Consider the following 49,908-nt stretch of genomic DNA (forward strand, 5'->3'; position numbering starts at 1 on the left):
ATTCCATGAAAGCAATTCATCGAGCCTGTTGATCTTGTGATCGTGGATGCGGTCGAGCACGTCCGCCAGATAGGCCTGCGGGTCGAGTCCGTTCATCTTGGCGGTTCAGAACTACGTTTCGACTAAGCGCCAGAACCCGTATTTTCGCCCGTGGTCTTGCTTGAGCCCCTCGAGGAACTGCGCGTGGGTTGGGTGGTCGCCATACTCCTCGATGGCGGCGTCGGTGGATCGGCATTCGGCCAGGTGGCGCGCCGCGTGGCGGTAGCGCTTGGACTTTCCTCCGGTCAATGTATCCAGAACCATGGCCCTGCGCATCAGCGTGGCGGCGAGCGGATGCTCGGCCTCGAGCGCGCCTGCCGCGCTCGTGAGGGTGTGATAGGAATCCCCGTTCAGCTCATCGGCCCGGCCCACCACCACCCGCGCCGCGCGGTCGTGAGATGGCCAGTTCACCAGGAAACTGATCGCCGCCCCCAAGTGCGGATAGGCCTCCGCAAAGCCCAAGGCGGCCTCTTCCGCCTCGATGTCGTCGAAATCGGGATGCAGTTTCAGGTACTTTCGAAGGCAGGGCGCGCTGAGGGTCTGCTCGAAGGTGCTCCGCAGATGCGCCATCAACTCCTCCGTCTTACCCTGTTTTTCGAGGCATTCCTCATAAACTGCGTCGAGGTCATAGCGGAACATCCGGATCGACTTACCGTCCTCGGCGGCGCGGGCTCGGGTGACGATGTCGAACGCCTCGTCAACGCGCCCTGCATCCAGCAACCTGCGCGCGACATCGGGAGCGATGGTGCCATAGGTCAGCTGTTCCTCGGAATAGCGGGCCATGTAGGCATCGACATCCCCCTGGGCGTCCGCCACATCCGCAAGGATGATCGACCGTGTTACCTGCTTGTTGCGCCGCACGATGTCCTCGGGAGAAGTCTTGAGGCCGTAGCCCCGGTATTGCGCGAGGTCGTGCTCGGTCGGCGGGGCCTCCGCCCAAGCTTCCGTGATCTGCTTGAGATGCTCCAGCCCCTCTTGCCCCAGCGCCTCGGCCGTCGCGGGGATGATCCCGTCGAACTCGCCGTAGCCGGCATCTGCGACAGCGTCGAGAACCCGTTCCGCCAGCGCGGTGCGGTCCAGGGAAACGGTGGGCGATAGTTCCGCGATCAACTCCACCGCGTCGCTCATGACACCACCGACCGCGCCGTTGCTGTCATCCGTGCGTTCGTGGATCGAGGGGGCCAGTTGCAGGAACGCCCAGAGCAGTTCGCAGGCCTCATCCGCGTCATGGGGGGCGATGGAGTTTTCGATCATCGCCAGGAGCCCCTCGAGATCCTTGACCAGCGCCTTTTGCTTGCGCCAGTCAACGAAGCTGGTCGCGCGGCGTAGCGAGGCGAAGCGTTTGCGGAGATCGGCGGCCACTTCCTTGGGCCCCTGGGCGGCGCTGAGCTCCATCCTCGCGCGACGCTGAAGGGCCGCGCTCCCCTGGACCAGGTCCATCACCAGCGCGGCGAGCGTCTCCGCGCCAAGCTTTTCAAGGTTGGCCTGGTTCAGGGTTTTCTTGGACATGGTATGGCGCCGGGTTTCATTGCGGTGAGGTCCGCGGACAATGTCCCACGGGTCGTTCCGCGGCAAGCCCCGATGGCCCATTCCAGGGGTCTGCCCGAGAGGGCTGATCGGCCCACAACGGACCTTCGCCGCTTCATCAAATGCCGCGGCGCAGCTTCAGCGAACCGGCCATTCGTGACGTTCGCAGCATTTCAAACATGGTGAAAACCCGGCAACGGAGCTTCTTAGAGTTATCTCCGCCGTTAGGGCTACTCATTGGCAACGTCACAGGGTTGACCGTGGTGTGTTCTGGGTCTGAGTGATGTGGCGTTGGGCATCAGCACCGGATGAGTGCGCACCGCCACGAGATAAAATGACACGCATTTTGACTGATCATTTGAAAAAGTTGCATTCACGGGCGCTCCCGATTTCTAAAGGTGCCCGATCCTTTCAATCTGCAGGACTTGTGTCAGAATGCAGAAGATTAGTGCGAAACATGTTCCCAGGACCACGCGGCCAGCACAAGGAGAACGACATTTGAATACACGCTCAGACTTACCGGCCACGCCCTCCAATCCACAGTCAAGGGAAGGCGCGAGACGTGCGATTCTCAACCCGATTGGTGGTGCCCTGTTCTTGGCCGGCCTGCTCGCCGGAACGCTGCCCGCGACGGCAGGTACAGACGGCCTGCTGCCCGAACTTGCCGTGCCCGAGGCGATGACACCGCCGCCGATGGCCGTGCTCTTGCCCGTACCGGACGAGCGGATCATGGCGGCGGTCTCGACGTTGGACGATCTGGGACAGGATGTCCTGACGCGCACGGGCATCCCCGGGCTGGCCATTGCCGTGGTCCATGACGGACGCACAGTGTACGCGCGTGGATTTGGAAAACGCGCTGTTGACCATCCCGAGAGCATTGATGCCGACACCGTCTTCCTGCTGGCCTCGGTGTCAAAACCGGTGGGTGCCACCGTGGTCGCAACCCAAGTGGATGCCGGCCGGGTGAGTTGGGACAGCCCGGTACGGGAGTTCCTGCCCTCTTTCGATTTGGGCGATCTCTGGGTCAGCGATCACGTCACGATCGGGGACCTTTACGCGCATCGCTCCGGCCTGCCGGATCATGCTGGGGACGACCTGGAGGATATCGGATTTGACCGCAGCACAGTGCTGGAGCGGCTTGCGCTGCTGCCGAAAGGCACGTTCCGAGTGGACTATGCCTATACCAACTTCGGAATCACCGCTGCCGCCGAAGCAGTGGCGACAGCAGCTGGTATGGATTGGGCCAGCCTGTCGGAAACCGCGCTCTATGCGCCGCTTGGCATGAGGTCTACCAGCTCGAAACACGCCGACTACATGGCGCGTGACAATCGGGCCGCAAGCCATGTTGCCGCCGAAGACGGATACGCGGTCGCTGACCTGCGCCAGCCCGACGCCCAAAGCCCGGCGGGCGGTGTGAGTTCCAGCGCGAGGGATATGGCGCGTTGGATGGCGATGGTCCTTGGGCGCGGCATGGCAGAAGGGGAACGCGTGATCTCGGAGGACGCGCTTTTGCCTGCAATGTCCGCGCAGACGATCCGAGGGCCGCAGATGGATGTCTCTGCTCGACCGGGCGCCTACGGGTTCGGCTTTAATGTCGATACGCGGCTGTCGGGACGCGTCATGCTGAGCCACTCTGGTGCCTTCTCGCTTGGGGCATCGACCAGTGTTGCAATAATTCCCGACCTTGATCTTGGCATTGTCGTGTTGACCAATGCGCCCCCCACCGGTGCCGCGGAAGGCATTACCGCCAGTTTCCTTGATCGGGCGGAACTCGGGACGGACAGCCGCGACTGGCTGTCAGCCTACGCCCCGATCATGGCACCGCTTTCGGCGCCGGTCGGGCATCTGATGGGCATGGAGCCGCCGGCTGCCCCTGTCCCGGCGGGTCCGGTTGAAAACTATGTCGGCACCTATGGCAATGAGTATTTCGGTCCAGCGTCGATTGCTGCGATCAACGGTTCCCTGGTTTTGAGGCTGGGGCTTGAAAGCCAGGAGCTACCTATGCGGCATTGGAATGGCGATACATTCGTGGTCTATCCCGTGACCGAGAACCAGCCTGTCGGCTCGGTTTCGCTTGTCGAGTTTCTGGAAGTTTCGTCAAAACCAACAATGGCAGTTCGGATCGAACATCTGAACGACGAGAACCTTGGCGTATTTCGGCGTTTGGACTGACGCTTTCGGCCCTTTGCTGACTTTGCCAGTGCATTCACACGCTGCGGTGCGGCTTCACCAAACCGGCGGTTCGTCACGCAATTGATCGATCACGTTTCTTTGACAAACTTGCGCCATCGTGTAAGTCTAAGTCGACCGAATGTAGAGAGGTGCAGTTTGTCGACTTCAAATTATTCTCGCCTCACTCCCGCATGTGATCTCGGGAAAAAGCAGCCCAGAAAAAAGAAGGTCGAAAAATTGGTTGATACCTGCAGGCGATCAAATTTGCCTGTAAGAAAGAGAATGAACCCAGGTTTTGCAACGCAGTACTCTCCGGAATTCTTGGGTGCATTTAGGGAGATATGTGACATCTACGCCGAGTCCAACTTCCAATATCCCGCCAGACAGGTTCTGATACTGATGTTGGGCAATGGCGTCTATCCATGCAGGGCTGACATATCTTCAGAAGAAATAGTCAAGCGTTTATTCGGTAATACATTTTTTCATCGCTAACGGCCCGAAGCTTCAATTGATCGATCGTCGCGCCGATGCGCTGCATCGCATTCCAAAGCCGCCTTTGGACTGCAAGACAAACTTGGGACTCCCGACCGAAAATTTGTTTCAAAATCTCATTGCGGCGCAAGCTGATCAAGGCTTCGTATCTTCGTGCGTCGACACAAACTCATGGTAAAGTGCCCACGCCCCTTCATCCTTACCGAGTGCAACTTGGTTCAGCACTTGCAACAACATTAGTGAACCGGGAGTTACTCCATCCTCGTCGAATTCCTTTCCCGCCAGGTCCGGGTCGGTTGCGATCTCGATATTCACAATCCACCACCTGTCGATCTTGGCAACAAGTGAAACCAACTTCGTGAAAAGGCTTTCGAAATCATGCTTAAGTGTGCCGCCGAGCACGTTTCGGAGTTCATGGGCGAGACGATTCCGTTCTTCGGTCAATTCTCGGATCGTAGTCTCATCCTGCTCATCGATCGCCTCCATTTGTCGAAGCCATGCGATGCTCGCCCGGAACGGATCGTTCTTCCCTTTAGGATCCAGAGACAAGACCTTATCACGATATTCTGGGCCGGGCTTCCAGCCGTCAGCGGCGGTCCAAGTATCCGAGAAGAAGTCATGTGCTCGATCTTTTATGGAGCTCAACAGCATCTCATGAGCAACGAGGAACAACCCCGTCCGCACGAAGCGGGTTCGGACTACATCTGGATTAAGAAAATGTGCCCACTCACTCGTCATTTGGTAACGTTAGAAGAGCTCGGCCCGTCGGGCAATCTAAACCACGTCAACGTTGACATAATCGGCCCTCAAGAGACATTCACCACAAGGGCCGATGCTGCGCTGCAACTTCACCAATCCGGGCATTGGACTCTGGGCGAAAGTTCGCAGCTGAAGGTCAGCGCCCAGGGCCTCAAGATCTGCGCGGCCCGGTTGGTAATCCGGGGACCAGAAACCATCACTCAACCCAGTCGATTCCGTCAGGAGTGATGCGAGCGACGCGCCACCCATTTTCCCGCAGGAGGTCAATCTCGGCGTCGTCGAAGGCATCCGCCCGCATAGCAAGGCAAAGTAATCTGGCCGCTCTTGTCATTGCCACGTAGTGAAGCCTCAGACGTTGCTTTATTCGATCAGATTGATCGTTCCCACCTTGGGCTTGTCGTAACAGCCAGGGCTTTAACTCTTTCAAATGGTGTTTGTGGTAAAATGTTTCCAAGACCAATGTAGCGGTATGCGTCTCCCCCTTGACCGAGTGGATGGAGCCAATGCGCACTTTGATAGCTGGGTCTTGCTTCGCGTCCCTAAGGACGTTGTTCCGTTTGGCTTTCTCCGCATCACCATCGCTGATCTCTCGCCAGTCAAGGAATTCATTCGCAGCCGCAGGGATGGCATCTGCCGCGCTCAGCACACGGGCCACTGCCTCGAAACGCTGCCTGTAATCGGCTTCCCAGCTATCCCGTACTGGAAATAGTCGCGAGACCGCGATTGTTCGGACCAAATGAGAATATGTCTCCAGCGCGTCCGCGTTTCCCTCCAGAAGTTCCATGACGTAGCGGTGGTTTCGCTTTCTTGTGCTGATCGCGATCTCAGGCGACATTAGACGCGCGAGCCTAAGAACACCTTCAGCGAGCTTTTCAACAAGGTCGTTTGTTTCGCCAGACAACTCGGCAAGGCGGCGTCCTGCCGCCAAATACTGAAGCAGAGTGTTTGGTCTTGGCTCTGCGCCGGATATCTCTGGATCATACTCGGGCCAGTAGTGCCTTATCGAACGTGGTAGCTTGTCGTCCTTGTCGGCCCGGTGAACGGCTCCCACGGCGGTGAAGTCGCCACTACTTAGCTCAGCCGCTCCAAACTCCTGCCGGAGATAGGCGACATATTCATCTATGACGCGGCCGACGCTATCGTCATCGATCAGAAAGATCGCGTGACGGCCCACAAGTTCTGGTTCTCCGTCGCGTCCGACGCCTCCTTGGCCAACCAAACCATGAGGAGATACGCCGAGTGGATTGGCGAGAGCCGCGATGCTATTTCCGAACCGATAGCTATTCGGAATCGTCCGCTTGATACCCTCAGTGGGGAAGCTATCGGTCGCCGCTCCATTCTGGCCTTCATAGGCATAGATTGCCTGGTTCTGGTCACCAAATCTCTGGCGCGTTACGGTATGATCTCCCGCCATAAAGATGCGCTGGAGCAATCGGGATTGAGACTCGCTATTATCCTGCACTTCATCGATCAGAAGCAGCGGGAAACGCTGTCTCAGATGCCGCGTAACGTCGGGATTCCGGTCTAACAAATCGGAGGCCCAAACGAACATTTCGTCATGGCAGAACAGTCCAGCTTGATAAGAGTCCCGGCAGACTCTTTGCATGTTTTGATAGGTTGCGGACTCCCTGCCAAGCACTCCACCCTTTCCCCAAGGGATGTCGCCAAGATCGAATTCAGAGTTCTGGTAGCGCAGGCGACGAACACTCTCTCGTCTGTTTTCAAGCGCTCGCTTCGTCGCAAATGGAAGCTTTCTCCATCGCCAATTCAGGCAAATTTCGTCGTCTACAGCCTCAATCGTGATGGCTTTCGATCTCAGCCAAGGCAGGGCGAGGTATTCGTTCACGAAGCCATGGATCGTGCCCACATAGTGCGGGTAAGAAAGCAGCCGTTGTCCTTCGGAGGTTGCCCCAAGCTTCTTTTCAATCTCGCGCCGCGCGGCATTGGTGTGAGAAAGGACGCAGATGCCGCGCTCCGCTGTGTTCCAATGTCGGGCGAGAATTGCCAGCTTTGCGACGAGCAACGTGGTCTTTCCGCTTCCGGGGCACGCTTCTACATCCAGGGTCGCATTTGCTCGCAGCACGCCGAGGCGCGGGTCCGCTCCGTCCGGACCGGAAAACGCCGTTTCAGGCAGCCCGAGGACGTTGCAAGCCCACTGCACATCTTGGTCGCTAACTTCCGGTAGCTCGATCACGACGGGCCACCTGCAGCTTCTGCGTTGGGCGCGGCTTCTCCCTCACCGTTGCCATTTTCTGCTTCATCTCCGCCGTTCCCGGTGGCGTAGCGCACGGCCGCTGTGACGTAAGGCGGAAGAAGCCCCGCAAGGGTAGCGGAATCGTAGGTGCCCCTTGCAACCTTCCACTCCAAGATCTCCGAAAGGTACTGAGCAGCGATTGATTTTGATGCCTTCGGGGAGTTCGTAAACAGGGAATAGACGTGGGAGGCCAACTCTTCCGCGTTACCGCTCGCCTCCTGCATTTCCTTGAATCTTGCCTTGGCCGCGCGCGTCACACGAAAGATGTTCTGGGCTTTGTCAGGCTCGTTGATCTTTTCATCTTGCCGCGCAAGCATTCCGGCAATCCACACTTCTTCAGCCAGCCCATGGAGAGCAAGATCATACTCCAAGGTCCAATCATTGGAAACGAACGTCTCGACTAACTGGCCGCTGGCTTTCGCGCGGATCGCCTCGCGGCGCACATCCAACTCACCATCCGCGAAGTCGCTTTTCATGCGCCACTGACGGTCCTTACGGGCCGGGAATGGTTCCGTCTTCCCGACAATCACAGGGGCGCAATCCGGCATTACATCCATATCGGTGATGCAGGCGACAGGCACTTTTATCAGACCGTCGACCTCAGGATCCTTGCGCTGAAATATTCTGGCGAAGCGGCGCAGCCCCACGCCGCCCACGTTAACGATCGAGACGCCATGAGCCGACAAATCCATCTCAATCAGCCGTGCAAGCGTTGGCAGCAAGATGTTCTCCGCATCGCCCTCCACAATCATGACGCCTCTCGCGAAGAAGAGGTTTGACTTGGTCACGTCGAGGAACCGCTGCAAGAAGCGGTAATCGTCGGGACTGAGCTCCGTGTGACCGCGGGCAAGAGTGAAGGCTTTGCCGCCATGAATAAGAACCAAGCTGTCCAAGGGGATCGCCGAGGCCAGGTTAGGGCTGTGCGTTGTCAGTATGATCTGAATTTCGTTCTGGCCATTGCCTCCCGATCGGCTGGATTGTTCGGCCAAGAACTGCATCAGGCGAAGCTGCCTTTGCGGGTGCAGATGTGCCTCAGGTTCTTCAATGAGCAATAGCGGCAGTGCGACAGCCTCCGAACCAAGCAGCAAAAGCTCGCACGCCATAAAGAGCAGGTTATTCGATCCAAGGCCCCGGTTGGCAGGCAGTTCCGGCGCTGCGCCGCTCCTAAGTTCAAGCTCCAGACGTTCGAGAAGCTGGCGAAGCCTTGCGTCGCGGTCGCCTTGCCTGCCCACGGATATTTGGCCTTCGAGATTATCACCCGCAAAAGATAATGGTCTCAGGTAGGTTTCGTTCAGGGTTTGCCGCGCCCGGCGAATGCCCTCATGCTCACTGATCAATGCACTCGAATAATCTCCGATCCCGAGAAGGCTGAGGTCGGCCACATTCGGTGCTGGGTTGGTATCTGGGTCATAGTCTGCACCTACGTCGATGACTTGCCTTGTGCTCTTGAGAATCTCTGACAGCCTTGAACCGCGTCCTGCAGTCAGGGCGCGCTCGGCATCACGAAGAGGCCGCAAGTATGTGGAGCGCAGCAGCTCACGCGCCTCGACATCAAGTGTCGGGCCATCACCGTTTTTTCCCGTCCTGACCTCCGAGAAGACCATCCTGCGGCCACTGCGGGCACCGCTTTTGTCCTTGGCAGTCCAGTGGACGTATAATGCCACATCCGGCTCGCCTTCTTCTTCCACATAGGTAAGGAACTCGGCGAACGCACCTTGCTCTTTTAAGCTTAGACCCTCGAGTCGACAGCAAATGCGGATTTCTCTTCGTCTTTCGTCACTCCCGGCGGGCCAGTGAAAGTCGCTATCCTGAACCCGGTAGTATTCCTGATCGCGCGTTCCGAAGATGAATCGCAATGCATCGATGACAGCCGTCTTCCCTGCGTCATTTTCCCCTAACAAAGCGGTCAGGCCGGGAGAGAGTGGAAGCACAAATCTTTTTTCCCCCTCGCCAAAACAGCGGAAATTTTCAATCTCAATCTTGCTAATGTGCATGGCTGCCCCGCGCTTCTTGCCTCAGGTCTAAAATCTATCTGTAAGATAATGAAGCGCGCTGAATATCATGACAACGCCTTGGGCGCAGTTATTCACGAATATCTGCTTCCTCCGTCCAAACGAGGCCCTTAGCATTTACCTCCGGAGGAAGCTATCAGCCGTGGCTTGGCTACCGGCCATTCCACGCTCGATCCACCGAAGCGAAACTTGCTCGAACATTGCAGCCGCATGTCTTGCTGGCATCCTTTCGATCTTTAACTTTGGCCCGAATATCGCGTAGCCGACCCTGTCGGTAGCCACTTGCCGTTCAGGCCCGTTTCCCTCAATGATGTTTCAGATTGCCTGATCACTCAAGCGCGGGAAACCAACGTCCGCTTCTGCTCCTTGCCGACGGAGCCTTTCACCCGCAGCGAAAGGCCGCAATCCGCCCTACCTGTCGAAGTACGCGACCGGCCCACTGCGGACTTTCGCCTTGGTCACAAGTGCCGCATTGCAGCTTCCTCAAAGCTGACCTTGGTGACTGCCAAATTTTCTATACCTCAGTCAGTCCGTGCCAACCAAACTCTTTGGAAATGCGAGTTCTGTAGGCAGTGGCAATCTGGTTTGGTGCTTTGCGAACATACTCTTCGGCCCTACTGGCAGAATCTCCCTGGAGACGGCTGAGGTGCGATAAGACATCGTCGATAGAGGGATGGTCATTATTCTGATCCGTGACCGGTGATTTTGGTGGAAGACCAGTCCAAACGACGCCCGCGAAACCACGTCTTTTCGCCCAAGCGCCAACAATCTCCGTACCATGGTGCTCAGATGCTCCAAAACCGGACCAGAATGCAGCATTCTTGGTGCTTGGGAGGCCTTCGCGCGTGGCAAGTGTTTTGCGCGCTTCCTCCAACGAAGTAGATGACAGAGTGTTCCAAAGTGTCGGACACACAGTTCCCTGCTCACAGACAACAAGTGTCATGCGACCGTCAAGTGATTTTCTCGCGAATTCAAGCGGCAAGTTTGGCCCGTCTTTGCGCCATTCATGCAAGATGGGCAAGTCGCCGGGCTCCCAAATCAACGATCCCCAACCAAGGCAAGCAAATTTACCCAAATTCTCATGTCCATTCATTTTCGTTCCCGGCCCATTGTGGTTTTTTGAGAGATACGCATTCGATTTGTTTTAGTTCAACAGTTTGAAACCAAAGGCTACTTCATCTTCAAGTTGACGTTGACGGTCAGGCAGCTGCACCGAAGCTGCTCGGATGAGCCTTTTCGCGGCTCAAGGTAGGGATAGCCGCCGCACTTCGGATTAGAGCAACGGATGTGTTCGAGTAGTGCCTTGAAAGCGTCAGCCACCTTCCTGAATTCAGCGATGGTGAAGTTTTCCCACTCATTAAAATGCACAGATTTGTTGATGGCCCACTGCTCGGCGTTTGTCTTCTTGATAAGACCTTCTGCCTCCGCGGACTGCTTTTCAAGCTCATCCTTTACGATATCATGTCCCCAATACGCGGCAGTTTTAACGCCTTGCTTGAGACGGTCGCGCCATCGATTGGTCACGGGCGGCCAGAGGTCACCCAGATCGTAGTTTGCATCACCGCGGTACTCGACCTTCGCCCGCAGGTTATCGGCGAGCACCGTCGCGATATATTCAAGATAGCGGCGTAGCAGCGCCGCCGCACGCGGCACATCGTTCTTGACGAGCGCCGCATCGATCTCCGTCCAGATATCGGTGTCGTCCCAGATGCGCGGGCCGATATCGACATTCCAGCCGCCGAAGAACTGGCCTTTGTTGATGAGCCCTTCGGTCCGCATGTACTGGAGCCAGACCTTGTCGTGGGTGGTTAGGATAAACTGCGTATTTGGGAATTTCGATTTCAGCAGACGGCAAACCTCGCGGCGGTGTCCAGTATCAACGGACATCAGCACGTCATCGAGTACCGCGAACGTAAACTTGTCGCCGAGCGTGTGCTTCATCAGGGCAAGGTAAAGGCAAAGCCCCATACCGTCCTGATGGCCTTCACTGTGATATGCCCCCGGCGGGAAGGTTCCGCGCCCGTAAAAATCCACATTGAAACTGAGCTTGGCAGGCTCTGCCTTGAGCTCGCCGACAAACTTGCCCTCGTCGTCATTGATCGCTTTGTAGAAGTCGGTGAATTCCTTGGCGACGGCATCATAGATCCCCTCTAACACCGCATTCGAAACCGTGTCGTAGTGAGCCCGAACTTTCTGTGCGATCTTGTTTCGGGCAGCTTTGACCTCGGCTTGCTTGGTTCCTCGCAGGAGCTGACCATAGCGCACCTGCAACTCGGTCAGGAATGAAATGGCCTTATCGTGCGCCGAGTGGTCAGGAAGGGCCTCGAGCCTCTTTTGCACATCCTCAATGCGCAAATTTGCGTCGGCTTTTGATGTCCACCAGTCCGCACTGACGACCGATAGTGCGTCATCGATCTCGGCGGGATCATCGCTGAATGCCTTCAACGCCTCGATATGTGCCTGGAGTTCTTCAACCACGGCATCAAGATCGGCGCGGGCAACCTTGGGCTCCAATTTATCGGCGTAGTCGGCGGCCTTCTTTACCGCGGCAATCCGCCCAGCGATCTCGGCGCTGATGGCACCAAGATTACCGGAGAGCGTTTCCAACAGCTTACCCATTTCTTCGGCGCTCAAGAGCTTTTCTTTGAGATGGGCGCGAAGCTCTTCGGCATCCCAAGGTTTATCGCACAGCGGGCAGGCATCGCTTTCAACGAGTTCAAGCCCTGCCGATATCAAGCCTTGTTGCCGTGCATGTCGAAGCGCCTTTTCATCTTCCTTTAGCTTCTTGAGCGCCGCCAGAGCGTCTTGCCGAGGCTGCTTCTGGCTTTCTGGTTCGCCGGCGGCAATTGCCTCGGTGAGAGCTTTCAGATCACAAAGTGCGACCTCCTTGGCAATGCCGGTCTTTTTGTCGTTGACGTCGTCGTCCTCGTCCAGACCGTCCTTGAAGTTTGTATCCGGCTGGAGCTCGGGTATCCCGGCCAAGCCCAGGACATTTCGCTGTTCATTGGCCTTCTTGAGCAGTTCTTTACGATCCAGAATGGGGAGACCAAGCGCTGTCCTAAGATCGTCTTCTGCCCTCTTTCTTGTGCGCTTCGCCTCGTCGGCATCGCCTTTGCATTTGTTGGCGTAGGTGACAAAGCTGCTACGCAGCTTGCCGACATGGTCCAGGCGCAGAAGGTTTTGAACATCATCAGAGCGACGGGATGGCGGCGTTACGATGTATTTCGCGATCTCTCTGCGGGAGAGTGCAAACTCCGGATGCATCCGCAGTTCTTCAACCGCCGCCTTGATTGCCGGATCAGCGGGAATAATTGAAACTGCCCGAGGAGACTTTACGCTCCGCTTGATCGTCACGTCTTTGCCAAGCGCCGGGATTGATGCCGTGATGGTCACCTTGGCCTTTTCGGGATTGGCCCGCTGATCAACGTGCGGCGCATGGCCCTTGACGTTGAGGTCTCCCGCGCCCTGTCCCGAGAGACGTGTAATATTTCCGGTTAGGCAAAACTCGATGGCATCAACAACACCGCTCTTTCCGGTGCCGTTGGGGCCGCAAAGCCCGAAATTTTCCCCTTCCAGATCGAGCGCCAGCTCCCTGATCCCGCGAAATTCTTCGACCTTGATTGTCTTGATACGGATCATTACCCCGCCTCGTCATCACCGGCAGGAAACAGCGCGGCACCAATATCCGCGAGCTTCGGAACTTTCCCCTGCCGCAGCAGATCATCGAGCCGTCCGGCGGCTTCATCATCGATGTCGCTATCTCCCTTGAGCACCTCGAAATACGCATCAAGGACCTTAGTCACGGTTGGGGACAGAGCTTCATCTTTCGCTTCGGCCACAGCAGTCCTTCCAATGAATCCGATTCAGCAATGAAGTTTATGTTATTATAAGTTAAGTGGCTCTAAAAGATCAGCTTCGGGCTGCATGACCGTAAAATGCGGTGCGACGCAGCGAATGGCGACAATCCAGACCGGCCAACTGATCTTTTCACGCACACAGAGAACTTCTGTAAGCCTCCGGGGAGGGCCGTCTTTCTGACTTGAGGCGCACGGCGTAGGTCCGGCGCTATGTCCGACCATAGATACAGACCTGAAGTAGAGATCCTTTCTGTCACCGATACCGGGCGCCGTCGGCGCTGGACGGATGAAGAGAAGGTGCGCATCGTTGAAGAAAGCTTTGGCGGTCGAGGGCGTGTCGCCGAGACAGCCCGGCGTCATGATATTGGCCGCACCCTGCTGGTGCGCTGGCGTCGCCATTACCGCGAAGGCAGGCTGACGGGCGGCGATGCACGACTGCAGTTCACACCGTTGGCCATCGCCGCTCCTGAGGAAGCTGGGGATCAGGGCGGGCCGTTTGCGCCGGTCCCGACGCCAGAGACAGCCGAGGTCCTGATGGCAGATATTACCCTCGCGAATGGCCGTCGCCTGTCTGTTGCGGTTACGATTGACCCGATGGTGCTGGCGCGCCTCGTGCAAGCCCTGGATCCGTCATGATCGCGTTCCCGGCGGGGGTGCGCGTCTGGATCGCGGGTGGGGTGACTGACATGCGGCGCGGCATGAACACCCTGGCGCTACAGATCCAGCAAGGGCTCGGTCGCGATCCGCACGCGGGCGAGATATTCTGCTTCCGGGGACGCAAGGGGGACCTGGTCAAACTGCTCTGGCATGACGGGGTCGGCATGTCGCTCTCCACCAAGCGGCTGGAGGCCGGGAAGTTCATCTGGCCGACCAGCGGTGCCGGCGAGGCGGTGCAGATCTCCGCGGCCCAGCTCGGTTATCTTCTGGAGGGGATCGACTGGCGCAATCCACGCTGGACCCAACGCCCTGCAAAGGCGGGGTAAATTGGCCTCATCGACCTTATTTTCATGGGCTTTCCGATGCCGGCATGGTAGGTCTTGACCATGTCGAACAACGCTTCCGAGATTGCCAGATTGCGCGCCGCGCTTGCGGCCTCGGAGGCCCGTGCCGAGGCCGCAGAGAGCGAACTGGCGCAGACCCGGGCGGTGGTCTCGACCTCCGAGGCGATGATCAAGCATCTCAGGCTCGAGATCGCCAAACTCCGGCGCGAACAGTATGGCCGCAGCTCCGAACGCCGTGCCCGACTGATCGACCAGATGGAACTGCAGCTCGAGGAACTCGAAGCCGCGGCCACCGAAGACGAGACTGCCGCCGAGAAGGTGACGAAGACCACGAGCGTCGCGGGCTTCGAACGCCGCCGCCCGGCACACAAGCCCTTCCCGGATCATCTGCCGCGCGAGCGGGTGGTGATCGAAGCGCCCACGTCCTGCACCTGCTGCGGCTCAAACTGCATCGTGAAGATGGGGGAAGATGTCACCGAGACGTTGGAGGTGATCCCGCGGCAGTGGAAGGTGATCCAGACCGTCCGCGAGAAGTTCACCTGCCGGACCTGCGAGAAGATCAGCCAACCGCCGGCGCCCTTCCACGCCACGCCGCGCGGATGGGCTGGCCCGAACCTGCTGGCGACGATCCTCTTTGAGAAGTTCGGGCAGCATCAGCCGCTCAATCGCCAGGCCGAACGCTATGCCCGGGAAGGCGTCGATCTCAGCCTGTCGACCCTCGCCGACCAGGTTGGCGCCTGCGCCGCCGCGCTGGAGCCGATCCATGCGTTGATTGGTGCCCATGTTCTGGATGCCGACCGCTTGCATGGCGACGATACGACAGTGCCGCTGTTGGCAAAGGGCGGGACAAAAACCGCCCGGCTCTGGACCTATGTCAGGGATGACCGGCCCTTCGGCGGCGGGACTCCACCTGCCGCCCTGTTTCACTTCTCCCGCGACCGCGGAATGGCCAACCCGAACCGGCATCTCGCCGGGTGGCAGGGTATCCTGCAAGCCGATGCCTATGGGGGCTACAACGACCTCTACTGCGCCGACCGTGACCCGGGGCCGGTCGAGAGTGCGCTATGCTGGAGCCACGCCCGCCGCAAGTTCTTCGAGCTTGCCGACATCAAGGGGAATGCCCGGAAGGGCAAATCCGTTCATGACATCTCGCCCATCGCGTTGGAGGCCGTGGCCCGGATCGACGCAATCTTCGACATCGAGCGCGGCATCAATGGCCTGACCGCTGCGGAACGGCAGGCGGCCAGGCATCGGCTATCCCGCCCTCTGGTCGAGGCATTGCACGACTGGCTGCGCGCCGAGCGCGACAGGATGTCGAAGCACAATCCGGTCGCCAAGGCGATCAACTACATGTTCAAGGCGGAGCGCTGGCCCGCCTTCACCCGGTTCCTCGACGACGGCAGGGTCTGCTTGACGAACAACGCCGCAGAGCGGGCCCTGCGCGGGGTCGCCCTTGGCCGGAAGTCATGGCTCTTCGCCGGCTCCGAGCGCGGCGGCGACCGTGCCGCTTTCATGTATTCCCTGATCGTCACGGCGAAGATGAATGATGTCGATCCTCAGGCCTGGCTGGCCGATGTCCTCGCCCGGCTGCCTGGCACGACCGCCTCCCTGGTGCCGGATCTATTGCCCTGGAACTGGTCTCGGGCTGAGCAAAGGATAGCCGCATGACCCTGATCGCCCGCCTCCGGATCATCCTGAACGACGTCGACCCGCAGCCGATGCGCCATATCGAGGTGCCGCTGAAGATCAGGCTCGACCGGCTGCATGAGGTCATACAGGCTGCCATGGGCTGGACAGATACCCACCTCTACGAGTTCCGCGCCGGTGATGCCGGTTGGGGCGTGCCCGACCCGGATGGGTTCTACGACGGCCCCATGGACGCGAAGAAGACGACGTTGGAAAAGGTGCTCGAGGACACCGGCGCCAGGACGATCCAGTATGTCTATGACTTCGGCGATGACTGGGACCACAGCATCCGTATCGAGCGGGTCTACGAGGCCATCCCCGGCATGATCTACCCACGGCTTCTCAAGGCGACCGGTGCCTGTCCACCCGAGGACGTCGGCGGAGCCTGGGGCTACGAGGAGTTCCTCGAAGCCCTCGCCGATCCCGATCACGAGCAACACGAGGACATGGTCCACTGGTCGGGCGGGGACTTCGACGCCGAAGATGCCGGGATCGAAAGCATCATCAAACGCTTCGGTCGGCTTGCCAAGAAATGGGCCCCGCGGTCCCGCAAGTCCGAAGCCCCCAAGGGCACGGCCTGAGTACTGCGCCTATCCGCGGTCTATGCCGGATGGTTACGAACTTCTGCGTTCCGCCCACCCTGCTGGAGCCGTCGTAGGCGCACATGTCAAGAATATACGCCGAGTGCGGAGCTTTGAGCGGGTTTCCCCTGCACGACGTTTGACAAGGCGGCTCAGTGGTCCGTACCGGAGCCGAAACCTCCTGCGGTCGGATCATTTTCGTACATCTCGAAAATTTCGTCTCGCTCACGCGCTGCCGCTTCATATGCTGCCATGCGCGCCTGTACCCCGATGTAGCGGTCCGCCGCTTGGCGGGACTGATGATCGTTCAGGATCATGCCGCCTCGCGCCGCATCTTCGCTTATCGCGAAGAGGATGTCGTAGATCAGCGATCGGGCGATGTGCGCTCCTGTCCCGAGGATCGAGGCCCAGACCTGTGAGACATAGTTGACGGAAACCGGTTCACCGTCCGGATGGGCGAAGAGCGGCCATTCTTCTTCTTCGGCACGCTCCCGGAACGCCGCAAGGTATTTTGGGTCTTCGTCCTGCAACAACACGGCGTCTACAAAGTGTTGCACGCTCGGATGTACGGACCCCGGATATGTCTCCCGTCCTCGCCGGTGCCTGGTTTTCCGCAACTTGTAGTCCCTGAATCTATACCGATCTTCGAGCCAGACGATGTCACGGCCGAACGCAAGTCCATGCCACTCACGACGCAAGGGGGTCATCGGGGGAAGTGCTGTCGCCAGGGCGCGATTGCGTTGTATGTGACGTTTCGCGGCGTTCAGAAGATGCCCGGCGTTGTCGAGGATGGACTGAGCTTTCGGCAAAATCGATTTGGGATCGATGCGTGCCAGCGCTGCGTATTTCCGCGCGGTCACGCCTTCCGCATTGTCGCGCAGCTTTTCCAGGAGCCTGGTCATCTCGAGAACAAGCTCGGAAGAATAATCGCCGCTCAATTGCATGTATTTTCTCAAGTCATTGAACGTGTTGACAACCGTCGACGGGCGTGGTGGCACGCCGCGATTTGAGATCCGCGTCGTTTCATATTGGAAGAAGGGCTGCAATCCTTCGAGCGTGAGCTCTTTCGCAAGCCCTTCGTCGCGCACGAAGCGAATGTACTCGCAGAGCTTCCGCTTCATGCGATCGAAGAGACTGTCGGCGAGCGCGATGCTACCGTCGAAGCGACGTGCATCGATCTCCTCGAGGCGGACCCGCCAGGATTCGGGCAGGTCCTTTTCGGGCACCGATTTCACGCGCTGGTAGGAGCGGGTCGCCCCCTTCGGAATGCCTTTGAATTTCTTCTTCTCCGCGAGTGTTGCTTGAGCCGCGCGGAGCGCGACGAGTTCGCTGGCATCGGGCCCTTCAAGGGCCTCAACGGCACGCAATGCGCGTTCGATCCCTTCTGGCTGGCCATTCAGACGCGCCCAGGCGCGGGCGTCGCCCGTGTCCAATGTCGGGCAGTGATGCGCCTGCATGAAAGCAACAAGGCTGTCGAGTGCGACAAGATCCTCAAGGGGCATTGATTGCAACACGGGATGAGCGGCGACCTCCTGCCAGCAAGGCTTGGACAATACTTTTTGGCGCGTCAGCATGACAGGGCCTCCGCGAGAAGATCCTGTGTCTCTTCGAGACTTCGGGTAGAGTCGATCCAGGCATAAAAGGTTTGCAAGACTCGCTCCGAACACCCCAGATAATTCGCTGCGCGACTCAGGTTTTCCCAACTCTTAGCGAGCAACAGAGTTGCGATGCCATGGCGGAAGTTATGCGGTGTCATCCGCATGCCGATCTCCGTGCTGCATTGTACGTGCCACTTGTAGAGAAGCCCTCCTGACAGAACATTACCGGACTTCGTCGACGGAAATAGCCACGGCGAAATCGCGATTTGATTCTCGCCGCACCAATCCGGATTGGCGAATTTGAACAGTGGGCGGATCTCCTTGAGATACCAGTCCAGAACCTGATACCCGAGAAACTTGTCATCGCGGATCGGCACCGGCGGAAGCTCCACGTATTCGCCCTTCATATCCTTCTTGGAAATCCGAAGCTCGAAGCGGGCAACGTCTCCGGATGTGCGGCGGAACAGGTTCTGATCGGGGCCGGCGCATTTCCCCGCAAGCGCGCTGCCTTTCCGGATCCCGGCGCCGCGAAGCTCGACTGCGGCAAAGGCCGCGCATGTGCCGAACATCCGAGCGCGCCCGAGCTTCGCCTCAGGCAGTGTCTTGTCGGTGGCGAGAATGTCACAGGCGGTCTCCTGGTAGAGAACGTGCTGTCGGAGGAACGTTCGTGCATTGTCGGGACGGCGAAGCAAAGGCTCGCAGAATCTGCGGTTCTTTGCCGCCATCTTGTTATCGTCTTCGCGCCCTTCGGTTAGGAAATCATTGTTTGCCAAATTATTACGCCACGGTTTCGGATCGAAGCCGTTCGCTTCACCGATCTGTGCGATCGCGCGGACATAGCCGGCGGCCGAGCGCGCGCTGATCCCATTCTTGGCTCCAGCCTCTTGGATCCAGCGTTTGATGACGGCTATGCGCACTTCGGAACCGAACAAGCTGTCGATGCAGTTCAACTGGGTCAGCTCCACTTTACCGGATTCCGCAGCCGTGCGTGCGAGCGAAACCAGTGCGGCTTCGTAGGTTTCGGCGGTGTTGTCATTGAAGCTGGGTTTGCTGCTGCCGGAAATGTCGTCGTAGGTGCCCTCGTCATAGCGAGCGGTCTTGACGGCTTCGCGGATCATCGCGCGCACAGCGTCCGGAACCGGCTCGCGTTCTTCCGGGACAAGGAGGCATACATCGAAATTCTCTGGGAAATGGGCGGCCACGGCTCGAAGCTTCCGCAACTTTTCAATGGTCTTGAGAGCCCGGACCGCTTTCTCTCTTTCGTAGACCGACAATTTGTCGAGAAATTCCGGTACCCGCGTCGGGACAAGGTCCAAAGGGGCGAATTCGGCCGCGCGGGCGAGATCGGAAAAGCTGCGGAGGGCGCCGTATTGGCCGGCATTCACCGGTCCGTCGTCTTTCGAGAGGCGCTCGAGATCAGACAGCAGGTCAGTCCAACCGTCTTGGCGGGCACGCAAGGCAGCCTGCGCCGCGAGTTCTCCGGTCGTTGCCCGGATCCGGCGGCGCAGGACTTCCCGCCACTTTCTGTATGACGCGCGCGATCCCCAAAATTCGCGCTCCGCGCCGGGCAGCGGGTCTGCCCCCAGGTGCTTGAGAGACGGGAACTCGCCATCGAACCAGTCGAGACTGCATTCCAGCGTTTCGAGTGGCGCGTTGAAGAAATCCGCGAGGCGCCGGATCCGCTTGGCCTCGGTTTCATCGGTGGTTTCATCAAGCACGGTTTGCATCGAGAGGGCAGGGCGCGCCTCCTCGCCGGCGGTAGACATGGCGGCTGCGGCGACAGTGGAAAGAAGGCCCATGAGAGTTCTCCTGTTGTTAGGCTGTGGAGGGAAGATTGGTCGATTGGCGTGCGAACGAAGCGATCGGGTGCGTCAGAGGCGAAAAAAATGGTTATTTAACTGTGCCTTATGTTCCCGAGCGTTTCGCCTCCGACGGCTTGCCGTGCGAAACATCGCCTTCCGGTGCGCGCACCCGGGATCGGGTGCGGTCAGAGAGCGCATCGCCAGGGGCTTGACGGCCAGCGGCCAAGGCACGCGCAAGGACGCTCGAGCCCGCCGTCGGAACTGGATCGTCCGCTTCCTCCACGTCCGGGTTGGAGGCCTGTCGGGCCCGGAGCCGGTGGGCGACATCGGCCACGATGAAGCGCCTGACACCGGCGGTAATGACATGAGCGGGAAGACTTCGTTTGTCCTCGAAGACTTCGGCGACGGCCGTTTTCTCCGCGTCCAGGGCGGCTGGCAGCTGCGACCTGCTGAAAACATGCCCGTCTACCGGAGAGAGGTCCGGGTAGGCATTGCGTGGGCTTCCGAGCATCTCATCGATCTGGCCCTTTAGGAACAGGTGCTGCCGGGGACCAAAGACATAGAGCGGGGGAAATCCGCCTTTGCCCGCCCGAACATCCGCCAACAGGGTTTCGGCCCCGATGCAGAGGCGGTCCGCGACCGTGCCCAGGCGGACGAGACCGGCGTCGAGGACCGCGGCTTCATCCGTTGTCTCGGGGGCGATGCCAAGCAAGCTCGCGTAGACGCGCGGCCAGGGGAATCGGCCACGAAGCGGCAAGACGCCGAAACGTGCCAGACAGCCCTCGATGCTGTTGCGCGACATGGTCGACCAGGTTGCCAGGTCTTGGCGTGTTGCGGGCTTCCCGAACTTGGGCTGCTTGGACATGAGACACCTCCTGTTTCCAAGGAAGTGGATCCCGTCGCGGCTGCTCGGAAATGCAGTGTCGAATTTTCTATGCCGGCCCGGCGTTTCCTTCGACCGGGTGGTCCAGGCCGCTGTCTTTCCAATCCCGGATGTAAGCGAGGTGCTTTCTGACGATCTGCACGGACCTGCCACCGCCCTCGTCGGCAATGCGCCGAAGGACGACCTCGGAAAAGAGATCTGCCGGCGTTGGTGCATCGCCACGTCGCCACAATCCAATCTCGCGAGCGGTACGCCAGACGAAATGCGCCGCCTCGAGCAAGGGTTTGCTTTCTCCTTCCAAGGCGCGCTCGATCAAGCTCGGTAGCGGATAGACCGCGTTGCGAAGGCGCTCACCTTGGCGCGGCATCGGCCCCAAAGGCTGCGGTGGCAACAGTTGGGCGTCAATGATCATGTCATGGGTATGCAACGCGTCGAAGCGCTCGATGTTGCGGGCAAAGGTGACGCGAAGGTCCGGGCGCAGGCCGCGCTCGTGTGTCCAGGCCCACTCACGGTCAATCTGCCAAGGTTCAAGGCCGTCGGGAACCGCGAGGCGTACCAGTGCTTCGATCGGGCTGTCTGCGCGCCGGACGCCGGCGCTGACGACACAAGCCTGCAATTTCCGCCAGCCCGGGGACCAAGGGGTCTGCAACCGTTCAGCGAGACTCGCGATGTCTTTTCGGTATGGGGCGATACCGACGGGATCTGTTTCGCTCGCTATATTAAGCAGGGTGTCGAAGGGGATCTGGTCGAGCGACGTGTCGAAGGCACTCCGGTCGGAGGCCAGCGTGTAGAGCTTGCGCACTGCCACGAGCATTGCCCTGGTTCCGGCCGGGGTGAACCCCGCCTCCCGCGCATGCGCTTCGAGAGCGGCTTCATGCGCTGCCGGCAGGTCGAGATTGTCGCGTCTGCGCGCGTCGGGGAGCGGCCCGATCGCGTCGGGTGGAAGAAGATCCGGCATATGCGACCGGAGCAGGTCGAGAGCGGCAAAGCCCTGCCGCAACCGAGAAACCGCTCCCCGGGCACCTTCCTCCCTGGCTTCCTCGATGAGGTTGAGAGCGACCTCGCTGGAAATGTCCCCGGGCACCAGAGGTGGCTCCCGTCTGGTTGAAAGCCGACGCAGTTCAGCCAGCCCCCGTCCACACACAACGGGCATACCGGGGTGTCCGGCGCGATCGTTGAGCAGGGTCCAGTCATCAGCCAGACCCATATGAACAAGAAAGCTCCGTAATGCGCTTCGGTAATTTGCGCGCGTGCGTTCTGTGCAATTGGCGAAAAGGGCCTCCATCCTGCTGTCCGCATCGTCAACGAGACCGTGCAAGTCCAGAGTTGGACGCTCTGCATCAAGGCGCCGCAGAGCGGTACGGAGAAGTTTCATCTTCGATTTCGGGGCACCGGTGGCGGCATGGTAGTCAGAAAGCGCGGAGCGCACGAAGTCGGGAAATGGCTCACGCCCGGACCTTTTTTCAGAATCCCTGAGGGTGTCGTTCGTGTTGTCTCCGTGCGCTTTTGACCTGTCTTGGGGAGCCGCATCCTGAACAGGCTTTCGAGGCAATCTGCGGCCTGGTCGCAGATCAGGGACACGAAGCTGCGCCGGCAGTGCTTCGGGCATTGCCTTGCGCAGCAAATGCAGAAGGCAGCGCAGGTAGGCGTCGGCCGTCGGTTTGGTCGTCACCGCCCAAGTGGCCTGATGAATTTTGACCAGAATAGATTTTTCGGCCAAGTGAAGGGGGGCAATGTCTGCGAATTCGTCCAGAATCCCCGCATCGACCGCGATCTCGAATATGCGCCGCACACACCGCGCATCTGCGCCGGTTTGGCCCTCCATCAGCACCGCAAGTCCTGGCGGAAGTTTCACCCGCTCACGACTGTTTTCGCGATAGAGGGGAAACGGGCCGATCGGGTCCGGCCGCAACAAACCTGCATTGCGGACGTCCTTGATCGCACGTAGGCGATCGAGGAGACCCATTGCACGACGGAAGCGCTGACGATCTCTCCCCAACAGCCTTTGGTCAATTTCGAGGGCCTCTTCACGGCATATCTCGTGCGGATGTCGCCCGGGGAACGCCTCATTGAAAACCGGGCGCAGCGGCGCCTCGAAGCCCTCTCGTCTCGCGAATATACTGAGCTGTAGAAAGGGATCGGTATTGCCGGCGGCACCTGCGAAACAAAGAAACTTCAGGACATTACGCCGCCATTTTTGATAAAGCCGCTCATCCCCGAAGGACGCGGCCAGTCCCTCGTCGGGGGCCTCCGGGAACCGAGTTTCGAACGCATCTTGTGTTTTCGCGTAGGGCCCAGCGTGAAATTCCCGGCCCAAGGCGTCTTCAGCCAAATCCAGATAGGCAAGAGCGGCATCCTTGTTCGGTACTCTGAGCGCATCTTGCCCGATCAGGTCGCGGAGCTGGCTGAGCGTGTCGGCTGAAAAAGGTCTGGCCATCATTGTTGAGATCTCTGGATCATGAGCGAGGAGAAAATGGACCAAAAGCCGTCAGCGGCTTTCTGACCAAGCCAGGTGTTTTGCTTGAATCCATGACCCAACCCCTCTGTTTCAGAGGAGTTGGGTCCCGCGACACGCGCTCCAAAATACGCGGTGCCTTGGCACATGCCCCGCCACCGATGCAGATGCTCTTGTCCGCGGCTGACGTGTTCCGGTCCCGTGGGGTCCGGGGCTTCAGATCTTCGCGAGGCGCGCCCTATGTCGCTCCAGAGCCGCTTCGGCTTCCAGCGCGGTGGCGACCCAGGTTGCAGCGCCGAGAAACGCACCGAGGGCGCGGTCGATCCGCGCGAGCCGGCGGCTGGCGTCTGTGCCGCCGCGCAGGACAAGAGCGCCATCCTCGGTCCGATCCTCGGTCGGCGCACCACCGGCAGAGGCGATATCGCGTATGAGACGTTGCCCCAGGTCCCGTGCATGTTCCAACGGTCCCGGATCGAAAGGGCCCGCCAGGTCGAGGTCATTCAGTAGCCGGTCGAAGCCGGTCCGAAGCGACGGGGACAAGGCGTCGCGCTCATCGCGTAGGACCCTGCGCAGATCCTTGGATTCGGCGACTGCGCGGCGGGCGAAGTCAGAGGTAGTCTGGTGTTTGGGCATTCGAGCTCTCCTGTGTTGCTACGCCCGAACTCGGTCGGGCGGTCAGGGCCCGGCGCCATGTAGGGGCCGGGCGGGCGCTCAAGCGGCAGTGCAGCTTTCGACGGCCCGGGCCGCGCGCAACCCGTCGAGCAGCAGGCAGATGTCTTCGACGGCAGGGTCCGCGGGGTCGATCTGCATGAAACGCTCAGCTTCGAGACGGTCGACATCATGGACATGGCGCAATGCCAGAAGGTCTTCGATGGCGTCGAGTTCACGCTTCAGGCGGGGCGTCAGCAGGGGCGTCCGATTGAGGTCATCGACAAGTAGCCTGACCCGGCGTTCAGCTCCGGATCCGCCGAGCAATGCAGCGGCGCATGCCAGCGCCGCGCAATGTGTGACAACGAACTCGCTACAAGGCGATGGAATAAACAGGTCTCTGGGCATAACAGATGATCCTTCACATCCGTGCTGATCCCCGATGGATCAGCGTCAATCTTCCGCAGCGCTGCCCGTTCACGCCGCTTCAATGACAAGATTGGCCGGTGTTCGGCCGGACGAAGAAGAAAATGAAGAAAGTTTCAATGCAACAGTTGGCATGCCGCCGTGGTCAAACGGGCAAGTTCAAGCACTTTGGCTCGGGGCCCGGGAGAGCACCGTATCGACCTGAATGCGTGACATGGACGCCATAAAGACGGCCCCGTGAAACTTAAGGCCGTTAGAAAGGGCATGGAGCGGACCTGCGCCGCGCGATGCGTTGCTATAATGGGAACTTGCTCGTGGGCGCGACTTAGTGTTGCCGAACTCGCGGCTGACCTTGATCCTCACGGTCGCCCGAGCCGACGCATCGGGCGAATTGCCCTTTCGATCCTTTGATGTGCAGAGAGCTCAACGACATCGATGGCTTGCTCTTCTGCCGTATCAAGCACGATTTGATCGATCCGGGATTCCACGGCGGAAAGAAATTGCGGGCAGTCCAATCCGCCCGATCGATCCTGTTGGCGAACTCCGAAATGTTTAGGAGTGACCCCGAGAACCGTCCGGACCTGTGCGAAGCGATTAGCCAGACCGTTGTTGTGCAGATCGTAGTAAACCCGCATCGCCTGCCGGTACTTCTCAAGCTGTTTCCCCTTGTCTTTGACATCCCCATACACCGGGATCAAAGCCCAAAGTTTATCCATCGTGGTCTGATACTTCCCGGTATGTGTCCAGTAGGTCTTTGTCACCGTCGTCATCCTTTCGTAGAAACTCGAGTAAGCGCTATCGAACAACTGGGGCCGAAGTTGCAGAGGTAGAAGAATTTTCCTGCTCGATTTGGAGAGGGCCGGTGTGCTGGGCGTTAATGATCGCGGACTCAACACTGAAACGGGCGCCGTATCTTTCGATGCGGCGCCCGTCGCTTATCCGGCGTCGTGCCGTTTTCGATCACGCCCGGGTGGGTTGCATTGGCTGGCGCCACGTGAGGCGCCGCCTCTGATTTTGCGTGCATCAACTCAGAATGAACTGGTCTGGGCGCTTCCTTTCCGGCACGAATACCGGATCGCACTGAACATGCCCTCGGTCGCGCGTGGAGGGAAGGCGACGGCCGACGCGTTTCGATCAGACTGTAGTGAAACCGCCGTCAACGGTCATCACCGCGCCATTGACGAAACTGGCGGCATCCGACCCCAGGAAGCTGACCAGTTCCGCCACCTCGGCGGGGGTGCCGTACCGCTGCATCGGGACCATCTGGGTCATCATCTGGCGCACCGCGCCGTCGGGCTGACCTGCGCCCATGCCCTTTTCCACGTCGCTCATCATGCGCGACTCGATCGGGCCGGGGTTCACCGCGTTCGACCGGACGCCCGAGGCGCCGCATTCGGCGGCAACCGTGCGCATCAGGCCCAGCACCGCGTGTTTGGTGGCCGTGTAGCCGGCGATCAACGGCGTGCCGACCAGCCCGCCCACCGAGGAGCTCACGATGATCGAGCCGCCGCCGGCCTCCAGCATCTGAGGCACCACGTACTTGTAGCCCAGGAACACGCCGATCAGGTTGATGTCGACGATCTTGCGGAAATCCTCGGTCGGGTAATCGCCGATGGGGTGAAAATCCCCCTCGATCCCGGCGTTGTTGAAAAAGATGTCGATCCTGCCCCGCGCCTCAATCGCGGCCTCGGCATAGGCCTTCACCGCCGCCTCGTCGGTGACATCGGCCACGACCGTGGTGCAGCCGGGAATCCCGGCCGCCAGCGCCTCCAGCGCGGCCGGGTCGCGATCCACCGCCACGATCGCGGCGCCGCGGGCGGCCATCAGCCGGGCGGTGGTGCCGCCGATGGCGCCACCTGCACCGGTGATCAGGGCAGTCTTTCCGTTCAGCCTGGTCTTGTCTTCCATGAGTTCCTCCTCCTTGGATATGTTGAAATGCGGCAGCGCCTGCCGTCAGGCGGCGCAACGTTCTATGATGGCAATTGTGCAGGATTTGGTGTCGGCCGCCTTGTCCCCGCCCATGCAGTGCGCAAGGCCAAGCGAACCGGTGCGCGCGCCCTTGCCTGAGTCCAGGAACCGTCCGACCTCGATGATCTGCGCCACACCGGTGGCGGCGACGGGATGCCCGCGCGACATCAGCCCGCCCGAGGGGTTGACCGGGATGCAGGCGGTATCACCGGCCAGCAGCCGCTCGGCATAGCGTCCGCCCTGACCCGGCGGGCAAAGACCGAGCCCCTCGTAGTGCAGGATCTCCGCGATGGAAAAGGCATCGTGGCATTCGACCACGCTCAGGTCCCCGGCCGCGATCCCGGCACGCTCATAGGCGACCCGCGCGGTACGGCTGTCGGTGTGCCATTCCGACAGATCGGCGACCTGGTCGTAGTTACCGCTGGTAAGAACCGAGGCGCGCACCCGCAGCCGCGCACCCAGTTCCCGGGCAAGCCGGTCATTGACCACCACCAACGCGGCGGCGCCATCGGCGATGGGAGAGCATTGCAGCCGGGTCAGCGGATCGACCACCATCGGCGCGGCCAGCACATCACCCAGCGTGATCGGATCGCGCATCATCGCGCGCGGATTGTCTGCCGCCGCGCGACGGTTCTTGACCGAAACGGCGGCGAGTTGTTCCGCCGTGGTGCCAAAACGATCCATGTGCCGACTGGCGCGCAGGGCGAAGCCCGCGGGCGTCACCCGTCCCAGCAGCGTATCGGGCAAACTCTTGCCGGAATCGATCAGCCCGAGCGCAGGGTGGAACATCTTTTCTGCCCCCACCACCAGCGCCGCCTCGACCTCGCCGGCGCGGATCGCCATGCAGGCGAGGTGAAAGGCGGTGGAGCCGGACGTGCAGGCGTTTTCCACGTTGACCACCGCGCAGCCGGACAGACCGATATGGGCCAGTGCATCCTGTCCCACGGTCAGGCTGCCCGACAGGCGCGCCGCCAGCGCATTGGCGAAAACCGCCATGCCGATGCGATCCGGTGCGAGCCCGGCGTCCAGCAGCGCCTCGCGTGCCGCCGTCGCCGCCAGCCCTTCCAGCGGGGTTTCCTCGTGGCGTCCGAATGCCGTCAGGCCACAGCCTGCAATCCAGGGGGTCGTCATTTTTCTATCCTTTCGGCAGGCTCAAGCCGCGACGAAGACGGGCCGCAGACAGGGGTTGCCGTTGTTGTCGGTGCCCAGCGATTTCACGGTCAGGGTCACCGGATGGCCGGGCGCCATCGCATCGACCTCCTCCGGCGCGAACAGGCCGAAAATCCGCACCGGCGCGGCGTCGAGATCGACAAAGCCGATCATGTAGCCCCGCGGCAGATCATAGGGCGGCCGCACCCGCACACGGGTGAGGCAGTTGACCCGACCATCGCCGGGTAGCAGCACCTCCTCCGGCTCGGACAGGTCAGCGCCACAATAGCGGCGCGGAGGGAAAACCACCTCGCCGGCGCAGCGCGCGGCGCGCAGCCAGACCTCCCCGGCCTCGTCCACATGGAACTGGCTGGCCAGCTCCGGTGGCAGTTGGGGTGCGTTCTGCGCGGCGGCGGGATCGGCGCTCATGCGCGCACCTCCGTCCGCTCGGCGTCCCAGGTATCCGCGGTCACCCCTTCGGCCTTGAGCTTGTGCTTCTCGACCCGTGCCGTCGCCGTCTTGGGCAGTTTCGGCACCAGCCGCACGTAACGCGGCAGCATGAAATCGGCCATCTTGCCGCGGCAATGGTCGCGGACCGTCGCACCGGACACATCCGCCCCGTCGCGGGGCACGACGCAGACCATCACGTCATCCTCGCCCAGGTCCGAGGGCATCGGGATCACGGCGCATTCGACCACCTGCGGCATCTCGTTGATCACCCGCTCGACCTCGAAGGACGAGATATTCTCCCCCCGTCGCCGCAGTGCATCCTTGTCGCGGTCCAGGAAATACCAGAAACCGTCGGCGTCGCGCTGCAACAGGTCTCCGGTGTGGAACCACAGGTCGCGGAACGCCTCGACGGTCTTGTCCGGCATTTCCACGTATTCGATCATCATGCCGTTGGGCCGCTTGGGCCGCACCAACAGCTCGCCCGGCGTGTCCGGCGCGGTGACCGGCTGGCCGTCCCGCCCCATAAGCATCAGGTCATAATGGGGGGTCTGCCGGCCGCAGGAGCCGGGGCGCTTGCGGTCGGGATCGCTGGTGATCGGAACGCCGATCTCGCTCATGCCGTACCCTTCGATCAGCGACACACCGAAACGGGCCTCGAAGGCCTCAAACAGCCCCTTGCCGGCGCCGGCCCCCATCATCACCCGCAACGGATTGTCTCGGTCGCTGGCGCGTTCGGGCGCCTTCATCAGGACCGAGAGGATGGTGCCGATATAGTTGAAGGCGGTACAGTCATGGGTCCGAATATCGTCCCAGAACCGGCTGGCCGAGAACCGTTCGCACAGCACCGTGCGCGCGCCCGCCATCAACGCCGGAAGCGCGCTGAGGACCTGAGCGTTGCCGTGAAACAGCGGCAGCGCATTATAAAGGCAGTCTGCCTCGGAATAGCCGGTCGCCTCGCAGATCTGGCGCGCGGCATTGAGCGCGTAGCCCTGCGGCATCAGCGCTCCCTTGGAAACGCCCGTGGTGCCGGAGGTGAACATGATCCCGTAGGGGTCGGAGGGCAAAACCGCCACCTCGGGAGGGGGGCCCTCCGTCGCCATCAGATCGTCGAGCGAAACCGCACCCTCCACCGCTGCCGCGCCGCGCACCACCATCCGTGGCGGATGCTCAAGATCGCTGGCGGCCTCCTCCAGCACCGGGATCAGCGCCGGTTCGATCACGACCAGCGGAGCCTTGGACAGCCGCAGCATGTGCGACAGCACGGCACCGCGATGAGCGGTGTTGAGCGGCACCTCCACCGCGCCAAGCCGGGACGCCCCGAACCAGAGCGCGAGATACTCGACGCAGTTGTCGAGCATCAGCGCCACCCGGTCGCCCTTGCCGATGCCCAGCGCGGCAAGGCCGGCGGCCGCCCGGCGGCTCATCGCGTCGAGATCGGCAAAGCTGTAGTCGACACCCGCAAAGCTCAGGAAGGGCTTGTCGCCGTGACGGCCGGCCTGCTGGTCGAGCAGGCCATGAATGGTTTGTGCAGTCATTGTCGCTCAGGCCTCCTGCGCCGTGGCCCCGTCCCAGGGGCCGTAATATTTCAGGATCTCCGCCGGCGGGGTGAGCTTGGACCATTCCGCGACAAAGGCATCATAAGGTTTGGCCCGTGCCAGCCGCGCCTTGCGCACGGCCTCACGCTTTGCTTGCGTTTCCGCCTCGTCGGCAAGTCCGGTGCGGTCATCGATCACCACCGCATAGACATCGCGGGCGGCGTCCTCGGAACAGCGACCGGCGGACAGGTCATCGGCCACCGCCTTAGGATCGCGCTGCAGCGGGTCGCCATAGCCGGCTCCGCCCGAGATCGGGACGTAGACGGTATCGCCGCTCTCGTAGAGATCGGGGGCATGCGCGACGCGGAGGTAATCCCGCGTGCCCTCCTCGGGCGTGCCGCCGGGGGTATAGAGTTCCTCCAGCCGCCGCGGCAACTCGGGCGTGCCCTCGGCCATCAACGCGTCGAGATTCGAGCCGCGCACGGTCTGCACGAAAGCGGGCGGGGCGGCACGGCCGCCGAAGACGCCCAGCGTCGGGGGGAAATGCGAGCCGAACCCCATCGAGCCCAAGCCAACCATCGGCACGCCGTGCACCTTCAGCCCCATGCCCACGCCGGAGCCTCCGCGATACTTCCCGTGACCGTAGGAATTGTTGAAAAAGTTGCGGAAAGTGTACAGGAACGGCCGCTCGGCCTCTGTGGTCTCCACATCGCCGCAATCGCTCATGGTGGCGAAGAACGCGCCGGCCACATCGACCCCGTCCGCATCCGGCCGCCCGCCGGCGCCGGTAGCGTTGATCTCGGGGGTGATGTCGGCCATTGGCTCACCCCACTGGTTGTAACCGGCAAAGACCGTCACCGCGAACCCTGTATGCCAGGCCGCCACCGCGCGGCTGGGATCGGTGGCATAGGTCATCTTGGCTCCGGCCATGAACATGCCCTGGGCAAAGGCGACCTGCGTCGCCGGCGCGTAGGAAACCGGCACGTCACCCTGCGGGTTGACGAAACTGGCCTCGGGAAACTCCCAGTCCACGGCTTCCAACAGACCATTGTTGGCGGGCAGTTCGGGGAACAGCCAGCCGCAGGCATAGACCATCGCCATGCCGATCAACCCCTGGAAATAGGTGTTCATCGGCCGGTCGGGCAGCATCGGCGAAGAGCCGTGCAGGATCAGCTTGATCCGGTCGCCCTTCTTCTCGACGGTCAGGTTGATCTTGAGCAGCGCCGCCTCGGGGCCGGTGGTGTCGATGAAGCGCGGCTGGCGGAAGATGCCGTCGTTCAGTGTGGCGATCTTGGCGCGCGCCGCCTCGCCGGTCTGTTGCAGGATGCGGCGCAGCCCGCCAACGTAGAAATCCGCGCCCATCTCGCCGATGAATTCATGCACCCGCCGTTCGGCGATCCGGCTGGCGGCCAGCCGCGCCTTGATGTCGAGAACCATGGTGCGGGGATCGCGGGTCGAGGTGGCCAGAAGGCCCAGAAGATCCTCTTTCAGCTCGAAGTTCTCGCCGATCTTGATCGGCGGCGCCATGAGCCCCTCATCATAGCGCGATTTTGCGCTGTTCACCATGCCGCCGGGCTCGGACCCGCCGCATTCGCCGGTGTGCACCGCCGCGCCGATGAAACAGACCAGCTTGCCATCGGCAAACACCGGCACGCAGAGGCCCATGTCGGCGTTATGCACGCCGCCGTAGTAGGGATCGTTATAGAAGAAGGCGTCGCCCTCCTTCAGACCCACGGTGGGGTCATCGGCCAGATGCTTGATCAGGTATTTCACCGGCAACTGGCTGAGCACCGCGTGGTGATAGATACCTGTAGCGCAGACCGCCAAGTCGCCCTGCGCGGTATAGATGCCAAAGGCCACGTCGCCCCAGCGCATGCCGGTGGAGGCGCCGAGCTTCATCGTGGTCTCTTTGCCCTCAAGCGCGATCATGTGCATCTTGTGGGTGAAAATCTCGTACTCCAGCGGGTCGAGGCCCTGCATCTCCCGCGCCTCCCAGTCACTGGGCGGTTCGGGACGCAGGTGCTGCACGATCTCGGGATCGCGGCTGTACTTGATGGTGTTGAAAGCGTTCATGATATCCTCCCTGCCGTCCGCCCGGCCCTGACAAAGCAGCACCGGGGGCGGCTGTTGTCCTCAGCCGACCTTGGCGGTGTCGGCGGTGACGATGCCGTTGCGAAACTGGTTCATGCGGTAACTCCAGCCTGGCTCGATCACATAGGTGGTGTCCGGCGCCTCGATGATCGCGGGGCCGGTGATGGTGTCGCCGGGGCTAAGCGCGGTCCAGTCAAACACCGGCGTCTCCTCCAGCCCCTTGGCCGGGTTGAAACAGGCCGGGCGGGTGGCCTGTGCGACCGCCCCCTGCGGATCGTCCTTGCCGGCACCGATCAGTTTGCGCGGCTCCTGCCGCACCCGGGCGGTGACGAAGACGGCCTCGATGTTGATCCCGCCGGAGGGAAAGGCCGCCTCGGGCGAATAGGTGGCGGCGTATTGCGCCTCGAACAGGTCGCAGAGCGCCTTGCTGTCGTCGGCCCCCTCGAAAGCAAGCGTCGGCGCGGTCACCCGGGTCAGGTGGTATTGCGAGCCGTAGCGCATGTCGAATTCCAGGGTGAAGTCGATCTTGTCCTCGTCGAAGCCTTCCAGCTTCAGATCGCGCAGCGCCTTGTCGGTCAGTTCCGCGACCGTGGCGTTCAGCGCATCGGTGTCGCCGAGATAGGACTGGTCCATGAAATTGAACATGCGGAAGCTTCGGGATTGCTCCCAGACCTGCCGGATCTCGATGCTCGAGGCCCCGAAGGCGCCAGAGACCGAGGACATCGCCGGTACGATCACCGTGCCCGCGCCGATGTGGCGAGCGAAACCGCAGGCATGGCCCGCCCCGGCGCCGCCGCAGGCGAAAACCACGAACTTGCGCGGGTTGTGGCCCTTGAGCGCGACCTCGTTGAACATCTCCTGCCCCATGCGGGCGTCGACCAGGCGGCGGATGCGCCAGGCTGCCTCGAGGGTGGAAATCCCCAGAGGCTCCGCGATCTTCTCTCCGATCACCTCTTCTGCGGCATCGGGATCGAGCAGCATGGCGCCGCCGAGGTAGTTGTCCGGGTTGATATAGCCCAGCACCAGATCGGCGTCGGTCACGGTGGGTTGCGTACCGCCCTGATCATAACAGGCCGGACCGGGGATCGAGCCCGCCGATTGCGGCCCGACCTCGAGCTGGCCGCCCATCGCCTGGTTGATCCAGGCGATGGAGCCGCCGCCGGCGCCGATGGATTTCACCTCGATCGCCGGAATATTGGTGCGCCAACGGTCGATGACGGGAATGAAATCCTGCGCCTTGAGCTGGCCGCCCGCCAGCACCCCGATATCGAATGAGGTGCCGCCCATATCGGCAAAGACAATATTCTCGTGCCCCTCCTGCGCGCCGATCAGCGCGGCGCCATACATGCCGGCCACTGGCCCGGCGTTATGGGTCAGAACCGCGCGGGTGCGCGACACCTTCTTGGAGCCGCCGGTGTTGTGCACGAGGATCAGCGGTCGGCGGTAGTTGGCGCGGCGCAGGTTGGTGGTGAGATCCCCCAGTTCCTGCGTCATCACCCCGTGGATATAGGCGTTGACCAGCGCCGTCATGGTGCGGGTATATTCGCCGGCCTTGGGCGAAACCTCGCTGGCCAGTGTCACCGGCATCGAGCCGAGGAATTCCTCGGGGTATTCTTCTTCGACGATGCGGCGCACCTCGCGCTCATGCTCGGGATTGAGGAAGGACCACATCAGCGACACCACGATGCCCTGCACGCCCTGGTCGACCAGTTTCTGCAACTGCTCGCGCACCTCGTCGGGGTCGAGCGGGCGCACCGCGGCGCCATGGCAATCCATCCGTTCCGACAGGCCCACCACCATCTCGGGCGGCACCAGCGGTGCCGGCTTGGCGATGGTGGCCATGTCGCGCACCTCGTGCACCGCCATGCCGTCGGCCCAGCTGCGGCTGCGCCCGATGAAGATGGTATCCTCGAAGCCGGCAGTGGTGATCAGCCCCAGCCGCGGCCCCTTGCGCTCGATCAGCGCATTGGTGCCGATGGTCGTGGAATAGCGCAGCGCCTCCACCTCGCCGAGGAAGCTCTCCGGCTCCAGCCCCGCGCGCGCGCCCAATTCCTTCAACCCCCGGATCAGCCCGACCGACAGGTCGTAATGGGTGGTGGGGGTCTTGGCGGTGACCAGGCCGCCGTCCGCGCCGATGGCGCAGAGGTCGGTGAAGGTGCCGCCGATGTCGATGCCAACATCGTATGTCATGGTTGTCTCCTCCTGTTGGGTCCGCGCCTCAGGCGCTTTCCCGCATCCCTTGCACCGCATCCCGACTCAGGTGCGGTTCGTGCTCTCCCGTCAGCCCGGTATCGCCGGACACGATGAGCGAAACGCCGTTTTGTCGTGCCTCTTCCCCGGCGGCGGCGACGGATCCGGCAAAGGGTCCGGCCGCGTTCCAATTTGGGGCAATGGCATGCGCGCGCCCGGTCGACCCCGACGCCGGCCCGTGGGCAAAGGCCAGGTCGGGCGCGGTGGGGCCGGTCATGCCGGGCAGCGAGGGGCACATGCCCTTGAGAATGTCGTAATGCTCGGCCAACCGCTTGAGCGCGCCGTAAAGCCGGACCAGCGCGCGGCTTTCGGCCTGCTCTGCCGATGCCACCGGCTCCGCCAGAACGATGATGTCAGGACGCAGCTTGGCGATGGCCTCGAACTCCGCGATCACCTCCGGTTTGACCTTTTTCAGGGCCGGGTCCAGGTCGCCGCCCGCCGCCGATGCCCGGGCCAAGGGACCACGCAGCTCGACCACGACGCCCAGTCCGCCGTTGCGCGCCGCGGCGATGGCGCGGGTTGCGGTATCATGCAGGAAATCGGCATCGAAATCGGCTCCACCATCCGGGGCCAGCGCCGAGATCCAGACCGCGTCCGCGCTCAGGAACCGCGCCGCCGACAGGCAGGCGTCGGCCAATCCCTGCGCACTGTCGCGCAGGTCTGCCGGTGTGCGCCCGTCCAGCCGCGCCCCGAGCCCCGCCGCAGAGGGCATCAGGATCGCCTCCGGCCAGGGCTTGGCATCCCGCAGCGCAGTGATCGCCGCTGCCCCGCTCATGACGCATCGCCCGCTGCGTGGCGCGCCTTGAGCGCATCGATGTCCAACTCGATATCATGGGTCAGCGGGTGGCCGGGCGGGATATATTCATTCTCGAGCACGGTGCCGCAATTCGGGCAGTAGAACTCCACCAGCCGGCAGAAATCCGGGTGCGGCGAAAAGCTCATCGCGGCGCCCTCCAGCATCGGCGGATGCGCCTCTTTCATCGGCACCTCGGCCACCAGACAGCCGGTCTTGTAGTTTTTACGCGCCTTGGCCAGCCGGTGATTGCAGGCGACACAGCACCATTCCTCGCGGTCGAGGTCGATGGACAGGTTTTCGGTGATCCGAACGGTCATGGCTCAGCCCTCCGTCAGCATGAGGTTGGAGAAACGGTCGATCGCGGCGTTCCAGCCCGGGGCGACCCAGACGGTGGTCTTGGCGCTTTCCAGAACGGCGGGACCCTGCAGCGCATGGCCGGGTTCCATTCTTTCCAGATCGAACACCCGGACCTCATGCGGGGCAGTGTCGGCCTCGGCGACCACCTCGCGCACGCCGGTCTGCGCCCCCTCCACCGAGGTGGTGACCTCCGGTTGCTCCTCGAACCGGAAATGCGGCACCGGGGCCGAGACGAAGAGACCCACTGCCCCCATCACCGCCGCGTCGGGCACCTGATCCAGGATTGCGTCATGCAGGGCCTTGCCGGCCTCATCCGCCAAGGGATCGGCCACGTCGATCCGGACTCGCGCCTCGGAGCCGTCGGCCCGGCGCAGGATCGCGTCCATCTGCCAAGACAGCCTGACGGTGTCGAACCCCTCTCCGCGCATGTCGCGCAGGGCGGCGCCATGCATGTCGCGCAGCGCCTTTGCCACGGTTTCGCGCAGGTCGGGGTCACCGGATCCGGCGTTCACCGCCCGGAGATAGCTATGCCCAACATCCATCAGCGAGGAAGAGAACGCCGAGAACACCGCCGAGTACGGCGTGATCACGATCCGTTTCAGTCCCGCAGTCTCGGCCACCCGGCAGGCGTGAAGCGGCCCGGCCCCGCCATAGACAGTCAACAGCGGGCTATCGTCGCCGGCGTGCCGTTTCAACGTGCCGATGGCCTCGCCGACCTCGCGGTCGACCTCGCCGATTACGGCGAGCGCCGCCTCTTCCACCGAAACGCCCAGCGGCTCGGCCAGGGCGCGGGAGACCGCCGCGCGTGCCTTGTCCGCATCGAGCTTGCGGGTGCCGCCGAGGAAGTTGTCGGGATCTATCCGCCCCAGCACCAGGTTGGCGTCGGTCACGGTCGGCTCGCTGCCGCCCAACCCGAAACAGGCCGGTCCGGGCATCGCGCCCGCCGATCGCGGCCCGACGAAGAGCTTGCCGTCGCGCACCCCGGCGATGGACCCGCCGCCGGCGCCCAGAGCCTCGACCTCGGTCATCGGCACGTTGGTGCGATAGCTCTCGATCTCCGGACGCAGGGCGACGTTCAGCCGGCCGTCGCTGACCAGCCCGATATCGAAGGAGGTGCCACCCATATCCGCCGAGATCACGTCGCGGGCACCGTAAAGTGCCGCCACCGACCGTGCACCAACCACCCCGGCGGCGGGCCCCGAATTGTAGGTGCTGATCGCGCGGGTCTTGGCCACACGTGCCACCGCGCCGTCGTTGTGACCGATCAGGAAGGGACCGCGATAGCGCAGCGCCCGCAACTCCTGCTCGGCCTTGTAGAGCAAGCGCGCCAACCGGCTATGCGAATAGGCCGAGACGACGGCACTGTTGATCCGCTCGCCATAGCCGTCCCGGACGGTAATGTCCGAGGACAGGAACACCGGGATCGAACCGAGAAAATCGCGCGGATACTCGCGCTTGATGGTCTCGCGCACCGCGCGTTCGCGGGCGGGGTCGCCATCGCTGCCGTCCAGGGCCACCACGAGGCATTGCGCGCCCGCATCGATCAGCGCCTGCGCCCGGGTCAGAACGTCGTCCAGCGGCGTGTCAGGGGCGATCTCGGCCAGCATGTCCGGCTCGACGATACCGTGGCCGGTTTCCCCGACCAGCGGTGCCAGATCCGTCGCCCCCTGCGACAGGATCAGCCCGATCTTGGCACCGTTGCGCTCGATCAGGGCATTGGTGCCCACAGTACTTGCAAACCGGATCACGTCCGTTTGCTCCAGAAACCCCTCGAGCGGCATCTGCACCGCCTCGGCGCCGGCTCGAATGCAGTTGAGAAAGCATTCAGTCAGATCGTGCGGGGTGGTCGGTGTCTTGACCGCCCGCGCGATCCCCGGCCCGGAAACGAAACCGTCGGTAAACGTCCCCCCGGTATCGATATCTACGGTGTATCCCATATTCTCCTCCCTTCTGCGCGGCTTTTGCCGCCCAGTTCGCGTTCCTTCGATCCTGATCGGTGCTTAAGTGTCGCGGCAGGCGCCGCGCAGCACGAAATCGAGCACTTCCTGATGGATGGTTTCAACATCCAGGGGGCCGTCTGGGCGGTACCAGCGCAGGTACCAGTTCACGACGCCCAGGATGTTGAAGACGGTGATCTTGACATGCTCGGAGCTCAGCGCGCCCTCTTCGCTCAGCCGTTTGAGAATCCCGGAATAGATGCCCAGGATGTCGCGCTGAATCTCCACCGTGTCATGGCCAATCCCCTCTTCCAGCTGGCCAGCCTGGACCAGCAGCATCAACAACTCGCGCTGATGGTCGATCGCCACTCGCAGATGCGCGCGCACCACCGCTTCGAGCTGGGCACGCGGCGTGGTTTCGCTGGCCTCGGCTTGGCGCAGGATATTCGGGAGTTCCTGCACGGACCGCTTCAGGATCTCGCGCCAGAGCCCCTCCTTGTTACCGAAATGGTAGTAGATGTTGGACAGGCTCACACCGTGCACCTTGGCGATGTCGCGGATCGAGGTGCCGCTGAATCCCTTTTCCGAGAAAATATCGAGCGCGGTGGACAACAGCCCTTCGCGCATATCGGCCTGAATGGTCATTTCGGTCCTCCTCCCGGTCAACGATGATCCTTCAGAAAGAATCAATCGAACGATCGTTCTAAAAACATCATAATAAAATTTCCATGTCAACAGATCCTATGAGGCAATGTTGCGCAGTTCAGGCTGAGGTGTGAATTCTCCCTTATGGTGTTCGCGGATCAGGCTCCAAATCAACGCCGTGTGCTCACAGGCACTGTATTGCAGGCTGGTTGCTCTGATCCCTTCCCACGACCGTTGTGCCAAACTTCTCCTTGGCCTCTTCCGCTCCGACGTCCTCGCGACCAACCGTCGGCTTATGCCGCTTCGGCCGGAAACTGGTAGACGCCGCAGCAGGCCATCAGGGCCCAGACGATGTGTGCCATCCGTAGCTCGCAACACATGCTTGCATGTGTGAGAGGGATTTTGGCCAGCGCGACACGCACCAGCATTGGTGGCTTACGACTCAGCATCCCGCCCAGCCATGTGCCTTGTCTGGCCGCGGCGTGGTTGTGCCGTTTGATGATAACGCTGTTGGCCTCCATGATCAGCAGGCGCCTCAGTGACCACTCGGCCATCTTCGTCGTGGCCCCCAACCGCTGTTTGCCGCCGGTCGAATACCGGCGAGCCATAAGCCCGAGCCAAGCCGCAAAATCTCGGGCCTGCGGAACGTCTCGGGCGGCGGCGTCAAGGTCGCTATGGCCGTAGCGATCAGCGGGCCGATACCGGGCACCGCCATCAGACGCCGCGCCAATTCGTTCTCCTTGGCGCGATGGGTGATCTCGGTATCGAGCTTGCCGATCTCTGTCATCAACTGGGCCAGTGCCGCGACCAGAACCTTTAGCGTAGGGATGGCATCAGCGGGTAGGAGACAGGATCGGAGACGACGGCGGTCCTCCGAAAATGGATGACCTTCTACAACCACCAGCGCCCTCATTCAGCCCTCGGCGGCAAGCCGCCGGCGCTGGTCTATTGGCAGAGAAATGACATCAACCAACCCGATCAGCAGTTGCAACGAGTAGCTTAATTTACGCCAGATCTTGTCCAACCGATGGGGAGTAGCTCAGTTGGTTTGATCACTTGTTTGATCTGTGGGAGGAGCTTGGGCATCTTGTAGCGATCTTGCCAGAGGATTCAGACTCGCTACGGGACGGTTGACGCGGAACATTCAGTTCACTTTTTAAGAGGCCTTTGGGAGTAACCTCAAGGACGCATTGCCACTCAACCAAAATATCGCGCACGTGGTTCAATGTTCCACAGTTTGGAGCACTTACCTCGGTGATCATAACGGGGGAAGGTCAATCGACGATGAAGGCGCGGCAGCCCGTTTCGCTGCGCACCGCATGTGCGGCATCGCCGAAATCGGAGACACAGAAACCCATCCCCGGCATCAGGCGTGTGTTGCGTCCGTCCTTGAGGACCACAGTCATCTCGCCGGACAGCACATAGAGGACGTGACCGCGGTCGCACCAGTGATCAGCGACGTAGCCTGGCCCGTAATCCACCAAGCGCACGCGCAATCCGGCTTGCTCGAAGCTTCGCTCTTGCGCGGTGCCCTGCTCTCCGGGGATTCCCAGGGAAGGCAGGGAGGCCCAATCTAAAGCGGTGAAGGTCATAGGTGGCAGTTTCATGGTCTGTTGGGTTCCTTTCCTGGGGCTTGCTTGGCCGGCATGGCACCGGAAGCGAGCAACTCGGATCCGTTGGCGATCTTCCGAGCGAGGGCAAAGAAAGTTTCGCGCTCTTTGTCGGTGAGGGGGGCGAACAGTTCTTCTTGGCGCTGAACCGAAACGGCCCGGATCTCGGCCAGAAGGTCTTCACCGGCGGGTGTGGCGAAGAGCCGTTTCTCGCGGCCATCGGTGGGCGAAGTCTGGTGTTTCACCAGGCCGCGTGCCTCAAGCAGCGAGACTGCGCGGCTGATCGTGTTCTGCGGGCGCGGGAACAGGTGTTTGATTTCTTTCGCCCGGATGCCCGGAAACATGACGATGGCGAACAGCGTGGACCAGGCATGCACGGGCATCTGGTAGCGGTGCTCGATATATCGGTTCGTGACCGCGTTGTTCCCAAGAACGATATAGCTCACCAACATGAGATGGCGAAGGTCCGAGGTGAAAATCGCGTCCAGCTTGTTTTTTGTGCTCATCGTGCCCCCGAAAAACTCCGATCCATTGGTTTCGTCAAGACCGGTTCGAAATGTCCTTGCCATATACATCCATTTGGATCAATCTTTTCTCAACTTGAATTGGAGGCATCGAATGATTGTTGTGGGTGTTGACGTTGGCGGGACCTTTACCGACCTGATCCTGGCCGATCTCGCAAAACAAAAACTGACGATCCACAAAACGCCCTCGACGCCGGCCAATCCGGCGATCGGCGTCGTGACCGGCCTGCGGGCGATCTGTGACAAGGCGGGCATCACGTCCGCGGAAATCGACAGCCTGTTTCACGGCACGACCGTGGGCACGAATGCGATGCTGGAACATGATGGTGCGGTCACCGGCATGATCACCAACGACGGGTTCCGCGATATCCTGCACATCGGCCGACACCAGCGGCCGCAGCACTATTCGATTATGCAGGATCTGCCCTGGCAGAACCGGCCGCTGATCCGGCGTCGGCATCGCCACACGGTGGCCGGCAGGTTGGACGCCACCGGAGCCGAACTGCTGGCGCTGGATGAGCAGGCGGTGCGCGCAGCAGCCCGAGAGATGATCGCGCAGGGCGTCGAGTCGGTGCTGGTCGGGTTCCTGTTCTCTTATGTGAACCCGGTGCATGAGCGCCGCGCTGCCGAGATCGTCCAAGAGGAGATGCCGGACGCCTTTGTCACGACGTCTTCAGGCGTGGCGCCGCAATTTCGCGAGTTCGAGCGGTTCACTACAGCGGCGATGTCGGCCTTTATCGGTCCGAAGGTCCGCCGCTATATCGACGAATTGCAGGCCGAGTTGCACGCTCAGGGGTTGAAGGGCGAGCTGCATGTCATGACCTCCAGCGGCGGAGTCGCCACCCCCGAGATGATTTCCGAGAAACCCGCCTCGACGCTGTTGTCGGGCCTGGTGGCCGGGGTCCGAGGTGGGGCCTGGATCGGCAATCACGCCGGCAGCGACCGGCTGATCACGCTGGATATCGGCGGGACCAGCGCCGATATCGGCATCATCGTCGACGGCAGGTTGGCCGATGCCGATACCCGCAGCGCTTCGATCGCTGGTTTTCCGGTGATGCTGCCGATGATCGATATTCACACCATCGGGGCCGGTGGCGGCTCGATCGCCTACCTGGATCGCGGCGGCGCCTTTCGTGTCGGGCCGGAAAGCGCCGGCGCGGATCCAGGCCCTGCCGCCTATGGCAAGGGCGGTGATCTGCCCACGGTGACCGACGCCAATCTGGTTTTGGGCCGTCTGGCACCACAGAATTTTCTTGGCGGCGACATGACGCTGGACGCCGACGCCTCGCGCCGCGTGATCGGCAAGCTGGCCGACCAGTTGGGACGCAGCCCCGAAGAGACCGCCGAGGGTGCGTTGACGGTGCTCAATTCCAACATGGCTAACGCGATCCGGTCGCGTACGGTGCAAAAAGGGATCGACCCGCGCGAGTTCACTCTGTCGGGCTTTGGCGGCGCCGGTCCGCTACATGCCGCTGAGGTTGCGGGAATGCTGGGCGTGCGCCGCGTGTTGATCCCGCCGCATCCCGGCATTACCTCGGCGATGGGACTGCTGACCGCGGATCTGGAATATCACGCGTTGCGGACCGCCTTTGCCGTCAAGGGCAGCATCGATCATGCCCGTCTGACCGCGCTGTTCGACGATATGCAGGCCGAACTGTCGGGCATCTTCGACCGAGACGGCGTTCCTGTTGAAAAGCGCCGGATGCTGCGCGAGGGCGATCTGCGTTATGTCGGGCAGGGGTATGAACTGAAGATCGACATCCCCGACGGACCGCTGGACGAGACCGTGCTGGAACAGGTCTGGCAGGCGTTCCACGACCGGCACCGCGCCGAATATGGTCATGCCTTCGAGCAGGCGCCGATCGAGATTGTCACGGTCAAGCTGCGTGGTCTCGGCGAGGTCGAAAAGTTGGGCACACCGCCCGAGGCCGAGGGCCCGGTGGCCGCGAGCTCGGTTGGACAGGGGCAATGCGTGTTCCGTGTCGACGAAACGCTGAAGAGTTTTGAGACCCCCTATTACGACCGCACCTGCCTGCCGGTTGGCGAGCCGATGCAGGGGCCGGCCATCCTGTTGCAGACGGACAGCACCACGGTGGTGCCACCGGACTGGAGCTTCGAGGTAGACCGCTTTGCCAATGTCGTGATGACCCGGAACGGGGAATAAGGAGAATGCAGATGAAAACCCGCGTTGATCCGTTTCTCGCGGCCGTGATCCACGGCGCGCTCGAGAACATTGCCATCGAGATGGGCCACAAGCTGATGCGGATGAGTTATTCGAGCATCATCCGCGAAAGCGAGGATTTCGGTGCCGCCCTGACCGATGCCACCGGGCGACAACTGTGCGAATGCACCATGTCGACGCCGCTGCAATCGGGGCCGATCCCCGGCTATATCGAAGGCATCCTGCGCGAGATCGAGGCCCGCGGCGACTGTGTACGGCCGGGTGACGTATTCATGCACAACGATGCCTATGCGGGGGCCTCGCACGGGCCGGATGTCGGTTTCGCCGTGCCGATCTTTCACCAGGACAAGCTGGCCGGCTTTGCCGTCACCACCGCACATCACCTCGATATCGGAGCGCTGACGCCGGGCAGCTGCGGCATCGTCGATGCCGTGGACGCCTATGCCGAGGGACTGCAGTTCAAGGCAGTCCGTGTCTATGACGGCGGCAAGAAGGTCGAACCGGTCTGGCAGATTCTGCGCTCGAACATCCGGATCGCGGATCTGGTCGTCGGGGATATGGAGGCCCAGGTCGCCGCCGCTCGGATCGGCGCGGAGCGGTACTCAGCGCTGCTTGATCAATATGGGCTCGAAACGGTGACCGGCGCCTATGAGGATCTGCTGGATTACTCTGAAAAACTGATGCGCGATGCCATCGCGGCGATCCCTGACGGCAGCTATAACGCCCGCACCCATATCGACGGCTATCTCGACAGCGACGACCCCGCGCTTAAGGAACTGCCAATCGAGGTGACCCTGACGGTCAAGGGAAGCGATGTGCTGGTCGATCTGACCGGCACCGCGCCGCAGACGCCGAACAAGCCGATCAACATGCCGCTGGTGGGCACGGTGGATTGCGCCGTCTGGCTGACGTTGCGCTCGATCCTGCTGGACAGTGACCAATACGGGGCAATCCCGCAGAACAGCGGGCTGACGCGGCCGATCACCATCCACGCCCCCGAGGGATGCCTGGCCAATCCCATCTTTCCGGCCCCGGTCATCGCCCGGTTCTGCCCCGGCAATGCGGTGGCCGATACGGTGATGAAGGCGATCGCGCCCGCGGTGCCCAGACAGGTCAGCGCCGGTATCGGCAACCTGCGGGTGATGGCCTTTTCCGGCCAGACCAAGGCCGGCCCCTGGGTGCATATGGAGATCATGGAGGGCGCCTATGGCGGCCGCCACGGCAAGGACGGCATGGATGCGGTCGACACGCTTTATGCCAACACCCGCAACAATCCGGTCGAGGATATCGAAAGCCACCTGCCGCTGCGCGTACTGAACTATGAGCTGCGCGAAAACGTGGCGGGGGCGGGACAGTGGCGCGGCGGGATCGGCTCGATCCGCTCCTTCGAACTACTCGAGGATGGCGCGGTCTCGGTCGAGGGCGACGGCCAGCGGTTCCGTCCTTGGGGCTTTTCCGGCGGCAAGGACGGCTCGCCCGCCAATGTCGATCTGGTTCACGCGAACGGTCAGAGCGAGGCGCTCCCCTCGAAGATACCCTATCGCCCGCTGGTCAGGGGCGACCGGTTGGTCGCCTATGGCCCCTGCGGTGGCGGTTACGGCGATCCCTTCGCCCGTGCCCCTGAAGATGTGCTTGACGATGTGATGGACGGGCTTCTGCAGGTCGATACGGCCCGCGAGGAGTACGGCGTGGCGATTCTGGACGGATGCCGTCTGGACCGGGACGCAACCGAAAAGCTGCGCGCAGGCCGGTGATCCCGGCCTGCACGGCATCCAACAACAATCAATCCAACAAGGGAGACTGCGAAATGACAAGGACGCTCAAGACAATGGGGCTGATTTCCGCCCTGATGATGGGCACGGCCCTGCCGGCCCTGGCCCAGGATGACCCGGTGGCCGCAGCCAAGGCCAATATCGAGGCCTATTCGGGCATTCCCGAATTCACCCCGCCGGGCGAACCTTTCGATGCGCGCGCCTGCATGGAGGGCAAGTCTATCCTGACGGTACCCGCCTCCAGTGCGATCCCCTTCATTAAGACCATTGCCGACGCCAAGGACGCCTTGGCCGACGAACTGGGTTTCGAACATGCCCAGTGGGAGAACCAGGGCAATCCGACCCAGTGGATCCAGGGTATGGACTACGCCGCCACCAACGGTTTCGATGTGGTGTCGCTTCTGGCCGGAGCCGATCCGCGCTTTTTCGAACCGCAGGTGAAAACGGCGCAGGCGGCGGGGGTCAAGGTGGTCACCTCGCACCTGACCGGGCTTGAAATCCCGGCGCCGGCCGGCGTCGATGCAAATACCGCCATCGACTACAAACAGGCGGGCAAACTTATGGCCGACTGGACCATTGCCCAGACCGGGGCCAAGGTGAACGCACTGATCATCGTCTCGAACGAGGCGTTATCGACCGACAGCCTGACCGACGGTCTGACCGAGGCCTTCGCCAAATGCCCCGACTGTACCTATGAGATCGTCAACGTGCCGATCGTCGACTGGGCCACCCGCATTCAGCCCACCGTTCAGGGCAAGTTGCAGGCGAATCCGAACATCAACTATGTGATCCCGATCTATGACAGCATGTCCAGCTTCGTGACCCCTGCTATCGCCATCTCGGGCAAGCGCGACAAGGTCAAGGTAGCCACCTTCAACGGCACGCCCTTCGTGCTGGACCTGATCCGCGACGGCGCGGTCGAAATGGACATCGGTGAGAACCTGGATTGGATCGCTCATGCGATGCTGGATGCCGAGATGCGGCTGATCTGCGGGCTCGAACCGGTGACCGACAGCAAGGTGCCGCTGCGGGTGTTCACCGCCGGAAACATCTCAGAGGTTGGCAACCCGGCCGAAGCCTCCAAGGGCTATGGCGATGCCTATGTCGCGGGGTACCGCGATCTGTGGAAGGTGACGGAGTGAGCCAAACAGGCACTCCACGTTTGGCCCTGAGGGGGCTGACCAAGACCTTTGGCGGGGTCCGCGCGCTTGATTGCGCGGACCTGACCATTGCCCCGGGCGAAGTGCATGGCCTGCTGGGCACCAACGGGTCGGGGAAATCGACCCTTATCAAGGTGCTTTCGGGGTTTCATGCGCCCGATGCCGGGACGCTGGAAATCGACGGCCGGGCTGTCGCGCTGCCGATGCCGCTGGGCCAAAGCGAGGCGCACGGCCTTGCCTTCGTACATCAGAACCTCGGTCTTCTGCCCGAGGCGACGGTGTTGGAGAACCTGATCGCAGGCGATCACGAGCGCCTGAACCCCTGGTGGATCAACTGGGGGGCCGAGGCCAACCGTGCCCGCGAACTTTTCGCCGAACACCATCTGGAGCTTTCTCCACACCACGTCGTCGCGGATCTTTCGCCGGTCCAGCGGGCCCAGCTTGCCATCGTGCGCGCCGCTGACCGGGTGCTGGAACATCGGAGCCATGGCGTTCCAGGCATACTGGTGCTGGACGAACCGACGCCGTTCCTGCCGCAGGAGGACGTGCGCGAGCTGTTCGCCCTGATCCGGCGGCTGACCGCACGCGGTGTCTCGATCATTTTCGTGAGCCACGATATCGACGAGGTGCGCGAGGTCACCGACCGCTCGACCGTGCTGCGTGACGGCAAGGTGATCGGAACCTTCGAGACCGCCAAGACCAGCCGGGCCGACCTGGTCGAGGCCATCGTCGGCCGCGCCGTCTCGGCGGATCGCCGGGTTTCGACCCTGACCCCGGCCGCGCCGGTCGCTGAGGTGCGCGGGCTGACCGGCGCGATCCTGAAAGATGTCGCGCTGTCGGTGCAACCGGGCGAGATCCTGGGGCTGACAGGTTTGATCGGCGCAGGACACGACGAGGTGCCGATGCTGATCGCCGGTGCGCGACCTGCCAGCGCCGGGGAGCTGATCCTGAATGGCCGCACATACGATCTGGCGTGGATGAACCCGGCGGAAAGCATAGCGGCGGGTATCGCGCTGATCCCGGCAGACCGCCAGACCGCCGGTATCGCGCCGGAGCTGAGCCTGACCGAGAACGCCACCCTGCCACGGCTGCGCGGTAGCCTGGCGCTCAATCATCGCCACAATCGTCAAGTCACCGCCGATCTGATGGCCCGGTTCCGCGTCAAGGCTACCGCGCCCGATCAGCCGGCGGCGGAACTGTCAGGGGGAAACCAGCAGAAACTGGTGCTTGGAAAATGGCTTCAGCTCGACCCGCGACTGGTCCTGCTGGACGAGCCGACACAGGGGATCGACGTGGGCGCGCGCCAGGAGATCTATGACCACCTCTTGGCGCTCTGCGCCGGCGGCGGCGCGGTGATCTGCGCCACGTCCGAATTCGAACAACTGGAAATCATCGCGCACCGGGTCCTCGTCTTTGACAGGGGCCGGATCAAGGCGGAACTCAAAGGGGCGGGCGTGACCAAAGCGGCAATTGCCAAGGCCTGCTATGAAATGGCGGAAGAACATGCATAAGAGCGATCTCAGCTATCAACTGGAACGGTTCGGCCTGATCATCGTCTGGCTGGCCTTCATCGCACTGTTCGGCGCGTTGCGGCCCGATACCTTTCTGACCTGGTCGAATTTCTCGACCATCTTCGGCTCCGAGGCGGTGCTCGTAATCGTGACGCTGGGGCTGATGATCCCGTTGACCGCCGGCGATTTCGACCTGTCGATCGCGCAGATCCTCACCCTTGTGTCGATGACCGTGGCCATTCTGGACGCGCGGATGGATCTGCCGTTGGCGCTGGTGTTGCCGATTGGCCTCGCCCTTGGCGCCCTGATCGGTCTGATCAACGGTGCGATCACGCTCTATTTCCGGGTACACTCGCTGATCGTGACGCTGGGCGTCGGCACGTTCCTGCATGGGATCACCCTGTGGATCGGAAATTCTCAGACCATTTCCGGCGTCCATCCGATGCTGATGGAATGGGTGATCATCCAGCGGGTGTTCGGGGTGCCGATCGCGTTCTACTACGCTATCGGGCTGGCGGTCGCGATCTGGTATATGCTGAGCTACACCGCCTTCGGCCAGCAACTCTTGTTCACCGGCCGCGGTCGCGAGGTGGGGCGGCTGACCGGGGTGGCTGTGGATCGGGTCCGGCTGACGGCCTTTGTGCTGTCGGGGATGCTGGGGGCTTTTGCCGGCATTTTGTACACCGGAACAACCGGATCTGCGAACCCCAGTTCGGGCACCTTCCTGCTGCTCCCGGCCTTTGCCGCCGCCTTTCTGGGATCAACCTGCATCCGCCCTGGCCGGTTCAATCCCTGGGGATCGGTCATCGCGGTCTATTTCCTGGTGACGGGTATCAACGGGCTTTCGATACTCGGGTTCCGCACCTTCGTGCAGGACTTGTTCTATGGTGGGGCGCTGGTGCTGGCGGTGATGATCTCGCAACTGGTGTCGGGAAGAAAGGACCGGGGTCTGTGAGCGGCGCAGCCCGCCGCAGCCGCACCAACGCGCCGCATGTCAACGCGGATCGCCTTTGGTCGCGCCATATGGATCTGGCCCGGATCGGTACCATCGAGACAACCGGCAACTGCCGTCTGGCCCTGTCGGACGAAGATGCCGCCGCCCGTGAACTGTTCGCAGGATGGTGCCGAGATGCGGGGTTGACCCTGCGCTCGGACCGAGCCGGAAACATGTTCGCCCTGCGCCCCGGGCGAGACCCGGGCCGTGCGGTTGTCGCAGCGGGCAGCCATCTGGACACCCAGCCGCATGGTGGCCGGTTCGATGGCATTTCCGGTGTTCTGGCCGCGCTCGAGGCGGTCGAGGCGCTAAACGATGCCGGGATCGAGACTGAGGCGCCGCTGGCGGTGATCAACTGGACCAACGAGGAAGGGGTCCGCTTTGCCCCCGGTCTTCTCGGCTCAGCATGGTTCGCCGGGCGGATCGCTGACGAGACGCTGGACAATATCGTGTCGGCGGATGGCGCGCGCTTTGCCGACGAAGCCACCCGTACCGGCTGGCGCGGCGACATGGTACCGGCGGACCTGACGCTCGACTCCTTCTTCGAACTGCATATCGAACAAGGCCCAATTCTCGAGGATGCCGGGGCGCAGGTCGGGGTAGTCACCTCGGTGCAGGGTCTGCGCTGGCTGGATGTGGCGATCACCGGGCGCGATGCCCATGCCGGCACCACGCCGCTGGGCGCGCGCAAGGATGCGTTGCTGGCCGCGGGGGCGATGCTGGTGGCCCTTCACCGGGCCGGGCTTGCGGCCGGGTCCGATGCCCGGGTCAGCGTCGGGCGCTTGGCTGCCGCGACGGACGGCCCCAGCACGATCGTGGGACATGCCGATCTGGTTATCGACATCCGCCATCCCGACGAGGAGGTGCTTGTCCGGCTGACCGGGATTTGCGCTGAAGTCTGCCGGGCCACCGCCGCCGAATATGACTGCGCGGCTGAGGTGTCCGAGCGTTTAGCCATACCGCCGCGGCTGTTCGACGGCGATTGCGTCGCCTTGGTCGAGGCCGCGGCGAGCGCGCTGGACCTGAATTATCTAAGGTTGCCCAGCGGCGCATTGCACGACGCCGCCAATATCGCCGCGCTGACGCCGACGGCGATGGTCTTCGTTCCGTGCCGGGACGGGATCAGCCACAATGTTCAGGAATACACGGCGCCCGAGGATCTGGCCGCAGGGGCCGACGTGCTGCTGCATGCTATGCTGGAACGGGCCGGGTGCCGGTCGGACGGACAGGGCTGACTGGCTAAGTGTCCGATCCCGGACGATCACATAAATCCTCGCCGGACTGGGTTGTTCATGGCAAGAACGGTCTTGGGCGAGGTCCGGGACGGGGACAAGACATGCTGATTTCTCGTTACAAGCAGGCCACGGCGACGCTGAAGATCCAGGCTACGATCCAGGCGCACTACGAGCCGGCGTAGGTGGTGGCGGAGTGTTGCAGTATCAAAGCCACGCTTACCCAGCAAAATCCGACCCCGGATGTTAGGGTGCTGGCCTAAGAAGAAGCCGGGATTACCTATGCCGTGTGTTATTGGCTGTCGCGCTTTGATCGCGATACCGATTGCCGGGACGAGATCTATAGCCTGATCGACAAAGCGCTGTGGTGCGTGGGATCTGTCGTTCAGCATCGCAAGATCAAATTGGTTACGGATGATCCGTTCCTGCCCTCTAATCGGGTGTTGAAAATTGCGGCTGAGCCGACTTGGTTTCCGCTGTCTCGGATGGGCCAGAACTCATAGGCGATCTGCTCCGCGTCATGAGGCAAGTGGCCGAGGAAAGTATGACCATGGTCGTGGTCACGCACGAGGTGGGCTTTGCGCGAGAGCTGGCCGGCAGGGTGCTTTTCCTCGAAGGCGGCGCAATCGTCGAGGAAGGGACAGCGCAAGCTGTCCTTCGCGATCCGTAAGAGCCTCACATACGGAATTTTCTTCATCGGGTGCTTCATCCTCTCGATTGAGACGCGGAAGTGGACCAGTCGCGGGATTGTACTGCTTTATTGGACGAACTTAGCCGCGCCACCGAGGACATCGTTTTGCCCCCATGATCGTGGGGAGAGTTGGTTGGGGGGCAAGGGAGACCGTCGATCACAGCCTTGCGCGGGGAGCGCGCCCGCTTCATCGTTCCGATGGCCACCAACAGCCTCTCCCGGCTATCCTGACTGCTGCCCAAAAGAAGCCGAGGTTGCCGGGCCGGGCATCCGCTGCGCATGCTGATCGCGTCGATGGAAATGCGTTCAAGTAGGGAACAGTCCCGACGGGGGGGACCATTCCGAGTCGGCTGCCTTTTGAATAACAGGTCATTGCAGCCTTCGGAAACCTCGCCATATCTCCTTGGTTAGTGCGAGATAAGGTTCCGGAGACGACAATGGGCTATCTGAAAACAGCGGTTCTGATGGCGGCGATGACCGCGCTTTTCATGGGCGTGGGCTACTTGATCGGCGGGTCCGGCGGCGCGGTGATCGCCTTGGTGGGTGCGGCGGGGATGAACGGATTCACCTGGTGGAACTCGGACCGTATGGTCCTGCGCATGAACAATGCCCAGCCGGTGGCGCCCGGGGACCGGATGGGCCTGCATGACCTGGTGGCACAGCTCGCCCGAAACGCGGGCCTGCCCGAGCCCACAGTCTATCTGATCGACACCCCACAGCCCAATGCCTTTGCCACCGGGCGCAACCCCGCCAATGCCGCGGTGGCGGTGACCTCGGGCCTGATGCGCAGCCTCACGCGCGAGGAACTGGCCGGCGTGGTCGCGCATGAACTGGCCCACATCCGCAACCATGACACTGCGAT

At 61.9% G+C, this 49,908-nt stretch carries 40 protein-coding genes and 3 pseudogenes; 14 read left to right on the top strand and 29 right to left on the bottom strand.

Annotated features, from left to right (window positions below; all coding sequences use genetic code 11):
• Positions 1-105, bottom strand: a pseudogene (locus tag ABWV23_RS20890) (transposase domain-containing protein); the annotation flags it as partial.
• Positions 106-111: 6 nt separating this feature from the next.
• Positions 112-1,548, bottom strand: coding sequence for a DUF6880 family protein (locus ABWV23_RS20895; protein WP_353351361.1), 1,437 nt, complete (start codon positions 1,546-1,548; stop codon positions 112-114).
• Between the two features lie 615 nt (positions 1,549-2,163).
• Between ABWV23_RS20895 and ABWV23_RS20900 the strand changes: the two genes are divergently transcribed.
• Positions 2,164-3,738, top strand: a complete 1,575-nt coding sequence (locus ABWV23_RS20900) for a serine hydrolase (RefSeq protein WP_353351363.1) — start codon at positions 2,164-2,166, stop codon at positions 3,736-3,738.
• A gap of 627 nt (positions 3,739-4,365) precedes the next feature.
• Here ABWV23_RS20900 and ABWV23_RS20905 read toward each other — a convergent pair.
• Complete coding sequence (locus ABWV23_RS20905) at positions 4,366-4,881, bottom strand: hypothetical protein (protein WP_353351365.1); 516 nt, start codon at positions 4,879-4,881, stop codon at positions 4,366-4,368.
• A gap of 3 nt (positions 4,882-4,884) precedes the next feature.
• On the opposite strand from ABWV23_RS20905, the gene ABWV23_RS20910 reads away from it, so the two are divergent.
• Entirely contained in the window at positions 4,885-5,217 is a 333-nt protein-coding gene (locus tag ABWV23_RS20910) for a hypothetical protein (RefSeq protein WP_353351367.1), read from the top strand.
• On the opposite strand, the gene ABWV23_RS20915 is transcribed toward ABWV23_RS20910, so the two are convergent.
• The 5 genes from ABWV23_RS20915 to ABWV23_RS20935 all read right to left on the bottom strand — a co-directional run bounded on the left by ABWV23_RS20915 (position 5,186) and on the right by ABWV23_RS20935 (position 13,094).
• Positions 5,186-7,183 carry a UvrD-helicase domain-containing protein gene (locus ABWV23_RS20915; RefSeq protein WP_353351369.1) on the bottom strand — a complete coding sequence of 666 codons (1,998 nt, stop codon included), beginning with the start codon at positions 7,181-7,183 and terminating at the stop codon, positions 5,186-5,188. The two genes, ABWV23_RS20910 and ABWV23_RS20915, sit on opposite strands and share 32 nt — an antisense overlap.
• Complete coding sequence (locus ABWV23_RS20920) at positions 7,180-9,237, bottom strand: ATP-dependent nuclease (protein ID WP_353351371.1); 2,058 nt, start codon at positions 9,235-9,237, stop codon at positions 7,180-7,182. The genes ABWV23_RS20915 and ABWV23_RS20920 overlap by 4 nt, the downstream gene beginning before the upstream one ends.
• A gap of 532 nt (positions 9,238-9,769) precedes the next feature.
• Positions 9,770-10,348, bottom strand: a complete 579-nt coding sequence (locus tag ABWV23_RS20925; protein WP_353351373.1) for a hypothetical protein — start codon at positions 10,346-10,348, stop codon at positions 9,770-9,772.
• 77 nt (positions 10,349-10,425) lie between these two features.
• Complete coding sequence (locus tag ABWV23_RS20930) at positions 10,426-12,894, bottom strand: AAA family ATPase (RefSeq protein ID WP_353351375.1); 2,469 nt, start codon at positions 12,892-12,894, stop codon at positions 10,426-10,428.
• Positions 12,894-13,094 carry a hypothetical protein gene (locus tag ABWV23_RS20935; RefSeq protein WP_353351377.1) on the bottom strand — a complete coding sequence of 67 codons (201 nt, stop codon included), beginning with the start codon at positions 13,092-13,094 and terminating at the stop codon, positions 12,894-12,896. Before ABWV23_RS20935 ends, ABWV23_RS20930 begins: the two co-directional genes overlap by 1 nt.
• A 228-nt stretch (positions 13,095-13,322) precedes the next feature.
• Between ABWV23_RS20935 and tnpA the strand changes: the two genes are divergently transcribed.
• From tnpA to ABWV23_RS20955, 4 genes are read left to right on the top strand one after another with little or no spacing between them, the layout of a single operon-like run.
• The gene (gene tnpA, locus ABWV23_RS20940) at positions 13,323-13,748 is read left to right on the top strand and encodes an IS66-like element accessory protein TnpA (protein ID WP_353351379.1); all 426 of its coding nucleotides are present in this window, start codon (positions 13,323-13,325) and stop codon (positions 13,746-13,748) included.
• Complete coding sequence (gene tnpB / locus ABWV23_RS20945; RefSeq protein ID WP_353351381.1) at positions 13,745-14,095, top strand: IS66 family insertion sequence element accessory protein TnpB; 351 nt, start codon at positions 13,745-13,747, stop codon at positions 14,093-14,095. Before tnpA ends, tnpB begins: the two co-directional genes overlap by 4 nt.
• Positions 14,096-14,155: 60 nt before the next feature.
• Complete coding sequence (tnpC, locus tag ABWV23_RS20950; protein WP_353351383.1) at positions 14,156-15,781, top strand: IS66 family transposase; 1,626 nt, start codon at positions 14,156-14,158, stop codon at positions 15,779-15,781.
• Positions 15,778-16,380, top strand: a complete 603-nt coding sequence (locus tag ABWV23_RS20955; RefSeq protein ID WP_353351385.1) for a plasmid pRiA4b ORF-3 family protein — start codon at positions 15,778-15,780, stop codon at positions 16,378-16,380. Before tnpC ends, ABWV23_RS20955 begins: the two co-directional genes overlap by 4 nt.
• 152 nt (positions 16,381-16,532) lie before the next feature.
• Here the strand turns inward: ABWV23_RS20955 and ABWV23_RS20960 are convergent, their stop codons facing one another.
• The 18 genes and pseudogenes from ABWV23_RS20960 to ABWV23_RS21045 all read right to left on the bottom strand — a co-directional run.
• Entirely contained in the window at positions 16,533-17,954 is a 1,422-nt protein-coding gene (locus ABWV23_RS20960) for a hypothetical protein (protein ID WP_353351387.1), read from the bottom strand.
• Positions 17,948-19,777, bottom strand: a complete 1,830-nt coding sequence (locus ABWV23_RS20965) for a site-specific integrase (RefSeq protein WP_353351389.1) — start codon at positions 19,775-19,777, stop codon at positions 17,948-17,950. Before ABWV23_RS20965 ends, ABWV23_RS20960 begins: the two co-directional genes overlap by 7 nt.
• Before the next feature lie 106 nt (positions 19,778-19,883).
• A complete protein-coding gene (locus ABWV23_RS20970; protein WP_353351391.1) occupies positions 19,884-20,645 on the bottom strand; it encodes a hypothetical protein in 762 nt (253 codons plus the stop codon).
• Positions 20,646-20,712: 67 nt separating this feature from the next.
• Positions 20,713-23,103, bottom strand: a complete 2,391-nt coding sequence (locus tag ABWV23_RS20975) for a hypothetical protein (RefSeq protein WP_353351393.1) — start codon at positions 23,101-23,103, stop codon at positions 20,713-20,715.
• Between the two features lie 231 nt (positions 23,104-23,334).
• Positions 23,335-23,751 carry a hypothetical protein gene (locus ABWV23_RS20980; RefSeq protein ID WP_353351395.1) on the bottom strand — a complete coding sequence of 139 codons (417 nt, stop codon included), beginning with the start codon at positions 23,749-23,751 and terminating at the stop codon, positions 23,335-23,337.
• A 78-nt stretch (positions 23,752-23,829) separates the two neighbouring features.
• Complete coding sequence (locus ABWV23_RS20985; protein ID WP_353351397.1) at positions 23,830-24,174, bottom strand: hypothetical protein; 345 nt, start codon at positions 24,172-24,174, stop codon at positions 23,830-23,832.
• Between the two features lie 377 nt (positions 24,175-24,551).
• A complete protein-coding gene (locus ABWV23_RS20990) occupies positions 24,552-24,953 on the bottom strand; it encodes a hypothetical protein (protein WP_353351399.1) in 402 nt (133 codons plus the stop codon).
• Between the two features lie 373 nt (positions 24,954-25,326).
• A complete protein-coding gene (locus ABWV23_RS20995) occupies positions 25,327-26,100 on the bottom strand; it encodes an SDR family NAD(P)-dependent oxidoreductase (RefSeq protein ID WP_353351401.1) in 774 nt (257 codons plus the stop codon).
• Positions 26,101-26,145: 45 nt separating this feature from the next.
• A complete protein-coding gene (locus ABWV23_RS21000; RefSeq protein WP_353351403.1) occupies positions 26,146-27,291 on the bottom strand; it encodes a thiolase family protein in 1,146 nt (381 codons plus the stop codon).
• Positions 27,292-27,312: 21 nt separating this feature from the next.
• The gene (locus tag ABWV23_RS21005; protein ID WP_353351405.1) at positions 27,313-27,738 is read right to left on the bottom strand and encodes a Zn-ribbon domain-containing OB-fold protein; all 426 of its coding nucleotides are present in this window, start codon (positions 27,736-27,738) and stop codon (positions 27,313-27,315) included.
• Positions 27,735-29,294, bottom strand: a complete 1,560-nt coding sequence (locus tag ABWV23_RS21010) for an AMP-binding protein (RefSeq protein WP_353351407.1) — start codon at positions 29,292-29,294, stop codon at positions 27,735-27,737. The genes ABWV23_RS21005 and ABWV23_RS21010 overlap by 4 nt, the downstream gene beginning before the upstream one ends.
• A 6-nt stretch (positions 29,295-29,300) precedes the next feature.
• Positions 29,301-31,367: a hydantoinase B/oxoprolinase family protein gene (locus ABWV23_RS21015; RefSeq protein ID WP_353351409.1), complete on the bottom strand. Its 2,067-nt coding sequence runs from the start codon at positions 31,365-31,367 to the stop codon at positions 29,301-29,303.
• A 60-nt stretch (positions 31,368-31,427) separates the two neighbouring features.
• Complete coding sequence (locus ABWV23_RS21020) at positions 31,428-33,575, bottom strand: hydantoinase/oxoprolinase family protein (RefSeq protein WP_353351411.1); 2,148 nt, start codon at positions 33,573-33,575, stop codon at positions 31,428-31,430.
• Positions 33,576-33,603: 28 nt separating this feature from the next.
• Positions 33,604-34,410, bottom strand: coding sequence for a hypothetical protein (locus ABWV23_RS21025; protein ID WP_353351413.1), 807 nt, complete (start codon positions 34,408-34,410; stop codon positions 33,604-33,606).
• Entirely contained in the window at positions 34,407-34,748 is a 342-nt protein-coding gene (locus ABWV23_RS21030; protein ID WP_353351415.1) for an acetone carboxylase subunit gamma, read from the bottom strand. Before ABWV23_RS21030 ends, ABWV23_RS21025 begins: the two co-directional genes overlap by 4 nt.
• Positions 34,749-34,751: 3 nt before the next feature.
• On the bottom strand, positions 34,752-36,725 hold the full coding sequence (locus ABWV23_RS21035; RefSeq protein WP_353351417.1) for a hydantoinase/oxoprolinase family protein: 1,974 nt from the start codon (positions 36,723-36,725) through the stop codon (positions 34,752-34,754).
• A gap of 63 nt (positions 36,726-36,788) precedes the next feature.
• A complete protein-coding gene (locus ABWV23_RS21040) occupies positions 36,789-37,370 on the bottom strand; it encodes a TetR-type transcription factor C-terminal domain-containing protein (RefSeq protein ID WP_353351419.1) in 582 nt (193 codons plus the stop codon).
• Between the two features lie 293 nt (positions 37,371-37,663).
• A pseudogene (locus tag ABWV23_RS21045) lies at positions 37,664-38,214 on the bottom strand (transposase); the annotation flags it as partial.
• Between ABWV23_RS21045 and ABWV23_RS21050 the strand changes: the two are divergent.
• Positions 38,215-38,373 (top strand): annotated as a pseudogene (locus ABWV23_RS21050) (integrase core domain-containing protein); the annotation flags it as partial.
• 271 nt (positions 38,374-38,644) lie between these two features.
• Here the strand turns inward: ABWV23_RS21050 and ABWV23_RS21055 are convergent.
• Positions 38,645-38,977, bottom strand: coding sequence for a DHCW motif cupin fold protein (locus tag ABWV23_RS21055; RefSeq protein WP_353351421.1), 333 nt, complete (start codon positions 38,975-38,977; stop codon positions 38,645-38,647).
• Complete coding sequence (locus ABWV23_RS21060; RefSeq protein ID WP_353351423.1) at positions 38,974-39,486, bottom strand: MarR family winged helix-turn-helix transcriptional regulator; 513 nt, start codon at positions 39,484-39,486, stop codon at positions 38,974-38,976. The genes ABWV23_RS21055 and ABWV23_RS21060 overlap by 4 nt, the downstream gene beginning before the upstream one ends.
• A 112-nt stretch (positions 39,487-39,598) precedes the next feature.
• On the opposite strand from ABWV23_RS21060, the gene ABWV23_RS21065 reads away from it, so the two are divergent.
• The 6 genes from ABWV23_RS21065 to ABWV23_RS21090 are packed head-to-tail and all read left to right on the top strand — an operon-like array spanning position 39,599 to position 48,358.
• Positions 39,599-41,668: a hydantoinase/oxoprolinase family protein gene (locus tag ABWV23_RS21065; protein WP_353351425.1), complete on the top strand. Its 2,070-nt coding sequence runs from the start codon at positions 39,599-39,601 to the stop codon at positions 41,666-41,668.
• A gap of 11 nt (positions 41,669-41,679) precedes the next feature.
• Positions 41,680-43,440 (top strand): hydantoinase B/oxoprolinase family protein, encoded by a 1,761-nt coding sequence (locus ABWV23_RS21070; RefSeq protein WP_353351427.1) that lies wholly within the window; start codon positions 41,680-41,682, stop codon positions 43,438-43,440.
• Between the two features lie 53 nt (positions 43,441-43,493).
• Complete coding sequence (locus ABWV23_RS21075; protein WP_353351429.1) at positions 43,494-44,600, top strand: sugar ABC transporter substrate-binding protein; 1,107 nt, start codon at positions 43,494-43,496, stop codon at positions 44,598-44,600.
• Positions 44,597-46,129, top strand: a complete 1,533-nt coding sequence (locus ABWV23_RS21080; protein ID WP_353351431.1) for a sugar ABC transporter ATP-binding protein — start codon at positions 44,597-44,599, stop codon at positions 46,127-46,129. Before ABWV23_RS21075 ends, ABWV23_RS21080 begins: the two co-directional genes overlap by 4 nt.
• A complete protein-coding gene (locus ABWV23_RS21085) occupies positions 46,122-47,084 on the top strand; it encodes an ABC transporter permease (protein ID WP_353351433.1) in 963 nt (320 codons plus the stop codon). Before ABWV23_RS21080 ends, ABWV23_RS21085 begins: the two co-directional genes overlap by 8 nt.
• Positions 47,081-48,358 carry a M20 family metallo-hydrolase gene (locus ABWV23_RS21090; RefSeq protein WP_353351435.1) on the top strand — a complete coding sequence of 426 codons (1,278 nt, stop codon included), beginning with the start codon at positions 47,081-47,083 and terminating at the stop codon, positions 48,356-48,358. Before ABWV23_RS21085 ends, ABWV23_RS21090 begins: the two co-directional genes overlap by 4 nt.
• 382 nt (positions 48,359-48,740) lie before the next feature.
• Here ABWV23_RS21090 and ABWV23_RS21095 read toward each other — a convergent pair whose 3' ends face one another.
• Positions 48,741-49,064: a hypothetical protein gene (locus ABWV23_RS21095; RefSeq protein WP_353351437.1), complete on the bottom strand. Its 324-nt coding sequence runs from the start codon at positions 49,062-49,064 to the stop codon at positions 48,741-48,743.
• A gap of 419 nt (positions 49,065-49,483) precedes the next feature.
• Between ABWV23_RS21095 and ABWV23_RS21100 the strand changes: the two genes are divergently transcribed.
• The coding region (locus tag ABWV23_RS21100) for a M48 family metalloprotease (protein WP_353351439.1) at positions 49,484-49,908 on the top strand (425 nt) is incomplete at its 3' end.

The sequence above is a fragment of the Aquicoccus sp. SU-CL01552 genome, from assembly GCF_040365005.1.
Lineage (GTDB): Bacteria > Pseudomonadota > Alphaproteobacteria > Rhodobacterales > Rhodobacteraceae > Antarcticimicrobium.

What these genes read in the sequence shown, in the direction of transcription:
- ABWV23_RS21055 (WP_353351421.1), bottom strand. Translation starts at nt 38,977, where the DNA reads ATGAAACTGCCACCTATGACCTTCACCGCTTTAGATTGGGCCTCCCTG.
- ABWV23_RS21025 (WP_353351413.1), bottom strand. Translation starts at nt 34,410, where the DNA reads ATGAGCGGGGCAGCGGCGATCACTGCGCTGCGGGATGCCAAGCCCTGG.
- ABWV23_RS21005 (WP_353351405.1), bottom strand. Translation starts at nt 27,738, where the DNA reads ATGAGCGCCGATCCCGCCGCCGCGCAGAACGCACCCCAACTGCCACCG.
- ABWV23_RS20930 (WP_353351375.1), bottom strand. Translation starts at nt 12,894, where the DNA reads ATGATCCGTATCAAGACAATCAAGGTCGAAGAATTTCGCGGGATCAGG.
- ABWV23_RS20955 (WP_353351385.1), top strand. Translation starts at nt 15,778, where the DNA reads ATGACCCTGATCGCCCGCCTCCGGATCATCCTGAACGACGTCGACCCG.
- ABWV23_RS21095 (WP_353351437.1), bottom strand. Translation starts at nt 49,064, where the DNA reads ATGAAGCACCCGATGAAGAAAATTCCGTATGTGAGGCTCTTACGGATC.
- ABWV23_RS20985 (WP_353351397.1), bottom strand. Translation starts at nt 24,174, where the DNA reads ATGCCCAGAGACCTGTTTATTCCATCGCCTTGTAGCGAGTTCGTTGTC.
- ABWV23_RS20925 (WP_353351373.1), bottom strand. Translation starts at nt 10,348, where the DNA reads ATGAATGGACATGAGAATTTGGGTAAATTTGCTTGCCTTGGTTGGGGA.
- ABWV23_RS21040 (WP_353351419.1), bottom strand. Translation starts at nt 37,370, where the DNA reads ATGACCATTCAGGCCGATATGCGCGAAGGGCTGTTGTCCACCGCGCTC.
- ABWV23_RS20980 (WP_353351395.1), bottom strand. Translation starts at nt 23,751, where the DNA reads ATGCCCAAACACCAGACTACCTCTGACTTCGCCCGCCGCGCAGTCGCC.
- ABWV23_RS21075 (WP_353351429.1), top strand. Translation starts at nt 43,494, where the DNA reads ATGACAAGGACGCTCAAGACAATGGGGCTGATTTCCGCCCTGATGATG.
- ABWV23_RS20975 (WP_353351393.1), bottom strand. Translation starts at nt 23,103, where the DNA reads ATGATGGCCAGACCTTTTTCAGCCGACACGCTCAGCCAGCTCCGCGAC.
- ABWV23_RS21035 (WP_353351417.1), bottom strand. Translation starts at nt 36,725, where the DNA reads ATGGGATACACCGTAGATATCGATACCGGGGGGACGTTTACCGACGGT.
- tnpC (WP_353351383.1), top strand. Translation starts at nt 14,156, where the DNA reads ATGTCGAACAACGCTTCCGAGATTGCCAGATTGCGCGCCGCGCTTGCG.
- ABWV23_RS21000 (WP_353351403.1), bottom strand. Translation starts at nt 27,291, where the DNA reads ATGACGACCCCCTGGATTGCAGGCTGTGGCCTGACGGCATTCGGACGC.
- ABWV23_RS20895 (WP_353351361.1), bottom strand. Translation starts at nt 1,548, where the DNA reads ATGTCCAAGAAAACCCTGAACCAGGCCAACCTTGAAAAGCTTGGCGCG.
- ABWV23_RS20920 (WP_353351371.1), bottom strand. Translation starts at nt 9,237, where the DNA reads ATGCACATTAGCAAGATTGAGATTGAAAATTTCCGCTGTTTTGGCGAG.
- ABWV23_RS21085 (WP_353351433.1), top strand. Translation starts at nt 46,122, where the DNA reads ATGCATAAGAGCGATCTCAGCTATCAACTGGAACGGTTCGGCCTGATC.
- ABWV23_RS21070 (WP_353351427.1), top strand. Translation starts at nt 41,680, where the DNA reads ATGAAAACCCGCGTTGATCCGTTTCTCGCGGCCGTGATCCACGGCGCG.
- ABWV23_RS20960 (WP_353351387.1), bottom strand. Translation starts at nt 17,954, where the DNA reads ATGCTGACGCGCCAAAAAGTATTGTCCAAGCCTTGCTGGCAGGAGGTC.
- ABWV23_RS21060 (WP_353351423.1), bottom strand. Translation starts at nt 39,486, where the DNA reads ATGAGCACAAAAAACAAGCTGGACGCGATTTTCACCTCGGACCTTCGC.
- ABWV23_RS21030 (WP_353351415.1), bottom strand. Translation starts at nt 34,748, where the DNA reads ATGACCGTTCGGATCACCGAAAACCTGTCCATCGACCTCGACCGCGAG.
- ABWV23_RS21015 (WP_353351409.1), bottom strand. Translation starts at nt 31,367, where the DNA reads ATGAACGCTTTCAACACCATCAAGTACAGCCGCGATCCCGAGATCGTG.
- tnpA (WP_353351379.1), top strand. Translation starts at nt 13,323, where the DNA reads ATGTCCGACCATAGATACAGACCTGAAGTAGAGATCCTTTCTGTCACC.
- ABWV23_RS20995 (WP_353351401.1), bottom strand. Translation starts at nt 26,100, where the DNA reads ATGGAAGACAAGACCAGGCTGAACGGAAAGACTGCCCTGATCACCGGT.
- ABWV23_RS20905 (WP_353351365.1), bottom strand. Translation starts at nt 4,881, where the DNA reads ATGCTGTTGAGCTCCATAAAAGATCGAGCACATGACTTCTTCTCGGAT.
- ABWV23_RS20970 (WP_353351391.1), bottom strand. Translation starts at nt 20,645, where the DNA reads ATGTCCAAGCAGCCCAAGTTCGGGAAGCCCGCAACACGCCAAGACCTG.
- ABWV23_RS21065 (WP_353351425.1), top strand. Translation starts at nt 39,599, where the DNA reads ATGATTGTTGTGGGTGTTGACGTTGGCGGGACCTTTACCGACCTGATC.
- tnpB (WP_353351381.1), top strand. Translation starts at nt 13,745, where the DNA reads ATGATCGCGTTCCCGGCGGGGGTGCGCGTCTGGATCGCGGGTGGGGTG.
- ABWV23_RS21010 (WP_353351407.1), bottom strand. Translation starts at nt 29,294, where the DNA reads ATGACTGCACAAACCATTCATGGCCTGCTCGACCAGCAGGCCGGCCGT.
- ABWV23_RS21020 (WP_353351411.1), bottom strand. Translation starts at nt 33,575, where the DNA reads ATGACATACGATGTTGGCATCGACATCGGCGGCACCTTCACCGACCTC.
- ABWV23_RS20910 (WP_353351367.1), top strand. Translation starts at nt 4,885, where the DNA reads ATGAGCAACGAGGAACAACCCCGTCCGCACGAAGCGGGTTCGGACTAC.
- ABWV23_RS20965 (WP_353351389.1), bottom strand. Translation starts at nt 19,777, where the DNA reads ATGGGCCTTCTTTCCACTGTCGCCGCAGCCGCCATGTCTACCGCCGGC.